This is a genomic window from Nocardia sp. Root136, from assembly GCF_001427185.1.
Taxonomy (GTDB): Bacteria; Actinomycetota; Actinomycetes; order Mycobacteriales; family Mycobacteriaceae; genus Nocardia; species Nocardia salmonicida.
The window spans coordinates 113,744-169,524 of sequence record NZ_LMFE01000008.1 but is presented as its reverse complement, the minus strand read 5'-3'; the positions used below and the strand labels follow the sequence as shown (position 1 = coordinate 169,524).

The window sequence follows — 55,781 nt, the reverse complement described above, 5'->3', positions numbered from 1 at the left end:
ACATTGCGTGCTCTCACTATAAGTAGATGTATACGTATAGCGCAACCCTGAGTTTTCGGCGGAGCTACAGATGCCCCCGCGGTCAGGTAGCGAGCCGGGTGATGTCAGGTGCGTAGACGGTCATCCAGTGCGGACGCAGCCGGTAGTAGACCACCTCGCTGTCCCAGTCGAAGGCGTCGTCGCCGTAGAAGTCCTGGAAGTACGCGAGCAGTGCTGACCACTCCACGCAAGGCTCACCACCCAGCGGATTGAGGACCTCCACCGAGCCGTGGGTGAACACGCCCAGGTCCTCACCGCGCAGGTGCGCGACGCTGGCGGCCGGTCGCGCTGCGAGGTGGCGCGCCTTCGCGGCGTTGCGCGCCGTACCGAAGTGCCACTGTCCGTGCAGGAAGTGTCCGTCCACGGCACTGATCCGCGGTTCGCCCTTCGCCGTCACCGTGGACAGAGCGAGCGTGCACATGCCCGTGAGGGTCTGGGCGAGCTGCTCTGCGGTCAGCGTGTTCTCACCATCGATGATCGAGCGAAGGTGCGAGGTAGCGCCGGACAGCGAGGCGTCGAGAAGCGCCTGAAGCTCTGCGAGATCTTCTGAAGTTTCACGCAAGGAGGTCCCTTATCTCTTAGTGGTGTATCAACCGGCGAACCCATCCTCGACCCATAACCTGACACCCCTTGTCAACTTTCCGCGCCGATCTCACTTGATGTTGTGCAGGAAGAACTCCCGGATGTCTGCGGCGAGCAGGTCCGGCACCTCCATCGCGGCGAAGTGACCGCCACGGTCGAATTCCGACCAGTGCCTGATGTCGTAGAGCTGCTCGGCCAGCGGGCGCACCGATTGGGTGATGTCATGGGCGAATACCGCGACGCCAAGGGGCACCGGGCACGGCTCGCTCCCCCGCGAAGACTCCCGATGCAGTCGCGCCGAAGAGGCCGCGGTGGCAGTGAGCCAGTACAGGGAGATGTCGGTGAGCATCCGGTCGTCGCTGATCGGCGAGCGCGGGTCGGTCCACTGCGCGAAGCGTTCGGCGATCCAGGCGAGTTGGCCGACGGGTGAATCGGTGAGCGCGTAGCCGATGGTCTGTGGGGTGGCAGCTTGTAGTGCTTGGTAGGGCGGGCGATTCGCCATGAGCTGTTTGACCTTGTCGAGTCGCGCTTTGTCGGTGCCGGAGAGTTCGACATCCGGGTCCGGCCGGGTCGGCAGGTAGTTGACGTGGACGCCGACAACGTTCTCGGGCGCCAGAGCACCCAGCGACTGGGAGATTCCCGAACCGAAGTCGCCACCCTGCGCGCCGTAGCGCTCGTAGCCGAGCCGACGCATCAACTCGGCCCAGGCGCGCGCGACGCGGACGATATCCCAGCCGCGTTCATGGGTCGAACCGGAGAAGCCGTAGCCCGGGATGGACGGGATCACCAGGTGGAAGTCGCGCGAGAGCGGTTCGATCACGTCGAGGAATTCGAGGAACGAGCCGGGCCAGCCGTGGGTGAGAATCAGCGCTAGCGCGTCCGGCTTCGGGGAACGGACGTGGACGAAATGGATGTTCTGGCCGTCGATTTCGGTGGTGAAGTGCGCCAGTTCGTTGAGTTTCGCCTCGTGCGCTCGCCAGTCGTAGCCGGTGCGCCAGTATTCGGCGAGTTCCTTCAACCGCGCCAGGGGGAAGCCGTAGTCCCAGCCGGCGTCGGCGATTTCGTTGGGCCAGCGGGTGCGGGCGAGTCGGTTGTTGAGGTCGTCGATATCGGCCTGCGGGATGTCGACGCGGAACGGTTCGATCATGGTCTCGACTCCTTTGTCGGCCCAACGTTGGGCCGACTAACGTTTGCGTGACCAACGATATCGCGATCGTTGGTCACACAAACGATTTGTTAGAGTTGTCACATGGAACACCCACCAGAGCCGACCCCCGCCAGGTGGGCAAACCTGCCCACCTGGCTACTCACCCAAACCGGTAACCACGCCCACCGCCTGGTCACCGAAGGTTTCGCCGCCGCCGACGCCCGCGGCTACCACTACCGCCTCCTTTCCAGCCTCGACGAATTCGGCCCCGCCAGCCAAGCCACCCTCGGCCGCCGCAGCGGCATCCACGTCAGCGACATGGTCGCCACCATCAACGAACTCGCCGACCACAACCTCGTCGAACGCACCCCCGACCCCACCGACCGCCGCCGCAACGTCATCTCCCTCACCACCCCGGGCAAACGCCAACTACGCCGCCTGGAAAAACAACTCGCCCAAAGCCAAGAAGCACTCCTCGAACCGCTGTCTCCCACGGACCGAGAACACCTGACGAAGTTGCTGTCCAAGCTGTTGGACCACCACAACCGGAGAACGGGCGCCACCGACGAGCCGTCACACTGAATCGCCCGACCCGGCATCGAGATCGACACTGCGCCACCTAAGTCGCCATCTCACAGACCAGCATCTCGTGCGCACCGATTCACCCGTCGGCCAACTCGCCTGGATCGCCGAACGCTTCGCGCAGTGGGCCGACTCGCGGCGGGCTCGGCGGTGTTCGTCGGGGTCGGCGAAGAATGTCCAGCGGTAGGAGTCGGCGTGCTCGCGGACGTATTCGTTGCCTCGGGCTGCTTCGGCGATCGCGTTGGCGGCCACACGTTCGACGCCGTTGTCGAAATAGGCTATGTCGCAAGCAGTCACATCACCCCACGTTCCATGACTTCGGCGGCGAATCCTGCCGCACCGCCCGGACAGTCCAGAATTCGGCGCCCGAGGTCGTCTTCGGTGAGGGCGAACATCGCCTGGTACTCGCCGAGGGAGCGAGAGCTGACGAGAATCTCGCCGAACCCGCCGGTTCCCGCGGACTTGTCGTTGTCGATCATGGTCGGCCTCCTGTTTCCGGGACCGCCACGGAGGCCGGAACAGCTGTCTTCACGACAGATTCGGCCACCCGAGGGCGGCCGAGCACAACTCGGTCAGCCGCTAGGTCAGCGGCCACCACAGTTGCGCGAACATCAACACCCGGTGATTGAATCATGTCGATGTGCTGTCGACTATGCGAAATTCGTCGCTATAGCGGATCATATGGCGGTGAATCAAGATCTTCTGCGGTCTCGGGCGGCGGAATTCGCCGCCGAAAACGTGTGCATGCCCGACCAAACCGGTCGCGAGCGGGCCATTTCGCACCTCGCGAACCGACCGACCCCGGCGGCTGCCTGACATGGAAACCACCGAACTCGCGGCCGATCTGGACGAGCGCCAGTTCGCGCGATACGAATGCCCATGCTGCGACGAGCCGATCGAGCGCACCTGGAACATGATCACCCGTGACGGGATCGCTTACGCGGCGTACTTCGCCAACAGCTACCACCACACGGGTCAGGCCCATGACACCTGGATCGACGTCATCCTGGGCACCTGGGATTCCGACACCGCCGACGATCACGTGACTTTCGGTTGCCGGGTCGGGCCGGTGCAGAACAATCCGAACCCTGCGGCAACTCTGGTCCAGGCCTGTCTGGACGGCTCAGCTGACGACGTCCACGGCGTAGTGCTCTCGCGGGCGGACGGTTTGGTCCACCCTCGCCTTCCAGAGTTCTGGAGTGTCGTCGACTATGTGCTGGCCAACGACCCGACCGTCTCGGACCACCTGTACGGGTAGCCGAGGGGCCATCCACCACGGATGACCCCGTCGCCTCAGCCGAGGGGGTTGTGCCCCAACAGAACTCGCCCGCTGAAGCGGGTCTGTTTGGCACGGGGCAGGGGGTGGAATTGGCAGCCGTGGATGTCTCGGTAGAGGCGTTCGAGGTCGCAGGCGCGGGAATAGCCTGCGCCGCCGGTGGTTTCGATTGCCAGTCGGACGGTGGTGATGAGAGCGTCGGACGCGACGGTCTTGCGGCTGAGGGTGCGGGCGGCGTAGGTGTCGGTGTTGGGGAAGTTCAGGTTCTCGGAGTCGGTGAACATGGCCGTGATGAGGTCCTCGGCGGTGGTGTAGGCGTTGAGCATTTCACCGGCCGACTGGATCGTGTGGGCCTCGGAACGGCCCGCCAGCAGGTGCGCGGTGAGATCGACGGCCGCGTCCGCGACGCCGAGGTAGGCGGCCAGTACCAGCGGAAGGGCGGCGCCGATCACCACATTCAGCGCCGGCGGCCACGGACCGGCTGGGCGGGTCATCGAGATCGCGGCGTCGGGCACGAAGACGTCATCGAGAACGACGGTGTGTGAGCCACTCGCGCGGAGACCGAACGAATCCCAGGTCTTGTCGATGCTCACCCCCGCGGCGGACAACGGGATGGCGAAATGCAGCACCTCGTCGTCGTAGCGAACGCTGGTGACGAGCACGTCCCCCACCTCACACCCACTCGCGGGCGCCTTGCGCGCACTCACCCGATACCCACCGTCGACGCGCACCGCCTGACCATTGGACTCGACCCAATCCGAGGCCCCGGTGCTGACCAGGATCGCCCCGCCCGCCACCTTCGCGAACACCGCCGAAGCGTCCACCCCATGGTTGTGCCGCCACACCTGCGCGGCCACCAGGTGCGAATGCATCGCGAACGCGACAGCTGTCGACGGATCGTGGCTGCCGAGTTCGCGCAGGATCTGCCCCATCTCCTGATGGGAGGCACCCCCGCCGCCGAACTCGACCGGCACGAGCGCCGCCGACAGACCGCTCGACCGCAACTGGTCGAACGCGGCGACGGAGATCTCGCCGGTGCGATCCCGTTCGGGGACCTCGAGACGCAGGGTTTCACCGATCTCGCGGGCCAGTGCGACCCGGTCGGTGCTGGACGTGGTGTCAGAAATTGTGGAAGTCATGTTTCGAAGGTAGGAAGCGCCGCGATAACCAGATAGTCCAGAAAGTGGACTCTCCCGGTCCTGGAAGTGGACCCCGTCGGTGAGGTGACCATGACAACCACGACCGCAGGCTACGGCCAGTACTGCCCGATCTCGCGCGCGCTCGACGTGCTCGGCGAACGGTGGTCGTTGCTCATCCTGCGCGATCTGTTCGTCGGCACCACCCGATTCAACGACCTCGCTCGCGGCCTACCCGGCCTCTCACGCAGCTTGCTCGCCAAACGCCTGCGCCAGTTCGAACGCGCCGGACTGATCGAGAAGCTCGGCACCGAACACCTGCTCACCGAAGCGGGCAGCCAACTCGAGCCGATCCTGTTCGGCCTCGGCGAATGGGGTGCGCGCTGGACCTTCGGCGAACCGCAGGAAGAAGAGCTCGACGCGGCGCTGCTGGTGTGGTGGATGCACACCAGGCTCGACACCTCCATGCTGCCCGGACGGCGCCAAGTGCTGCATGTCCGGTTCACCGACGACATCCGCCGGTTCTGGATCGTGGTCGAAGCCGCCGTAGCCTCGGTGTGCGAAACAGACCCCGGCTATCCCGTCGACGTCACCATCAACGCCGACGTCGCGGGCCTGTACGAGGTGTGGTTGGGGCGCATGCCGCTCACCCACGCGCAGCACACCGGACGGATCAGGTTCACCGGCCCACCCGCGATCACCCGCCGAATGCCTGCCGTCCTGCGATTGAGCCCGGTCGCCGGATATGTCGCCGCGACGGCTCAGCCTGGTCCGGCAGCGCGCGCGTCGTGATCGGGACCGGTGCGTGCGGCAATCCGCATCGCCCAGCGGTACAGCTGTTCGGGATCTCCGAGCGTCGCTCGCGCTGCGGGCCGAACCAGCACGCCGTTGGCCGCGGACAACAGGTCGTACAGGCCCAGATGCGCCCATTCCCACAACATGCTGTCGAAGTTGTACGACATCATCGCCCGCTCGACGCGCTCCCGGATGTCGGTGACCTCCTGCGGCGCGATCCCCGACCGATGCAGTCGTGCCTCGGTAGCGCGCTGATCGTCGTCGTCGAACGAGGTATCGAGGAACGGCTCCAGCAGATCCGCCCAGATATCGCCACGACGACGCACCGCAATCTCGGTGCGCCGACAGAACTCGGCGAGGGCCGGCGCATCGGACGCGAGCACGAACAGCGTCTCCCCCGAGACAGTGCGAAGTTCCGGCGGAGACGCGCGCGGATCGGCGTCGGCGATCTCCGAAACCGCTAGCACGCCATCGGGATACACCGATGCGCCCGCGAAAGGATAGTCGACAAACTGAATCTCTGTGTCGCCGATGACCACCCGCATCGCCCTATGATGGCGGCCCGAAAGCACCTGGACCGGCTGTCATGAACTAAATCGAACAAAACGTGGCAGTAATCACTACTTGGCCCGCGATGTTGGCAACGGCCGTAATCAAAACGTTAGGGTTTCATTCATGGTACGTACCGGAGCAGTAACCTCAGAGCCGTACGAACCGAGTGTTCCTCTGCCCCAACAGCATCCGGTACGACTCGAGCTCGTCAGCGAAGCGCCCGCCACCACCGGCGCACCGACCGAGGAGGTCGACGAGCACTTCCCGCGCCTCGGCGACACCAGTTTCCTGACCGGCGCGGCCCGACACCGGCTCGCCGCCTACATCCACACCCAGCTCGCCGAACTCGAAGAGATGCCGTGACCTCACACCCATGACCACGCGTCCCCGCGTCATCACACCCGCGCACGACTAGGCTGCAACGCCAGGAGTCATCGGCGACACAGCGATTCACGCGAGGAGTGGCAAGGTTTGAGCGACGCATCGGTCGTGCTTCCCGAACAGGTCCGCACCGAACTGCGCCGCGGAGTGCGCAGCGTCCTGGTCGACACCGCGGCCCTACGCCTGGTCCGCGAACGGTTCGATGACAATCAAGCAGGTGCACTGCGCCGCTACCTCGAAGCGTCCCAATCGGCGAACACCCTGCGTGCCTATCGAACAGACTGGATCGCCTGGGCGGGCTGGTGCGCGATCGAACAACGCCAGGCGCTCCCCGCGGACCCGCTCGATGTGGCCGTCTACCTGGCGGCCTCCGCCGACGCCCGACGAGAAAACGGCACATGGGCCTTCAGCCCGGCCACCCTCGATCGCAAGTCCGCCGCCATCGCCGCAGTCCACGCCGCCAACGGACTCCCCTCACCGACCCGTTCCGACGTCGTCCGGCTCACCCTGCGCGGTATCCGTCGCACCCGCCGCACCCCACCGACCCGCAAACGGCCGGTCCTGCTGCACACCCTCGACCAACTCCTCGCCGAGCTCCCCCCACCCGACTGGCCCACCGAACCCGCTCGCCGCCGCGACGCGCTGGCACTGCTGGTCGGTTTCGCCGGCGCTCTGCGGCGCAGCGAACTCGCGGGCCTGCGCATCAGCGACGTGCACGTACGCACCGACCACACCACCGGCGAACCACTGCTCGTCGTTCACCTGCCGACAACGAAGACCGACCCGACCGGCGTCGCCGAACAGCGCATCGCCCTGCCTCGCGGCAAACACCCACGCACCTGCCCGATCTGCGCCTTCGCCGACTGGGTCCGGCTTCTGGAAGTCCACGCCGACGCCGGCGACGCGGGCGCACGGACCTGGACGACGAACAACCTCGCGGCCGACACCACGATCCACCGCTGCCACGGCTTCACCGGAACCCGCCTCAGCACCGACGAAGACCGCCCGCTGTTCCCCACGATCAACCGACACGGCTCGATCAGCGACACCGCCCTGTCCGGCCGGGCCGTCGCCGAACTCGTCAAGCGCTACGCGGCCCGCGCGGGCCTGGACCCCGACCTGTTCTCCGGGCACTCCCTACGCGCCGGCTTCGCCACCCAAGCCGCCCTCGGCGGAGCCAGCGACCGCGAGATCATGCGCCAGGGCCGCTGGTCCAACCCCCGCACCGTCCACGGCTACATCCGCACCGCGAACCCACTCGAAGACAACGCCGTCACCAAACTCGGCCTCTGAATCCGATCGACCTGCAGGCAAACGATCCGGCTCCGCAGTTCACGTATCAATTGGCGGTCAAGGCCTCATACGCTTTCGCGGCCATGTACTCCCGGCCCAGCCGCGTGGGATGGAAGAACGTGCCTCCCTCTCCGGGCTCGAGTCCGACGAACGACACATAGCGTTGCGCGACAGGGGCGCAGATCGAATGATCGCCCTCGGAGTCGGGATCGACAAAGGTGAAACCCGCTCGGTCCGCGGCCGCCGCGACTGTGTCGTTGAGTGCTTTCTGCGCGCGGATGTTGAAGGCGATGGCCGTCGGGCCCGCGATCGCATCGATGAAGCAGCCGGTGGGGTCCTCGGGCAGGATATTCAGATAACCGAGCACGGCAACCTCGGCGGCGGGGGCGTGTTGCCTGATCGCGGCGTACGCGGCGTCCAGTCGCGCCGGAAGTCTCGTGAGCGCGTCCGCGGCCTGGTCTCGTAAGGCCTGCGTGCAGGTGGCGGCCAGGAAGCAGTTGCTGATCACCGAGACGAACAGGTTCTCGTCGTTGCCGCCGATGGAGACCGCGACGAACTCGGTGGCGGCGGACAACCCGTCCACCTGCGGGCCCATCGGTGAAACCTGCGTGATGTCGGCGGTGACAGCGCCTCCGCAGCCCCAGTCGCCGAAGCTGGTCTGTGGCATCTTCGCGGCGATGAGTCGCGCGACGCTGTCGGTGGCCTGAATGCACGGTCCTATGAGCGAGCCCGCGAAGGATCCGCTGTCGATATAGGAGTCGCCGATCGCGACGAATTCGGCGCCAGTTCGGTGAGAAGGGTCCCCTGGTGCGGCGGACGACAGCGCCGCCGGGGACAACAGCAGTCCCGCTGTGGCAAGGAGTAGTACACGGTGTGCAACGTTGCGCATCGTTCGGATCACCTCAGTGTCGAATCGGTTGGGCGACGCAGAATCCGGCGGTGGTGTCTACCGATTCCGCGATCAGGGTGCGACAAATCGCCGTTGCCTGATTGCACCGGCGATTCGATCTAATACGTATTAGCTGAGATCAGGCTAACAGTCAGTGAGAATCTTCGAAGGAAGAATCGAGCACGAAAAAGCCACGACCGGCCACCGGCTGGGCGGTCGCAGTGCTACTGCGAAGCTAGGACGACCCGCGGTGAACCAACGTCAGCGCATCCGTCGCGACCGCGCGCACCTGGGCAGCACCGCCTTGCGCCAGATCGACGATGGCGCCGGCGAGACTCCCCGCGGGAACCGTCAGATCGATGCCGATAGTGGTCAACGTGGGCACCGTCAGCGCGCCGATCGTCTCGCTGTCGACCCCGATGATCGCCAGATCGCCGGGAACATCGAGGCCGCGCAACCGGCACGCACCCAGGACCGCCACGGCCACAACGTCGTTGAACGCCGCCACAGCAGTCACCGGCGGCGCGCTCTCGACCCAATGCGTCAACGCGTCAGCGGCCCCGTCCAGCGAATAATCCATGCTCGCCACCACCGGCTCCGCGAGCCCGAGCAGTCGGCACTGTTCGCGAGCGCCTTCCAGCCGAGGCAGACAGAACGGCTGATCCTGTGGGTCTTCGACCGCGGCGAACCCGATCACCCGATGCCCACGATCGGCCAAGTGCCGCACCTGCATTCGCCCGATCTCGCGCTGATCGAGTCCGGCGACCGAGGCATCCTCGGACCCCAGAACGCCATCGATGACCGGTACCCCCGACTTCACCAACGCCTGCTTGTCGGCCTCGGGAAGAACTGTCGCGGAAACGACGATGGCCGGGTCCAGATGTTGACACACGGCACTCACCCCACCTGCCAGCCCGGTCAATTCGAGGAACACGCACGTGAACCCCTGCGCCTGCAAAGCGGTCGTTACCTCGCGTTTGAACCGCGCGAACGGCTCCGACACCGGAGCATCCGCCAAGAGGAACACCACTACTTGGCTGCGGCCGCTGCGCAATGCCCGAGCGACCGCCGACGGCGCATAGCCGAGCCGCTGGGCAGTATCGAGGACCAGTCGCCGCGTGGTCTCCGAAATTCCGAACTCGTTCTTGCCGTTCAGCACGAAACTCACCGTCGTCTGTGAGACTCCGGCTTCTCGAGCGACATCCAGACTGGTGATCCTCGCCAACGCTCCTCCTGGCCGCCCAAGGTATCAGCTAGCGATCGCGGAGCAGATCATCCCCGAGGTCTTGGGTCAGGCGATCCGGTCGAGTCGGAAGATGCGGAACTCACGACCACCCGAAAGCCGGAATTCCATCTCGTAGCCCGGCCAGAACTCGACGGCCTGGTCCCACACGCGTTTGCGCTCGACATCGGTGATCTCGCTGACGGTCACCGGGAACGCGGAGCTGCCACCGAAACGGGCCGATGCCGTACGGGCCGCGCGCAGGTTGGCCGACCACGCCGGATGCTCCGGTTTGCCCCAGTTGGAGCCGACCAGATAGAAGCCGTCACCGTCGGGCACGCACAGCAGCGAGGTGGTTCGCGGCTGTCCCGATTTACGCCCGACCACCGTGATCTCGATCGATGGGAGCCCGGCCAGGTCGAGTACACCCCACCGACCGCCACTGAGCCTGCGCAACAACCGCTCGGTCGGCAGGACTACGCCGGCGCCACGCATCACCCAGGGCTGTGTCGCGAACACGCGCGCAAAGCCTGGCAAGGGATTGAAAACCATCCACGAATCCTTGCTCGAGCAAATCGAGTTCGCCCACTCACGATGCTGCGCTGAGAGGCAACTCACTCGAAGTGCTGGACGACCGATCGCCGCGAGCGACGCTCGGCGTACTGCGGCCGATCGGAAGTCGGCAAACACGGCCGAAACCTGCATGCGTACTGGTTCGACACCGGTCCCGCAGTTGCCGTCGATTTAACGGCCTGACCCTCCCCTCCCCTGCCCTTGCTGGTGAGTGGTTGTTTGGTTCGAACATGTCTGGAATTGAGTCGGTCTGATCGGCATTAGAGGGAGAAGCATAAGTAGATGCGCATATCTACGTTACTCCATGTAATTTCTATAGCGGCGGGTTCCAAACCCGCCGCTCCGACCCACTTCCCCCGCACAACTACCTCGATGTCGCACACTGAACTCCCCTTCCCCTCCCTCAGACCCCAGGAGTGCCATGCCCTCCCCCACTGGTCGCCGAATCCTCGCTGCGGTCGCTCTCACCGCCGTGGCACTGCTCACGACCAGCACCTCCCCCGCCCTGGCCCGACCACCGGCGCCGGTCCAACTGGCACCACTCGGGCCCGAATTCCTCTGGGGAGTGGCAGCTTCCGGGTTTCAGGCCGAAGGTGATGCGCCGGACAGCAATTGGCGCCGATATGTCGAATCCGGTTCCACCGACGATCCCTATCTGAACTCGGTCGACTTCCGGAATCGCTACCGCTCCGATATCGCGCTCGCCGCGAAACTCGGTGTGCGCGTCTACCGCATCGGGATCGAGTGGGCCCGGGTCCAACCGCGACCTGGCGTCTGGGACGAGGCGGCACTCGCGTTCTACGACGACGTCGTCAGCGCGATCACCGAGGTGGGGATGCGGCCGATGCTGACGCTCGATCACTGGGTGTACCCGGGCTGGGCGGCCGACCGCGGCGGCTGGCGCGATCCGGAGATCGTCGCCAACTGGCTGTCCAACGCGCGCGTGGTCGTCGACCGGTTCGCCGACGCGGATCCGCTGTGGGTGACGTTCAACGAGCCTACGTTCTACATAGTCAACGATCTGCGCCACGGCGGCATCGGCGGGGCCGACATTCTCACCATGGGTGAACGAATCGCCCAGGCGCACAACAGCATCTACGACTACATCCACGCCGTACACCCCGGCGCCCAGGTAACCAGCAATGTCGCCTACGTCCCCACTGTCGACGACGCGGTCAGCGGACCACTGCTCGACCGGATCTCGGCGCGCCTGGACTACATCGGCATCGACTACTACTACGGCTTCTCCCCCGCCCAGCTGCAGATTCCCGATCCGGACCGCCTCTGGACGATGCCGCTGCAACCCGAAGGCATCTACTACGCGCTCGACCACTTCGCGCGGAAGTTCCCCGGCCGCCCGCTCTACATCGTCGAGAACGGCATCCCCACCGAGAACGGACTCCCCCGCGCCGACGGCTACACGCGGGCGGACTCACTGCGCGACACCGTCTACTGGCTCCAGCGCGCCGTCGCCGACGGCATCCCGCTGATGGGCTACAACTACTGGAGCCTCACCGACAACTACGAATGGGGCTCCTACACTCCACGTTTCGGCCTCTACACGGTCGACGTTCTCACCGACCCGACCCTTACTCGCACGCCCACCGACGCGGTCGCCGCCTACCGTGCGATCACCGCGGCGGGCGGCGTCGCCCCCGATTACCGGCCGACGCGCCCTGTCGCCGCGTGCTCGCTCGTCGACGGGCTCGCCAGTTGCACCGATCCGGTGTCGGTCCCCCGGTAGAGGTTTGAACCACCGATGCTTGCTCTACACTCGGGCGGGTGTCGAGCACAGCGTCACACCCAGCCGGCGCCGTGAGCGGCAGGCAAGCCCGATGGCAGCCGCACAACGACAGCCGCCGGGAGCGAATCGTGCTGGCCGCGGTCGAGCTGATCGAACAGGCGCCCGCCGGCGTCGAGGTGCCGATCATCCAGATCGCCGAGCACGCGGGGCTCGCGAAATCGGTGGTCTACCGGCAATTCGCCGGCCGCGACGAGCTCGATCGCCGGATCAGGAGCGAGATCGCCGACCGGTTCGTCGCCGACATCGAGGACGCCCTCGACATCGCCGAGGGATCGATCCACGAAATCCTGGTTCGCACGATCGGCGGCGTCGTCGATTGGATCCAGGACCATCCCCGGCTACACGAGTTTCTACGGACAGGTCCATCGGAGACCGATCCCGATATCGACGCGATGAGCGCGCTGATCGACACCCTCGCGGGTTCGACCAGGGCGCTCGTCACCGGCTTGGCTGGTGTCGTGGGCGTGACCGACGAGGCCTCGGCCGACACGATGACCTTTGCCATCGTCTCGATGACCGAGGCCACCGTCACCCGTTGGGCCAACGACCCCGGTCCGGCGCTCACCAGGGATCAGCTGATCGAGGAAGTCGCCTCCTACGCCTGGCACGTGGTGGACGGCGTCGCCCGCCGCCACGGCCTGAACCTCGACCCCGACAAGCAACTCACCGAGATCATCACCCAGCTGGTCGCCGGCGACTGATCGCCGGCGACGTCAGCTCAGGCGACGCGCCGAGCGCTGCGTTCGGGCTCGCTGCGGTAGCGCGACACGGGCCCGTCGATGCCGAACTTGCGCCACAGCCACTTGGCGGTCGGGTTCATCAGACCGAGGTCATTGGCCAGTTTGCGCATATCGCCGAAGTAGCCCGCCAGGATCTGCTGGGAATGCTCCGACTTCCAGAACGCCTGCTCGATGACCTCGCGCGGAATGTCGAACTCGCGCTCGAACGAACGCGGCGGCGCCATGATCTCACTGGCCAGCCAGCGCATCGCGATCGGGAAGGCCACCGAGCAGACGCCGCGATTGAACTTGCCCATCCGCCCGATATGCGCGGTGAGAAAGTCACCGGCGAAGGAGATGTGACGCGCTTCCTCGGCGATATGGATCTCCATGGTGCGCAACACCATCGGCGGCATCGTCGCGCCCGCGCGGATCACGGCCTTCTGATAGTGATCGATCGGTTCCTCGCCGCCGAGGATGCCGATGAACAGGATCGTGTGGGCGTAGCCGCCCGCCACACCGATCAGCGGCGACAACGCGCGAAACATCGGCCGCATGCCGGGCACGTCGACGTCGATGCGGTTGACCAGCTCCTGGAACATCTGGATGTGGTTGCACTCTTCGGTCATCTCGTGCAAGCAGTACCGGAACTCGGGCGACCCGTTCGGCAGCTTCATGATGTATTGCATCATTCCGCGGATCAGGATGCTCTCGAAGGCGGCGCCGACCTTGATCGAATTGGCGGTGCGCCATTTACCGATCGCGATGCGCCGGTCCAGGGGTTGGTCGCGGTACCACTGTGTCGCGCCGAGCGGGTCGATCTCGGGCGTGAGAACCCACCGCACGTCGTTCGGGTCAAGGGCGAGCTCGGGCGAATCCCAGTCGATATCGAGGTAGGGATCGAAATGGCGGTCGACAGACCCCTGTGACAGGGTTGCCAGCGCCTCTCGGTACTCCTCGGTAATGGGTCCACCACGGCTCGATTCGGTCAGCGTCATCGGTGCCTCCTCGGTTCGCGTGCGGCGCGCACGGCCCTGTTAGCGCCGTCACACCGTTACCCGAGAATAACTGAGACCTCCAGTCCCACACAACCCTGGCTCGATAACGTTTTCCCACGAGCTATTCGACGAGCAACACCACCATCTGGCGGGCCAACTCGGTATCGCCGGGACCGCCGAGCCAGATCAGCGGGCGACGTTGGTCGAGGTGGTCCAGCGCTTCGGGCAGGGAGAGGAACACCCGGTCGGCGCGTACAACGCAGACCTGAGGCATGTCCTCGGAGACCGCTGGACCACCGTCGGCATCGAGTGCCAGCGAGCCGGTGGACGCGTCACCGGCCACCGCGTCGCGAACCACCGCCTCACCGGACTCGTCCGAGTCCGAGCCGCTGTGCACGACCCGATGTCCCGGCGCACTGGCCCAGTGGTCCAACCACGCCGGGCCGGGCTCGACCGCGGCGAGTACGGTCTGCACGCTCATGCCGTAGAGCACGTCGGCGACCGCGGCGGGCAGGCCCGCGATGTCGACGGTGCGCACCAGCGACCCGTGCTCGCGCAACCGTTCGACGAACCGCTCGAGCACCTCGGCCCGTTCGTCCGGATCCACCAACGCGTGCCTGCCGGAGGATCGACGCATGGGGACCCGGCGCTCGTCCTCGGGTAGGTCGAGCAGCCCGTCACGGACTCGGCGCAAGATCTCCTCGCGGGAATTCACTCGGGCACTCTCCTTCGTTGGCGACGCCGTCGTCGCCGTTCACACATTCCCTCTCCCCACATACCGCGGGAACCCTTCGAATCGCTACCGTACCGACCGGTCCACATCATCCGAGCGCGGCACGACGAAGCCGAGCAGATGCAGTAACTGATCGATATTCAGGTCGAAGATCTCCGCGCGATCAGCGAAGGTGTCGCGGCCGTACATGTCGAACACGTCGAAGTTCACGGCACCGAACAGCGTGGTCCATGCGGTGAGGGCTGACGCGATCACCGAGTCGGGGGCGAGGAGGCCGAACTGCTCACGGATCGTCGCGAAATCGGCGGCCGTTCGCGCGCTGATCGCCGGTCCGGTAGCGGGGACGTCGAGCTGCCCCTGACGGTAAGCGCTGTCGACGATGCCGAGCAGGATCGCGATCACCCGCACCCCTGGCGCCTCGGTGTCAGAGGCGGGTGCGTCGTAGCCGGGTACGGGCGTGCCGAAGAGCAGGCCGTACCAGGCGGGTTCGGCCAGCGCCCATTCCCGCACCGCCCGCGCGGTGACCCGGAAACGGGTCGCCGGGTCGTCGGGTGCGTCGATCAGTGCCGCGTCGACGGCGTCGCCCAACGCGTTGTAGCCGTCGACCACCAGCATGGTCAGCAGTTCGTCGCGGCTGCGCACGTACCGATACACCGCCGAGGACACCACACCCAGATCGCGCGCAACCGCACGCAACGACAGTGCCGCGGCGCCCTGGGTAGCGAGGTGCTCGCGGCCGATGCGTTTGATGTCAGCGATCGTCTGCGCGCGTGCCAGGGCACGGGGGCCCGGCTGGTCGGAACTCATCCTCCGATCATCGCCCACTGATGGCGCGGGCCGGAGCACGGCGCCCGGCCGCGTCGTCGGCGGCGGCCGCGGCGCGTTCGATCTCGGCGGCGAGCGTGGCACCGCCGACCTCCCATGCCATCGCGAGCAATCGGTCGCGGAAGCGGCTCAGGTCCACACCGACACTCTCGCCGCCGTAGCTCGTGCCCGCGGCGTCGCGGATCGTGTGCACCACTTCGTCGGCGAGCACGGCGATCCGCGACTGGATCATCGTGCGCAGCACACCACTCAGCGTGATGTCGATGCCGACGTCGTAGAGGACCAGCGCGGCCTTGAACATCGACCGGTCCCCGAGGAACCAGCGCTCGTCACGGCGCTCGAGATATCCCGCCGAGATGAGCTCCGCGAGCACATCGGCGCCACGGTCGCCCAGCATCGCCGCGAGCTCGGCGTCGTCGATGTGGCACGAGCGTTCGGCAGCCTGGCTCGCGCGCGGATCGAACAGCACGCGCCAATCACCGGGCTGCGGCTCAGCGTCGAACACCTCGCGGATCGCGTCCAGGCGCAGGCCGCGCGCCTGCATGGCGACGATGTCGCGCAAGCGGTCCACATGCTCGTCGGAGTAGACGACTTCCTTACCCGCGCGGCCGGGCTTGGGGAGCACGCCGAGCGAGTGGTAATAGCGGATGGTGCGCGACGCCACGCCGCTGACGTCGGCGAGTTCCGCTCGGGTATATCGGGCCACCCGAACAGCATAGGTCGAAGCGGAGCCTACGTTGACAGCCCTGGCTGTCGCCATTAGCGTTACCCGCGTCACTGTCGACACCGATCGAGGAGCTCCCCCATGCCCGAGCGCACCACCGATTTCGACGTTCTGATCGTCGGCTCCGGCTTCGGTGGCAGTGTCACCGCGCTGCGCCTGGTGGAGAAGGGCTACAAGGTCGGCGTCATCGAGGCGGGCCGCCGCTTCGCCGATGACGAACTGCCGAAAACCAGCTGGGACCTGCGTAAATTCGTGTGGGCGCCCAAGCTCGGCTGCTACGGCATCCAGCGCATCCACCCGCTGCGCGACGTTCTGATCCTGGGCGGCGCCGGCGTCGGCGGTGGCTCGCTGAACTACGCCAACACCCTCTACGTGCCGCCGGAGCCGTTCTTCCAGGACCCGCAGTGGCGAGAGATCACCGACTGGCGCACCGAGCTGACCCCCTATTACGAGCAAGCGAAGAAGATGCTCGGTGTCGTGACGAATCCCCACATGACTCCCGCCGACGAGATCTTCAAGTCCGTCGCCGAGGACCTGGGTGTGGGCGACACGTTCGTGCAGACTCCCGTCGGCGTGTTCTTCGGTACGCCGGGTGAGACCGAGGCCGACCCCTACTTCGGTGGTGTCGGTCCCGAGCGCACCGGCTGTGTCGAATGTGGCGACTGCATGGTCGGTTGCAAGTTCGGCGCCAAGAACACCTTGGTGAAGAACTACCTCTACCTCGCGGAGAAGGCCGGCGCGCAGGTCATTCCGATGACCACCGTGTCGTCGCTGCGACCGCTGCCCGACGGCACCTGGGACGTGGCCACCGAGCGCACCGGCGCGTGGGTGCGCAAGGCGCCCAAGACGTTGACCGCCGAGCATGTCGTGCTCGCGGCGGGCACGCTCGGTACGCAGAAGCTGCTGCACGCGATGCGTGATGAGGGTGCGCTGCCGAATCTGTCGGACAAGCTCGGCCTGCTGACCCGCACGAACTCCGAGTCGATCGTCGGTGCGGCGACCAGGACGCTGGGGCCGGACCAGGACTTCACCAAGGGTGTCGCGATCACCTCCTCGATCCACCCCACCCCCGATACCCACGTCGAGCCGGTTCGCTACGGCAAGGGCTCCAACTCGATGGGCATGCTGCAAACGCTCATGGTCGACGGGGGCGGGCGGGTGCCGCGATGGCTGCGGTTCCTGGGCCTGGTGCTGTCCAATCCGCTGACCTTCTTCCGCTTCATGAGCACGAAGAACTGGAGCGAGCGCACGATCATCTCCCTGGTCATGCAGCACCTGGACAATTCGATCACCACCTACACCAAGCGCGGGCTGTTCGGTGGCCGCAAGCTGACCTCCAAACAGGGCCACGGACAGCCGAACCCGACGTGGATCCCGGCGGGCAACGATGTCACCCGACGGGTCGCGGAGAAGATCGGCGGCGTCGCCGGTGGCACCTGGGGTGATGTGTTCAATGTGCCGATGACCGCGCACTTCCTCGGCGGCGCGGCGATCGGCGCCGACCGCGAGCACGGCGTGATCGACGCCTACCACCGCGTGTACGGCTACCCGACGCTCAGCGTTGTCGACGGTGCCGCCGTATCGGCCAACCTCGGCGTCAACCCCTCGCTCACCATCACCGCCCAAGCCGAGCGCGCGGCCGCCTACTGGCCCAACAACGGCGAGGTCGACACCCGCCCCGAGCAGAGCGCCGGCTACAGCAAGATCGCCCCGGTTCGTCCGAACCAGCCGGTCGTGCCCGCGAGCGCGCCCGCCGCCCTGATCCTGCCGATCATCGAGGTCCGCAGCTCGGAGAAGACCGCGGGCTGATTCGACGAAATCAGGCCCCGGCCTTGCGGTTGACACCGCGAGGCCGGGGCCTTTTCTGTTCGGCGCCACGTAGCATCGGTGCCGACGACGGGGAGGAGCTTTCGATGACGGTGCTGGTTTTGGGCGGCTACGGAACGGTCGGCGCGCATCTGGTGAGATTGCTCCGCGCCGAAGGGATCTCCGTGCAGGCGGCGGGGCGCGATCCCGCCAGGGCGGACCGGGTGGTCGACCTGCGCGACAGCGCCGGTGTCGACGCGGCTTTGGCAGATGCGACCATCGTCGTGAACTGCGCGGGCACCGAGGATGTCGGGTTGGCCCGGGCGTGTGTCGGTCGCGGGATCGTCTTCGTCGATATCTCCGCGACGTCGAGCTATGTCCAGGCACTCGAACACGTCGGCGGCCCCGCGGTGCTCGGCGTCGGGTTGGCTCCCGGACTCACCACCCTGCTCGCCGTCGACGCACTCACACCCCGCAGCGGCCCCGTCGACATCATGATCGGCCTCGGCTCCGGCGAAACCCACGGCCCCGCCGCGACTGCCTGGACCTATCGGCTGCTCGGTCAGCGCTTTGCCGACGCCGACGGCACGAGCATCCGCAATTTCACCGGGCGGCAACGCTTTTCAGTGCCCGCGCACGCCGGCTACCGTCCGTTTCCCGCTCTCCGCGCGGACTTCGCCGATCAGCACCGTCTCACCCGCGAGTTCGGTGTCCCGGTGCGCACCTACCTCCGCCTCGACTCCCGACTCGCCACGCTCGGCCTGGCTGCCCTCACGTGGACGCCTGCCCTGCAATCGCTGGCGCCTGCCCATATGCCCGGCAGCAGTGATCGCTGGGTAGCGCTCGCGCAGGCCGCGGACGGATCCATCAGATCGGCGTACGGGCGCGGACAATCACTGGCTACGGCCGTGGTCGCCGCCATCACGGTGCGCGCGCTGATCCGGAATCCGGTCTCCGCGCCGACCTGGATCCACCAGCTTCTCGAGCTCGACGACATCTGTCATGACCCGCTCGCGGCAGATATCCGGTTCGACCGCTCCTGAAGGCACCGACGTGTTCAGAGTGCGTTGATGCGGGCCAGTGCTTCGAAAGCCAGATCGGCTGCCTGCCACAATGCCGTGATCTCGGTGCGGATCGCGGGTGCGAGAGCGGGGTCTTGTAGGGCGAGGCCGTTGGTGAAGATCACCGTGTTCGCCCCGAGGTCGGCGGCGATCAGCATCTGCTCGGTGGCTACGCCCGCGCCGAACAGCTGGTCGAGTCCTTCGCCGACGAAATAGAACCGCCACAGTGGTCCGAGGTCGGCGCCATAGGCCGCCTTCGTGCGGTCGACGATCACGTCGCCGACCGAGGCGATTCCCGCCACGATCTTGAAGTAGTCCGGCGCGTTCTCGGGCTTGGTGGCCACCGCGGCCGCCGAATAGGTCAGGTCGACAGTCAGGTGCGCGTTGTATCCGGCCATGGCCGTGCGAGCGCGCGATGCCCCACAGTCGCGGGCCAGCGCGAAGTAGTGCGCCCAGTGGGGTTCCGCGATACCACCGGTGAATTCGGCGTGCAGATTGTCAAGGAACCGGCGCAGCAGTTCGAAGCTGATCGCGTGCGCGTACTCGCGGTTCACGAAGGCTGCCGGATCGCGCTGCATCGGCATCACCGCGGCGTATTCGACGCCGTCGAGCCCGATCGCGAACAGCCCGCGCAGGTCTCGATGCTCGACGAGGATCTCGGTGATCCGATGGTGGCGGGCCACCGCGTCCTCGAGGCCGGCCAGGCTGCCCGCACCGGAGATCGCCGACGTGTCCGACAGCCTCGCGAGCTCAGCGATGTCGGCCTGCGACAGGGTCGACCCGCAGGCCGTGTCCTGTACCGCGCCTGCGGCCGGGCCTACGGGCAAGGCCAATGCCACGACCGCGACACAGGCTGCAATTCCACTCGATACGCGCACGCGCCGATTCCACCACCTCATCGGCTGATCCGCGCTTCGACGCGCGCGCCGACCTGTCCGCTGGGCGTGTCGGCACGACCCGTCGCGACCACCCCATAGCCTGGACCGATGCCGGAGACCATTGCGATTTCAGGAGCCAGTGGACATATCGGCAGCCGGGTGGCCAATCTGCTCGCGCCGTCGGGCGCGCGATTGCGACTGCTCGGACGCAACGTCGACCGCATCGCGCCCATCGACGGTGCCACCACAGCGACCATCGACTTCGGCGATCCGGCCAGCGTGGGCGTTGCGCTCGACGGCGTGCAGACCTTCTTCTTCGTCTCCGCCACCGAGAGCGCCGACCGGGCCGCCCAGCAGAGCGCGGTGGTGAACGCCGCGAAAGACGCGGGTGTGCAACGGATCGTGTATCTGTCGTTCGTCGGCGCGGCGCCCGATGCCACGTTCACCTTCGGTCGCGACCACTGGTACACCGAACAGGCCATCCGCGCCTCCGGCCTCGCGTTCACCTTCCTGCGCGACAACCAGTACCAGGACATCATCCCGCACTTCGCCGATGCCGACGGCGTCATCGAGGGCCCCGCGGCCGACGGTAAGGTCGCTGCGGTCACTCGCGCCGATGTCGCCGATTGCGCTGCGGCAGTGCTCGATTCGACCGCCCACCTCGGCAAGACCTTCGACCTCACCGGTCCGCGGGCCTTCAGCCTGAGCGCTGCTACCGCCGCCATGACCGAAATCCTCGGTCGTCCGTTCCGCTACGTCGACCAAACCGTCGACGAGGCCTACGCCTCTCGCGCGAAATACGACGCGCCGCAGTGGGAAGTCGACGGCTGGGTCAGCACGTATACCTCGATCGCCGAGGGCGAGCTGGAGCACGTCACCGATGCGGTCCCGCACCTGACCGGCCATCCCGCCACCGACTTCCGCGATTTCCTCGCGACCCTGCCGAAGGCCTCCTGACCCGGCTCATCTGCGCCGGGTCAGGCAGACCACCTCACACGGCGACCTCGTCGGCGACAGGGGTCTCCGTGCTCGGGGACGGCAGCAGCGAGTAGGCCAGACAGACCACGGCGAAGAGCAGATAGCCCAGCGCCACACCGGGCGCGGCAGCCCATTCGACCGCGTGCGCGTGGATCAGCCCGATCCAGCTCAGCCCCGCGCCGATGAGCGCCGCCACTCCGGCCGCCCGGAACCGCTTGTCGAGGATGAACGTGACAATCGCGCCGAGCACCAGACCGGCCAGCACCGCACCGGAACCGAGCACCTTCAACCCGTCGTAGACCACGCCCGCTTGGCCGAGCGCGTCCGAACCGATCTTCTCCGCCGAGGTCCCGGCGGCGGTCAGCGCGTTGTCGATCTGGGTCACCGCCCATTCCGCCAGATTGGGCAGCAGCGCGGCCACGACCGCGACCGCGTGGATGCGCGGCACCGCCTGGAAGGCTTGCGCGCCGATCAGCAGGCCGATGTAGAGCAGGATCGGCACGATCGCCGGGATGGGCAGCAGCGTCGCGAGGACACCGAACAGCCCGAGCAGACACATGATTCCGATACTCAGGCCACTGGCAAGGGAATAGCCGGTGCGCCCGCCCGCGTCCTTCCACCCCGGATGACCGATGTAGACCGCGGGCGGGAACGGTGAGCCGAAGCCGGCGCCGATCACAGCGCCGAAGCCGTCGGCCAGCAGCACACTGCGCAGGTTGTAGTTGTCGCCCGCCGCGGCGGCACTCTCCACATTGCTCATGGCCTCGGTGAAGTTGTAGATGCCGAGCGGGATGGCGGTGGCCAGCAGCGGGGCGAGGTCGCTCAGACCGTCGAAGAGCAGGTCGAGGCGCAGGTCGGGCAAGCCGAGCGCGATATCGCCTGCGGCCTGGGCAACGTCGGGTGCCGACATGTATCCGCCGATCCACCCGATCGCCGTGCCGACCAGCAGCGCGACCAGTCCGACCGGGATATTGCCCGGCACTTTCACGTCGGTGAAGAAGCCGATCAGGATGATGGCCAGCACCGGGAGCCCGATCCAGGCCACCTCCCACATCTGCGCGGCGGGGCGCATGGCGATGAAGGTGATCGATATTCCGGCCAGGGTGCCGAGCATCGCGGCGCGCGGGGTGACCTTGCGGATGTACGGGCCGACAAAGGCTCCGATCATCACGATGATCCCGATCATGAACGCCCAGGCGAGACCGGCTGCCCACGCCCGCAACGGATCTCCCGTCGCCAGGTAGATCGGCAACATCACCACGAACACGACGATGAACATGTGCGGAACGCTCGGTCCGTAGGGCAGGGCGGTGACATCGGAGCGTCCTTCGCGCCGCGCCAGGCGCCTGGCCAGCACCATGTAGTACAGATTGCCGAGCACGAGGGCGATACCGAGAGCCGGGAGCACCGTGCCGAGCACATCGGTGCTGGGGATCTTGACGACCGCGATGGTGAGCGTGGTCAGGGTGAGGACGTTGACCAGGATGTTGAACGCCAGGCCGAAGAAGGCGTTGGTGTCTCCCCTGGTCCACCACGGAAGTGCCAGTGGCGCAGGCGGTTCCGGTGTAGTGGTCGTTTTCGAGGTGTCGACGGACATGGTGGATCCTGTTCGCTAGGCCGTGACGGGGGCTGTGGTGGTGAGTGCGGCGATGACATCCGCCGAGTCGGCGACCCAGCCGAAGATCGCCCCCTGGGCGGCGATCATCGCGAGCCCGACACGCTGGAATTCGGGGAAATAGGAGCCGACACAGTCCGCGACGACGAGGCATTCGTAGCCGCGGTCGTTGGCCTCGCGCACGGTGGTGTGCACGCACACCTCGGTGGTGACGCCGGCGACGAGCAAGGTGGTGATCGAATTCTGTTGCAGCACAGCGGCCAGTTCGGTCGCGTAGAATGCGCCCTTGCCCGGCTTGTCGATGACGGTCTCGCCGTCGAGTGGCGCCAGTTCGTCGATGATGTCGTGGCCGTATTCGCCGCGGATCAGGATGCGCCCGAACCGTCCCGGATCGCCGATCCGCTGAGACGGGTTGCCGCGCCGTAGTTTCGCCGGTGGACAATCGGAGAGATCGGGTAGATGCCCTTCTCTGGTGTGGATCACGGTGATGCCCGCCGCTCGGGCGGACGCGAGTAGCTCGGCGAGCGGTTCGATCACGGTACGCAGTAGGGCCACATCGTTGCCGAGGCTTTCGCCGAAGCCGCCGGGCAGTAGGAAGTCTCGCTGCATGTCGATGATGACGAGCGCCGTCGTCGCGGGATCGAAGGGCAAGGGGGTCGGGTCGGCGGGGATTTCGGTCATCGTCGCTCCTGAAGGGATACCGGTCCGAGGTGATGGGGTAGAGCCGCAGTGCGCGGCTCGTCTAGCAGCCGCGCGGCGGCGGCGAGGACGACATCGTCGGCGAGCGCCGGGCCGAACACCATGAGCGAGACCGGCCTTCCGTCGCGCGTGGTCCCTGCGGGGACCGCGATGGCGGTCAGGTCGAGAAGATTGCCGAAGTGGGTGTAGTGGCCGAGCACGGTATTGGTCGCGATCGGATCGGCCAGCACCTGGTCGACGGTGAACGTGGTGCCGATCGTCGGCACGATCACCGCGTCGACCTCGTCCCACATGCGGTGGACCTGCGCGCGCAGTGTCTGCAGTCGCTGTTGCGCGCGGAACACGTCCACGGCGCTGAACTGTCGTCCGCTGTCGAGGATTTCCCGGATCACGGGCAGAATCGAGTCAGGCCGTTCGGTCAGGAACTCCTCGAATTCGACCAGGCGTTCAGCGACCCACGGGCCTTGGTAGAGCAAAGCGCCCGCCGCGAGGAACGGCGCGAGGGTCGTGTCGACGCAATCGAATCCCTTGCCCGGCAGCCGGTCTCGCGCGCCGAGGTGCGCCGCGCGCATGGCGTCGTCGCCGAAGAACTCGAGTTCCTGCGGTGCCGGTAACCCGAGCCGGATCGGGCCGCCGGGGAATCGCCCGCCCCTGGCGCGGGTCCACGGATCCTCGTGATCAACCGCCATGATCACCTCCGCGACCAGATCCAGGTCCTCGACCGTGGTCGCCATCAGGGTGAGGCAGTCCAGCGACTTGCACGCGGGCACAAGCCCCACGGTGCTGATCAGGCCACGGGAAGGCTTCCAGCCGACGATGCCGTTGAGCGCGGCGGGCACACGGCCCGATCCCGCCGTATCGGTGGCCACACAGAACGGCACCTGTCCGAGTGCGACGGCGAGCGCGGATCCGGAACTGGAACCGCCGGAGATCAGGTCGCCGCCGAAGACGCTGCGCGGCACCGGATACGGGGTCCTTGTTCCGTTGAGACCGGTGGCGAACTGGTCGAGATTGGTCTTGCCGACGAACAGCGCGCCCGCGTCGAGCAAGCGTTGCACCGCCGGTGCGGTGCGGGTGGCCACATAGGCGTAGTCGGGGCAGGCCAGGGTTGTCGGGTAGCCGGCGACGTCGATACTGTCCTTCACCCCGAACGGCACACCGTACAGCGGCAGCGTCAGTGCGCCCGGCCTGCGTTCGATAGCCGCTGCGGCAGCGAGTAACTCGGCACGCGACACCGGAGTGATCCAGGTGCCGTCGTCGCCGCGCGCGGAGATCGCGTCGGCCACCCGTTCCGCGGTTCTGATCGGGGAGCCGCTGCCACCCTGATGCTGGGTGAGAATTTCGGTGACCGTAGAGCCTGTCATGTTGTCGATTGTCGACAGAAAGTATGACGGCGGGGGGATCGGTCTGTATCGGACGTGTTAGCAGATACCGAGTTTCAGGTATGTTTGCTCGCCGTGCCTGCGCAGCGCGGCCTCGGCCCGGAGCGGATCATTGGCCTCCAGCGCGGTGAGCAGTTCCTGATGTCTGCGCACGCCCTCGCGACGAGCGCCCGCCTCGGTTTCCTCGCGCAGATTGCGCGCCATCGCGAGCTGAAGTTTCACCAGCACCTGCTCGTACACCAGGTCCAGCTGCCGATTGCCTGCCAGCGCGACGATTTCGACGTGGAAGCGACGGTGCGCGTCGTCGCGGGCGACCCAGTCCGCACGCCGGTCCGCCGCGGTCAGTTCCGCCAGCGCGGCACGGACCCGACTCAGCCGCCGCGGCAGATCCGCACACGGAAGCGCGGCGGACAGCGCGTGCTGCTCCAGCGCCCGCCGCACCTCGAACAGCTGCACGATGTCGTGCGCCGACCACACGACCACACGGTATCCGCGCCGTGGCAGGTGCTCGACCAGACCCTGCTCGGCCAAGCGCCGCAATGCCTCACGCACCGGCGCTCGGCTGATACCCAGCCGCGCGCACAGCGCCTCCTCACCAACCCGCTCCCCCGGCGCCAAGGCGCCGCCGAGTATCTCCGCACGCACGTGGTCGGCGGTCATCTCCACCAGACTCGCCGGGAGATCGGACGAATTCGATGCCGCTGCCGTCATGAGTCGAGTCTACGAACACCGAGCGCGGTGGCGCCGACGCCGCTAGACCAGGCGCAGGCTGGCGATCATCTTCTGAGCCTGGTCAGCGGTGAGTTCGCCGGTGGTGCCCCGGTCGACGAGGATGGTCAGTACGAGGGTGGTGTTCGCTGCGTTGCGGAACCCGAAGGTGTACACGGAGTAGGCGTTCGCCGTGCAACCCGGGATCTGTGGGGTCCACGCGCCGGAGGTCTCCACGAATTGGCCACTGACTCCGCTCTGGGTCTTCAGCGACGTAGGCGTGCTGATCTTTCCGCCGGTCGGATCCGAATATCCGCCCGCCGCGGATATTTTCGCGACGCTCTTGGCGGCGGCAGCGAGGTCGGTTTCCGTGCTCGAGGTAACGGCGGCCATGGCGCGGTAGACCGAGCCGGGGCAGTAGCTGGCTCCCTCAGTGGCCTGACCGCGTCCGTCCACCGAGCCGGTCGCGCTGGTGAACGACATGGGGTCGGAGTCGGAGTGGATGGTCCAGGCCGACGGCACGTCGTAGGCGACGCGATAGGTCGGGATGAGCACGCCTTTCGAGCCCGGGGCCAGGGGTGCGGTACTCGTGCCCGACAGTGGTCCCGCTTTCGTGGTGGTGGTCGTACCCGCCGACACCGAGGACTCGTCGGAGGACCGGGCGGCAAACGCGGCCGCGACCCCGACTCCGATCACCAGCAGCAGGACGACACCCACCACCGCGATGATCATGCCCGAGCCGCCATTGCGACGCGGTGGGGGCGAATACTGCTGTGGCGCAGGAGCATAGCCCAAAGGCTGCTGCCCGTATCCCGGCTGGGCGAATGGCTGCTGGCCTGATCCGTACTGCTGCCCGTACGGCTGTTGGCCTGTTCCCGGCTGGTACGGCTGCCCACTGCCGGGTTGCGGGGCATACGGATCCTGGCCCACCCCGGGTTGCGGCCCGTATGTTGGCTGCCCGACCACTGTCGGCGGCGCGAACGGATGCTGGCCACTGCCCGGTTGCCCCGCCCCGGACTGCTGCCACGGTGGCTGCGGTCCGGTACCGGGTTGCTGTCCGTATGGCTGTTCGCCGGTCCCTGGTTGTCCGAACGGGTGCTGCCCGACGACTGTCGGCGGCGCGTACGGATGCTGGCCGCTACCTGACTGCTGCCATGGCGACTGCTCCCCCGTTCCCGGCTGCTGTCCGGGTGCCGGCTGCGCACCGCCTGGCTGACCCTGGTTGCCGGGAGCTCTCAGGATGGTGGGGTCCGAGGCCGGTTGCGCCGAGGAGTCAGGGGTGGAGCCTGAGATTTCGGGCGCCTCCCACCACCGATCACTGTCGTTTGCCACGGCCCGTCCTTCCTCGCCCTCCGCCTCCGCGACCGTCGAGCGGGTCGCATTCGGGCAGATCCACCCCTCAGCGTAATGGCGAACCGCCGCTGCCGAGTACTCGAAACCGTAGGAACACAACCCGTTCGGCGCGAGAGGTGATCACCCGTGTCCAGGTTCTGACCGGCAGCGCGCGATTCAGTCCCCTGGTACGCCTGCGGTAATCCGGTCCGCGGCCGCCACTGTCGCCGCACCGAGCTCACTCAGTGCCCGGCTCGACAATCGGGTGTCGGGGCAGCTGACGACCGCTGCCACTACCGCACCGTTGCGATCGCGGATGGGGGCGGCGAGGGTCACTACCGCGTTCTCGGGGCCGAGTTCATCGGGCAGGTAGTCGATGGTGATCAGTTCGGTGATGACGGAACCGAGTTGAGCGCGCAGGGCGGCGGTGATCGGCGTATCGCGCAGGCCCGCCAGGACTTCCAGCATCGGCGTCGAGTCGTCGACCAGTCGTTCGACGGAGTAGCCGCGGGTCCGGATCTCGGCGAGTACTCGGGCGAGGCGGTCGCGGTGAGCCGAGTTCGCTGTCGCGAGCCATGCCTGCCTGACGGGTTCCGTTGCCCAGGCGATGAATTCGCGGCAGACAGGGGGTGCCAGCGGAAGGCGCCGACCCGGGCGAATCCAGCCCGCCGACGGATGACCGACGACCTCGGTGACCACGATGCTCTCCCCATCGCGTTCGGCGAGGAACACCGGCACGCCGGCCTGCTCGGACAGCGCTCGCAGGTGCGCCACCGCGGTGCGGCGCAGCGGGAACGCCAATTCGGCACGTCTGGCCACTGTCAGTAGCCGCAAGCCGATGCCGTAGCAGCCGTCCTCGTCACGCACCGTCCAGCCGTCGGCGGTGAGCTGGGTGAGCACGGCGTGCGCGGTGGCCCGCGAGAGCCCCGCTTCTCGCACGATGCGGGCCAGCGACAGCCGTTCGGTTGCCCGCCGTGACAGCAGCTCGAGCACCTTCACCACACGCTGCGTCGGCGGCGACGCGGCGCCGGAAATCTCGGCATCACCGGACGAATCCGGGGCCGCCTCTTGACCGGCGAGCTCGGCCCGGCTTATCGTCGGTGTCACAATACCGAACAATAGCGTCGAATATTCGACACTGCAACCCGTCGGGGAATGTTTTCCGACGAAATGCGCGAATGAAGTGGGTGAACAGTGCAGACGGGGTACGAGTTATCGCATCTGGCGGCCTTGGAGGCCGAGTCGGTGCACATCTTCCGGGAGGTCGCGGCCACGCTCGCGCGACCGGCGCTGCTCTTTTCCGGCGGCAAGGATTCCGCCGTGCTGCTGCACCTGGCCCGGCGCGCCTTCTGGCCCGCGCCGCTGCCGTTTCCGCTGCTGCACGTGGACACCGGCCACAACTTCGACGAGGTGATCGAGTTCCGCGACCGCACCGCCGAGCACACCGGCGCCCGCCTGGAAATCGCCCGCGTACAGGACGACATCGACGCGGGCCGCGCCGTGGAACGCCCCGGCGGCACCCGCAATCCTTTGCAGACCACCACCTTGCTGCGCGCTATCGCCGAGCACCGGTTCGACGCGGCATTCGGCGGCGCGCGCCGCGACGAGGAGAAGGCCCGCGCCAAGGAACGGGTGTTCAGCTTCCGCAACAGTTTCGGCGAGTGGGACCCCCGAGCCCAGCGGCCCGAGGTGTGGAACCTCTACAACGGTCGCCATCAGCCCGGCGAACACATCCGGGTGTTCCCGCTGTCGAACTGGACCGAGCTCGACATCTGGGAGTACATCGATCGCGAGGCCGTCGAGCTTCCCTCGCTGTACTACGCGCACCGGCGTCAGGTGATCGAACGCGACGGGATGCTGCTGTCGGCGACACGCTTCGTCACCGCGGCCCCCGGCGAACGCACCGTCGAAGCCACCGTCCGGTTCCGTACCGTCGGCGACGCCACCTGCACCGGCTGCGTCGAGAGCACCGCCGACACCCCGGCGAAGGTGATCGCCGAGACCGCCGCCACCCGGCTCACCGAACGCGGCGCCACTCGCGCCGACGACCGGATCTCCGAGACCGGCATGGAAGACCGCAAGCGAGAGGGCTACTTCTGATGCGCCGCAATCTGTTACGACTGGCGACCGCGGGCAGCGTCGACGACGGCAAGTCCACCCTCATCGGTCGGCTGCTCTACGACTCCAAATCCCTGTTCGACGATCAACTCGCCGCCATCGAACGAGTCAGCACCGAACGTGGCGGCGCCTCCGCCGATCTCGCGCTGGTCACCGATGGTCTGCGCGCCGAACGCGAGCAGGGCATCACCATCGACGTCGCCTACCGCTACGTGACGACACCACGACGCAAATTCGTCATCGCCGATACTCCGGGACACGTCCAGTACACCCGCAATATGGTGACCGGTGCGTCCACCGCCGACCTCGCGCTGATCCTGGTCGACGCCCGCACCGGCGTGTCCGAGCAGACCCGCAGGCACGCGTTCCTCGCGACCCTGCTCGGCGTTCCGCACCTGGTGGTCTGCGTGAACAAGATGGACCTCGTGGACTGGTCGCAGGAGCGTTTCGAGGAGATCCGCACCGAGTTCGCCGCGTTCGCCGCCAAACTGACCGTGGGCGATCTGAGCTTTGTGCCCGTGTCGGCGCTGCTCGGCGACAACGTCGTCGACGGCTCCGAGAACATGGACTGGTATCCGGGCCCGCCGTTGCTGCGCCACCTCGAAGACGTCCATATCGCCTCCGACCGCAATCTCATCGATGCCCGGTTGCCGATCCAGTACGTCATCCGGGCGCAGGAGGGTCTCGACCACCGCAGTTACGCGGGCACTGTCGCGGGCGGCATTTTCAAGCCCGGCGACGAAGTGGTGGTGCTGCCCGCGGGTAAGTCGACCCATGTCAGGCAGATCTGGGGTCCGGGTGGCAGCAAGGTCGACGAGGCGTTCACCGGAATGGCCGTCTCGGTGACCCTCGACGACGACATCGATGTCGGGCGCGGTGACCTGCTCGCACGGCCGGGCAACCGTCCCCATATCGGCACCGAACTCGACGCGATGGTGTGTTGGTTCTCGGAGAGCGCCCAGTTGCGCGAGGGCGCGCAATACTTGGTGCGCACCGCCACGCAGACCTCGTCCGCGCAGATCACGGCCATCGATTACCGCCTCGACGTGAACACCCTGCACCGAATCGAGGACGTCACCACGTTGTCGCTCAACGACATCGCGCGCGTTCGATTGCGCAGCCGTCATCCGCTGCTGTCGGATCCGTATCGGGAGAATCGGCGCACCGGCAGCTTCATCCTGATCGATCCGGTCACCGATCAAACGGTCGCCGCGGGGATGGTGACCGGCCGAGAAACCGGGACCGACTCAGTGACCTCGGACCGTGCGCGCGCGGCCTCGTCTGTGGTCTGGCATCGGTCGGCGGTGAGTCGCGCCGAACGCGGACATGCGGGTGCGACGGTCTGGCTGACCGGCCTGTCCGGATCGGGCAAGTCCACGCTGGCCGCCGAGCTGGAGCGGCAGTTGGTCGCGGCCGGCCGCCCCGCCTACTTGCTCGACGGCGACAATTTGCGGCACGGTCTCAACGCGGGCCTCGGCTTCACCCCCGCCGACCGGGACGAGAACGTACGCCGCGTCGCCGAAGTCGCCGCACTGTTCGCCGATTCGGGTGCGGTGGCGATCGTGTCGGTGATCAGCCCGTTCGCCGCGCAGCGCAGCAATGCCCGCACCGCCCACGCCGACCGCGAGCTCCCCTTCCACGAAGTCTTCGTCGACACCCCACTGTCGGAATGCGAGCGCCGCGACGCCAAGGGCCTCTACGCGAAGGCCCGAGCAGGCGAGCTGCCCGGCTTCACGGGGATCGGCTCCCCCTACGAACGACCCGAGAACGCCGACCTGGTCATCACACCCGAGCTCGGCTCCCCTGCCGAGATCGCCGCCCATATCCTCCGAGAGCTAGGAATAGCAGACCGTTGACCCACTCCAGTACCGCCACCGAATCCGGTAGCACCGCGCCACCGGAACCGCTCACCGCGCCGTTCCTCGCCGCGGTGGCCAAGGCCGAAGAACTCATCGCCGCAGCGGAATTCATCCGCAGTGATCAGGATCTCGCCGAGGGCTACGACTACCTCGCGGCGAGTGTCGCGGCATGCCTGCGTCTTTCGGGCGCGCACGGCACGTCACATCCGTATTTCGTGTCCTCGACCGGCCCGTACGCCAAAATGGGCCTCGACAACCCGGACACCCTCTACTACCACGCCACTATCGAGCCGACCGCCGAATACGTGGTGAGCGGGGTGCGCGGCAGCACCGTCGACCTGAGTTTCCAAGTACTCAAAGGCGACTACACCGCGACCGATGTGCCCGGTGGCGCCGACGCGTTCGACGACCGGCGCATTCCGATCGCCGCCGACGGCAGCTTCACCCTGCGCTTCGGCCCCGCGAAACCCGATGCGGGCCCGGACTACTTCCCACTCGGGGAAGGCGCGTCCATGCTGGCCGTGCGCGAGGTCTACAGCGACTGGTCCGAGCGCAAGGGCTCGATCCGGATCGAGCGGGTCGACACCATCGGCACCGCACCGGTCGAACCGGACCTGACGCGGATTCGCAAACGGTACGGCGCGGCGGCGAAAATGCTGCTCACCCGCGTGCACACCTGGTTCAACTTCCCGAAGTGGTTCTACCTCGATCTGCCGGTGAACACCCTCACCGCACCCCGGCTCACGCCCGGCGGGCTGAGCACCCAGTACTCCTCGGTGGGGCATTTCGATCTCGCCGACGATCAGGCGCTGGTGATCACCGTGCCGAAGTCCGATGCGCCGTACCAGGGGTTCCAGCTGGGCAGTCTCTGGTACATCTCCCTGGACTACGTCAACCACCAGACGAGCCTCAATCACACTCAGGCTCAGGTCGATTCCGACGGGCTGATCCGGATGGTGGTGAGCAAGCAGGATCCGGGCATCGCGAACTGGATCGAGACCACCGGCCGTACCCGCGGCATTCTGCAGTTCCGGTGGCAGCGCACCGATCGCCCGATGACCGAGGCCGATGGTCCGACGGTCGTCGTCGTGCCGATCGACGACGTCGCACAACACCTTCCCCATATCGAAGACAACCGGATCGACGCCGCTGGTTGGCGCGACCGTATCGCGGCCCGCCAGCGGGCCTTCGCCGAAAGGATGCTCGGGTGAGCGGGGCACTGTTGGACGGCAAAGTCGTCGTTGTTTCCGGAGTCGGACCGGGTCTGGGCCGGTCGATCTGTCTGGAAGCGGCCGCGGCAGGGGCGACGATCGTGCTCGCCGCACGCACCGAATCCCGTCTGCTCGAGGTGGCTGCCGAAATCGAGGCCGCCGGGGGCGCCACGCTGAGCGTGCCCACCGACATCACCGACGAGGCCGCGGTGCAGAATCTCGTGGCGCGCACGGTCGACACCTTCGGCCGGGTCGACGCACTCGTGAACAACGCGTTCTCGGTGCCGTCGATGAAGCCCCTCGACCGTACCGATTTCGACCACATCCGGTCGAGCCTCGATATGACGGTGCTCGGCGGCCTGCGGATGACGCAGGCGTTCGCGCCCGCCCTCGCCGAGGCCAAAGGTGCTGTGGTGATGATCAATTCGATGGTCGTGCGTCATTCCGAACCCAGGTACGGCAGTTACAAACTCACCAAGGCGGCGCTGCTGGCCATGTCGCAGACTCTGGCCACCGAGCTCGGCGGCAAGGGCGTGCGGGTCAACAGTGTGCTGCCCGGCTACATCTGGACCGATCAGCTGAAGTGGTATTTCGGTCAGGTCGCCGAGAAGTACGGCATCACCGTCGAGCAGGTCTATGAGCAGACCGCGTCGAAGTCCGATCTCAAGCGGCTGCCCGAGCCCGAAGAAATCGCCCGTGCCGTGGTGTTTCTCGCCTCCGACTGGTCGTCGGCGATCACCGGCCAGACCCTCGACGTCAACTGCGGCGAATACCACAACTAGGAGCTTGTAGAAGATGACTGTGCGCACCGATGTCGGCACCGTGGCCGACCTGCACGCCTCAGCCACCAAACTCACCGGTCTCACCGATTTCGGGGCCGACGACTACACCGAGGCGTTGCAGGTTCTGCTCGACTCGTATCGCGACGAGGCCGGGCTCACCGAGCTCGGCTCCAAAATGTCGCGATTCTTCCTGCGTGGTGCGCTGGTCGCTCGTGCGCTGAGCGAAGCCGCGTGGGCGGCGAATCCCGGCTACGTCGAAACACCGGTCACTCAGCCGATTTTCGTCACCGGGCTGCCCAGGACCGGTACCACCGCACTGCACCGGCTGTTGGCGGCCGATCCGGCCAATCAGGGGCTGGAGATGTGGCTGACCGATTTCCCGCAGCCGCGACCACCGCGCGAGAGCTGGGCCGACAATCCCGCCTACGCGCAGATCGACGCGGGTCTGCGACAGCATCAGGTGCAGAACCCCGAATTCATGGGCCTGCACTACATGAGCGCCTCCGACGTGGAGGAATGCTGGCAGTTGTTGCGCCAATCGGGCATGTCGTACTCCTACGGATGCCTCGCCTATATTCCGGGCTACACGCAATGGCTGTCCGGTCAGGATTGGACACCCGCCTACGCACGTCACCGCCGCAACCTGCAGCTGATCGGCATGAACGACACCCGCCGCTGGGTGCTCAAGAACCCCAGCCACCTGTTCTGCCTGGACGCTCTGCTGGCGACCTACCCCGACGCCATCGTCATCCAGACCCATCGTGACCCCGCCACCATCATCCCGTCGGTCTGCAGCCTCAACGAACACGCAACCCGAGGCTGGTCCACGGTCTTCACCGGCGAAACCATCGGTCGCACCCAGCTCGACCTGTGGGCGAGCGGCCTCCACGAATTCACCGCCGCCCGCGCCCGACACCCCGAAGCCACCTTCATCGACATCGACTTCGACGATCTCCGCACTGACCCCCTCGGCGTCGTCGACCGTGTGTACGCCCGTACCGGTGCCGCCCTCACACCCGAAGCTCGAACCGCTATCACCGCCCTCGACAACGAAAGCCGCACCGGCGCACGCAAACCCACCCACCACTATTCCCTCGCCGACTACGGCCTCACCGAGAACATGGTCGCCGAAAGCTTCGGCAGCTGATCTCGAACGGTCAGGCTACCGACGCTCGCCGGGCATCCCCGACCGGATGCCGGCGAGCGATGCGATGTCGTGCTTGTCAGCGAGGCCGGCATCGACCGGCCTTCGCCGCCGCCTCCAGCTCGTGATGGCCGTCGAGCAGGAAGTGGATCAATGGTACGAAAAGATCAGCGCGCGACCGGCCGCCACCTCGTGCGGCTTCATTCGTCGACGTCGACCCCGTACCGCCTGGCCAGTTCGGCGAGATCGGTCTCGTAGCCCTGGCCAACCGCGCGCAGCCGCCAATCTTCACCGCGCAGATACAGCTCGGCGAGCAGCAGGGTGCGCTCCACGGTTGCGGCATCGAGCGTAGAACGTATCGCGGTGCTCGATTCCGTGCCGGCGGCGAAATCCAGCTCGATGGCGCCGACGTCGCCGAAGGTGAGACCGGCACCGTCGAGCGAAGCGGCGAGGACGATGCGAGTGCAGTGCTCGGGCAGGTCATCGAGGACCAGGGTGATCGACTGCTCGTTCGGCCCATCCTCGGAAAGCTTCGCGCCCTGCGATTCTGGCTGGTTGTAGAACAGGAAGTCGTCGGAGTCGTCGACTCGCTCATCGCTGCCGAGCAGGAACGCGACGAGATCCACGGTCGGCGCACTGAGCTGGCTCCACGTTGCCCGCAGAGTCCACGTATTGCCGCCCTCGGCGATCGGCACGTCGATCACCTGACCTCGCGACAACACCGTCGGCTCCGCGGGCCGGATTTCAGCACGACCAGGTGCGGTCGATGCCGCAGGGATTGCCGCGGGCGCGATCGCACCCTGCTCGAGCAGGTCTGGTCCGTGGACCGCCAGTGCGAGTTCGTCGGCCTTTCGCGCGCGCCGGTCGGATTCCCCACCTGCGAGAAGGAGCAGATCTGTCACTGTCGCGGAGAGATTGACCGCGGCCGAACCACCGAGCTCGACGATCCGCGATCGCGCCGCCGCAGCCTCGCCGTGGGTTCCGCCCAGCACCAGAATCCGCCGACCGGCCAGCGGACCCGATTTCGCCCGTGCGGGTGCCGTCGACCGACGTGGCGCCGCAACCTCAGGTACCGCCGCCCCTTTCAGGTGCCCCGGTTCTACCGACTCGAGCAGCGCGGCGAACCGAGCCTCATCGATCACCGGCGTTCCGAACTCGAACGCCTTGCGCGCCTTGCCCGTTTCCGCATGGGCATTGTTGGTGACCAGCACACTGGTTCGGTTGCTCACCATGCTCGTGACGTCGAGCCCCGCACACTCGGCACGGGCGACGAGCTCTTCCCGTTCGATCCGGGTCTCTCCAGTCAGCGCTACCTTCATCCCCTGGCGCAGACGGCCGGCCACCGCCAGCTTCCCGGGATAGGCGAAGTCACATGGCTGCTTCGGGCCGCGACGTTCGACCGGCCACCTGGACTGCGTCGGCCTGGCCGAATCAGGTGCGCAGTCGAGCAAAGGGGGTGCGATACCGAGATGGGCCGCGTCGGCGACCAACGCTCGAAGAACATTCGCGAGAACACGGGTGTCGTCGAGCGCATCGTGCGCCTTCTGCTGCGGCACACCGTAATACGTCGCGAGCGTGCCCAACCTGTAGTCGGGTGTCGGCAGCGCGATGCGGCGGGCCAGTGCCAACGTGCACAGTCGGCGCTGCACCGGCAGAGCTCCCCCGGCCCGGGCGAACTCCTGCAGCAGGAACCCGTAGTCGAACAGCGCGTTGTGCGCCACCATCACCCGGCCGTCCAGCATGGCCGTCAGTTGGTCGCGCACCTGACCGAACTCGGGCGAGCCCTGCAGCACCTCGGCAGTGAGCCCGTGGATGTGCACGGGACCCGGATCGCAACCCGGATCGATCAGGCTGTGGAACTCTCGCGTCACCCGGCCGGTGCCGTCCAGCGTCACCGCCGCGACGGACAGCACCCGGTGCTGGTGTGGCCGTAGCCCGGAGGTCTCGACATCAACCACGGTGAACGCACCGAACCCGGCTGTTTGCTGCTGCTCATCGACCTGCGTCATCCCCTGCATGAGCATCGCATCGTTCGCCGGGCCCGGAACGTTGCACTCGACGATCAGTGACGCGCGAGTTGCGGTGCGAGACTTCGGCACCGAGTCGGGGCACCCTATCCGGGCCGTTGGCGCCGACGACTGGGGTGACGGGCCGGGGGCACAGAGCGCCGCCGAAGGATCACTCGCCGCCCATCGCGATGTGGTAGAGGGTGGCGAGGGCGTCGTCGATGGGGTGTGGCTTCGGCTTTCCGTCGGGGCCGATCTCGTTCCACCGCACGAGGTTTGTCGCGACCGACATCTGGCGGGTGCCGTCGGCGCTGGTCAGAGATATCGCTTGGGCACCGAAGACACTGCCGTCGTGGCCCCAGAATGTTTCGCCGCCGGGAGTCCGCACCCGGTGCAGGCCGAGACCGTACTCGATCCGCGTACCGTCCAGTGCGATGACGGGCACCGTACGCTGCATCTGCGCCAACGACTCGCGGCTCACGATGTGCCCACCGAACAGCATGCGGTAGAAGCGATTCAGGTCCGCCATGGTCGAGACGAGTCCGGCGCCGGGCAGCGCCCACGACATGTTGTAGACGCTGTAGTCGCGCGGCGGATCGATCATTCCGAACAGCCGCTCGTACATTCGCGGGTGCGGAACCGACAGGGTCGGCCCGTCCGGGAACGCGGTGTGCTCGAGCCCGGCGCGTCCGATCACCTTCTCGGCGACATAGGTCTCGAACGCAGTTCCGGTCACCTGCTCCAGCAGTTCGCCCAGCAGGAAGTAGTTGGTGTTGGAGTACACGCCGGGGGTCGCTCCGGGCGCCCGGGTGGCGGGCGGCGCGCTGACGCCCATTCCGATCAACTCGACCGGGTCGAACTGGGTGAACTGATGCTTGTCCAGGCTCTCCGATGACAGCTGCGTCCCGCCGAAAAAGGCTGCGAGAGAGGGAAATGAGTACGGCAGGTGCTCGGCCAGACCGCTGGTGTTGTTGAGCAGCATCCGAACCGTGATCTGCGCGCCACGCTCGCCAGGGACCAAGTGCGGCAGGTAGTCACCGATCGGTGTGTCGAGCCCGATCCGCCCCTGCTCGACCTGCTGCATGATCGCGGCCGCGATGAATGTCTTGGTGATGCTGCCTACTCGGTGGACCATGTCGGGGCCGATGGGTTCGCCGGAGGTGACGTCGGCGACCCCCGACGTGCCACTCCACACCCGGTCGCCGTCACGTACCTCCATGTACACACCGGTCATTCCCGCGTCGCGGACCGCATCCAGCGCGGATTGCAGCGCAGCCGAATCGAGTCCGGAAGCTGTTTGCGCAGTGTCTGTTTCGCTGGCCGTCGGCCGCATCGCGCATGCGCTGACGGTCAGGACGGCGACGCCTACCAGCATTGCCAGTGGGATCTTCACGATTTCTGTCCTCTCGTGGTCGGCCGCTGTAGTTCGAAGCGGCGCACCTTTACCGTGGCAGGTGTGACCGATGGGGCGCTTTCGAAATCGTGTGGTCCGGCGCGGTCGCCGGTGGTCTGGATCCGGCCGGGTCATGCCGGGTATCTCGGGCCCCAAAGCGGCGTTGACCTGCACTCCGGCTCTGTCCCGGTACTCACCGTCGGAATTGACGGGCCGTTCGTTCTCGAGACCGCCACCCACGGTGAGATACGCACCCGCAGCGCGTATGCGTCGGCTCGCGCTATGCACCGGGTGAACACGCTCGCCGGGCCAGACGGGGATCGTCCGGGCGCCGCCCGCCTGATAGGCAAGGCGGCGCCGAGGTTCACTCGCCGCGTTCAATCGCCGGTCTGCGCCGAATCCAGGGCCGCGAGTAAGGCCACGCCGCGGGGTGAGATCCGATAGCCGGTGCCCAGGCTGATGGTCAGGCCGAGGTTTTTCAGTTTGCGCACGTTGAGTTTGAAGCGGTGCGGGTCACGCCCGAGTTCCTCGGCCAGGTCGGGAGCCCTGGTCGCGGGGCGCCGCTGGATGATTCGGAGCGTGTCGTGGGTCCACGGGCCCTCGGCATCGGTCCGGTCCATGCGTGCGAGGCGGGCGGCCAAGGCCGCGGCATCGTCGATCCGGTCGTCAGCGGCCAGCGCGTCGCGCGGATCCTCGTCGGTGAGACAGCGGATCCGGAGCAGATAGATCGGGTCCTCCTCAGCGCCCCGGAGATCGGCGAGCACATCGGCGGGTGCGTCATATCCCGCGGCGCGCGCATCCTCGATGCTGATCTGCTCGGCGGTGACCGTCGACAGTTGGTCGACGGCGATACGCCCGGCACCGGTGCGGTAGATCTTGCCCTCGGTAGCCTGCCGATGACGCCACCGGCGAAAGAGCACCGTCACCGCCCCACTGCGGATCCCGGCCCAGCGCTGCTTCTCGATCAGCATGCGAGTCTCGACTGCCGCGCAGCCCGGTCGGGGTGGATCGTGGTCGGCTCGTCCTCGATCATTCCGTCAGGCTATCGCGCGCGGCACCGATGGGGTCACCCCCGCGTACCCCGTTCGTGTGCCATTCCCCGTCCGGGTAGGTGATGTAGAGCGGGCCCAGGTTGCACGGGTTGAGGCAGCCGGTCGGGGTGATCAGGGCGTCGGGGTGGTCGCGGCGCAGAGTTCGGTGCAGCTCGCCCGCGCCGTACACGGTGCAGCGGGGGCCTCGACAGACCAGGATGTGCGCGGTGTGGTCGGGGATTTCCGACCAGGCCGGGCTGCGGAAGGCCCGCGGGCTCGCCGTCACCGGTGCGCCGTCCTCGGACATCCTCGAACGCACCACATCGGCGAACCCGGCGGCGGTGTCGATGCCGTCGGTGATTCGCACGTCCAGGTCGCTCGCGCGGGTTTCCCTCCAGTTCGCCACCGCCCGCGCGATCCAGGTCTCGAGGTAGCGGTCGCGTGGTACGGCGAGCGGGATCAGCGTGACCGGCGATGCGTCGCGGGCGGCGGTGTCGAGTGCGGTGTGGATGGTCGGCTCCTGCTGGTCGAGGAGCGCGTAGTCGACCCCGCAGGCCTGCGCCAGAGCTTCGACGGACGGGAGATCGACGCCCGACGGAGTCGGCCGGGCGATGAGGACATACCGGCGCGTCATGCGGTGCGCACCGTTCGCCCGGCCGGAATCACCAGCGGTGTGCCCGTCATCGGATCGTCGATCACCGTGCAGTCGATGCCGAAGACTGCCGCGATCAGCTCGGGGCGCACGATCTCGGCGGGTGAACCCTGAGCGACCACGCGACCGTCCTGCACGGCGACGAGGTGGTCGGCGTAGCGGGCGGCGAGGTTGAGGTCGTGCAGGACCACGATGATGGTGCGTGGCAACAGGTTTCGCAGGACGTCGAGAACGTCGAGTTGGTGCGCCAGGTCGAGAAAGGTCGTCGGTTCGTCGAGCAGCATCACCTCGGGGTCCTGCGCCAGCGCGAGCGCGATCCACACCCGTTGTTTCTGACCGCCGGAGAGTTGATCCACCGGTCGGTCGATCAACTCGAGAGTGTCGGTGGCCACCAACGCTTTTCGCACGGCCTCACCGTCCTGCGCCGACCACTGACGGAACCAGCGTTGGTGCGGATGGCGACCGCGGCCGACGAGTTCACCCACAGTAATGCTGTCGGGCACTACAGGTTGTTGCGGCAACATGCCGAGCCGACGGGCGACCGTGCGCGCGGGCTGCGGTGCGATATCGGCGCCGTCGAGCAGGACCGCGCCCGCCGTCGGCGCGATCAGTCGGGCCAGGCCCCGCAGCAGGGTCGACTTGCCGCAGCCGTTGCGGCCGACGATGACAGTGATCGCACCGGTCGGGAAGTCGACGGTGGCGTCGGTGACGATCGCGGTGTCGCCGTAGCCGAGCGCGAGTCCCTCGGTGGTCAAGTGTGCGGTCATCCAGCGTGTCCGATCCGGGTTGCGCGGGCGAGGAGGTAGATGAGAACGGGAGCGCCGAGGATGGCCGTCACCACCCCGACAGGGAGTTCCGCCGGGAACAGCCGCCGGGCGGCCAGGTCGGCGGCGACCACCAGCAACGCCCCGGTGGCCGCCGCGGGCGCGAGCCCGGCACCGCGTTCGGCCAGCAACCGTCGTGCGATCTGCGGCGCCACCAAGGCGACGAAACTGATCGGCCCGGCCGCGGCCGTCGCCAGGGTCGCGGCGGCGGCCGCGACGACGATGAGCGTGATGCGGTGCGGGCCGCGCCGCCCGGCCAGCGAGTTCGCGAGGTCGTCGCCCATTTCCAGCAGCGGCAACGAGCGAGCGAGAACGATCAGCGGCGGCACGACCACTACCAGTGCCGCCGCGGCGAAGCCGACGTGGCTCCAATCGCGGTTGGCCAAGCTGCCGGTGAGCCACATGGCGGCCGTATGCGCCTGGTAGTTGTCGGCGATGGTCAGGATGAACGCGATGGCCGAGGACAGCATCGCTGTGACGCCGATGCCGACGAGCACGAGTCGATAGCCGTCGAGTCCGTCCTTGGTGGCCACGGCCAGGATCAGCGCCATGGCCACCCCGGCGCCGAGCACCGCGCCGCCGACCAGCCCCAGTCCGGCGCCGCCGAGCAACACGCTCACCACCAACGCGCCCAGTGAGGCGCCCGCGTTGATCCCGATGATCTCGGGGCTCACCAGTGGGTTGGTCGCGATCCGTTGCAGGATCGCCCCCGATATCGCGAAGGCCGCGCCGACACACAGTCCGGTGAGCACGCGTGGCAACCGGTCGGCCACCACCACGTCGTACTCGATGAGCGTGCCACCGCCACCGAGTACCCGGATCACGTCGGCGACGGTGAGCGGGTAGTAGCCGATCGTGAGTGACCACGCCGCCACCGCCACCGCGGCCGCCGTGATCAGCACAGTCAGGACCGCGGACCGTTTCCCGACGCGAAAGACGATGCGCCGGGCGGGTGTTCGCAGCAACAACGTGCCGCTGGGCAGTACGCCGCGCTCGGTGCGCGTCACAGGGTGGCCACCTTTCGATTGCGCACGAGATAGAGGAAGAACGGCGAGCCCGCGAAGGCGGTGATGATGCCGACCTGGATTTCCTGTGGCCGCGCCAGCATCCGTCCGAGAATGTCGGCCGCCAACAGCAGCGTCGGACCCAGCAGCGCACACCACAGCAGAATCCACCGGTAGTCGTGTCCGGCGAAGAATCGGGCGATGTGCGGGATCACCAAGCCGATGAAGGCGATCGGTCCGGCGATCGCCACCGCAGACCCTGCGAGCAGCACCACGCTCAACGCACCGATCGCGCGCGTCGCGACCAGTCGGGTGCCGAGCGTGCGCGCCATGTCGTCACCGATGGCGACGGCGTTCAACGGCCGTGCCACCACGACCGCCAGCAACGACCCGGCAGCGATGAACGGCACCGTCCCCCACACGGATTCGATGTCCGCGCGAGCCAACGAGCCCACCACCCAGAATCGGAAGTTGTCGAACAGGGTCCGGTCGAGCAGGGTGATCGCCGTGGTGATCGACCCACACAATGCGGTGCAGGCCGCGCCCGCGAGCGCCAGTTTCACCGGCGTCGCGCCGCCGAACCCCAACGATCCCAGCGTGTAGACGAGCGCGGCGGCGATCGCGGCGCCGAGGAAGCCGAACCAGATGAATCCGCCCGTCGCCGTGAGGCCGAGCGCACCCATCGCGATCACGATCGCCAGCGAGGCGCCCGCGTTGATGCCGAGCAGGCCCGGTCCGGCCAGCGGGTTGCGGGTGAGCCCCTGCATCACCGCGCCCGCCAGCGCCAACGCGATACCCGCGAGCAGGCCCGCGACAGTTCTGGGCAGCCTGATGTAGCGCACGACCCGGTCGGTGTCGGTCCCCTGAAAATCGGTGAACGCGACCGCGGCCTGGTCGAGGGTGAGCGGGTGTGCACCGATCAGGATGGACGCCACGCAGGCAGCCGCCAGCGCGGCGCCGGCCAGGATCAGACCGGTGCCGCGAGCGGTGCGCGTCACCGCCGGAACAACTCGGGATGGATCAATTCGGCGACCAGTTCGGTCGCGTGCGCGATCCGCACGCCTGCCGCCCGGTCGGCGAACAGGAACGGGTGCACGGTCGCGTTGCGCACGGCCGCCAGATTCGCGAAGGCCGGGTTTCCGACGATCTTGTCGACCTGGGGTTGTCCGTCGGCGCGTGTGTAGGTCGCCTTGCAGCACAGGCTGGTGAGGATGATGTCGGGGTCACGGGCGATGAGCTCTTCCGCGCCGACGGGCACATTGCGCTTGGCGGTGAGATCGGCGAAGGCATTCACTCCGCCTGCGGCTTCGATGATCTGGGTGATGAAGTCGATGCCGCCTGCCACGGTGTAGGAGCCGTCATCTTTGGGGGTGACGACCGCGACCCGGGGCTTCACGGCGTTGCCGACCTTCGCGCGGACCGCGTCGATGCGCGAACTCAGCTGCGTGACAACTTCTTCGGCGCGCTCGGAGGCACCCCACAGGGCACCGAGGTCGCGCAGGTCGGCGTACACGTTCTCGAAGCGCACGGTATCGGGGTCGATCGCTTCATCGGCGAGTCCGTCGGCACTGGGGCACAGCGGGCTCAGCACCCAGCTGCGCACGCCCAACTCGTTCAAGCTTGCCCTGGTCCCGACGCTGTTCTGCGCCGAGGAGGCGAACACCCCGTTGAAACCCGACATGACGAAGTCGGGTCGCTGGGCGAGCAGTTCGTCGCGACTCGGCAGCTTCTCGACGTAGGGCGAGCGTGCCTGCGCGGCGACATATTCCGCAAGCACGGCGGAGTCCAGGAATGCTGTGCCCACCAGCCGATCGGTGACGCCGAGCGCGTGCGCGATCTCGATCGAGGGCTGATACGCCGCGTAGATCCGCTGCGGTGGGCCGTCGACAGCGACGTCGATTCCACAGTTCACGCGGGTGACAACAGCTGCGCCGCCCGTATCGGAGGTCGGTTGCACACCGCAACCGGCTAGAACAATCGTGCAGGCGAGCAACGCGCCGGAACGTAGGCGCGCGAAAACAGAGCGGGTCAAGAGACGGCCTTCCAGGTCCTCGTGGAATGGGGTACTGCGTAGCCGTGGCCGGTCTCCTGGCTGACGGGATAGTGCGCGGTGAATCCACCTTCCCAGGGCAGGTGCCCCAGTGGCTCCGGACGACACACGTCGTCCGGATCGATTCACAACTCCCGATCACAGTGGCGAGGGCCGCACCGGTTCTACACCGGTTTCCCGAACACCACGGCTGGTGAACTGTAGCAACGTCGGCTCCGTCGAGGGTCGGCGCCGATACACAGCCGACTCCCAGCCGCGTCCCACCGGGCTCGACAGTTGCGCCGCGAAGATTCAGCTATCGGCCGAGCACTTCGGCCGGCCGATGATCTCGGCAGTGAGATCGACGATCTGGAGGAACGCGCATGAGGATGACATCGACACTGGCCAAGACCGCGGTGGCGGGCGCGCTGGCCCTCGGGGTGCTCGGCGCGACAGCGAGCGTGGCGAGCGCGGATCCGGGCGGGCACGACCAGCAGCGGCCCGAGCAGGGCCAGCAGCACCGGCCGCAGCAACAGCCGGAGCATCACCAGAACGACGCGCCGCAACACGGCTTCTGGTTCTTCGGCACCTGGGTTCCCCTGCCCTGACCCACTCCCCACCGCAGGCCCGGCACTCTCCGGGCTTGCGGTGAGCCGAGCAGCCACCTTGTACGAGTTATGGTGCGGGACTTCACCATCGCTGCTCGAGAACACCCCCATCCGTGCCGATCGTGTCAACGAATGGATTGCAGGCGGGTCGGCACCTTAACCGGTTACCATTCACTCCCCTGAAGCCGACCCGCCTGCTTTTCCCCAGCGCGACCGCACGACGACCGATTCCACGTCACTCGCGCGTCGGTTCCCTTGCGGCGCACCGATACCCTGGCAGGTGTGACCGAGGGTGCGCTGTCGAAATCGTGTGGTCCGGCGCGGTCACCGGTGGTCTGGATCCGGCCGGGTCATGCCGGGTACATCGGGCCCGAACTCGGCGTCGACCTGCATTCCACCTCTGTCGCGGTCCTCAGTATCGGGCTCGACGGGCCGTTCGTCCTCGAGACCGCCACCCACGGCGAGATCCTCACTCGAAGTGCGTACGCCCCTGCTCGCGCGGTGCACCGGGTGAACACCCTCGACAAACCGATCCTTCTCCTGTGGTCGCATGCCTCGGGCATCGAAGGACAGATGGCGACCACCGAGGGACCGTACGGATTCGACCACCTTCGCGAGCGTGAGCTGGTCGAACAATGTTGGCTACCGGACGCGGACCCGGGTCGAATCATGGCACTGGCGGGCGCAGGTCTCCCCGCGAAGATCGATCCGCGCATCGAGCGCGTGGCAGCCGCGATCCGACAGCACCCGGATCAGGCATTCCGGGCCGAACCGATCGCCGCGAACCTGGGCCTGTCCACCTCGCACTTCCTTCGCTTGTTCGTCCAGCAGTACGGGACCACCTTCCGCCGCTACCAGCAGTGGGCCCGCGTCATCCACGCGCTGCGCGATGTCGCCGCCGGCCACGATCTGACCCGATCGGCGACAGACGCGGGGTTCGCCACACCCTCCCATTTCAGCGAAACCTTCCACCGCATGTTCGGGATGTCCGCCACGGCGGCCCTGCGATCCGGGTTCCGATTCGACCTCGAAACCACCCCCGCGCCATGACAGTTGCGCCGATCAGTTACCCGGCTGGCCCTGCGGAGACCGTGACAGCCTCACGATCGGTCGGACACAGCGGTAGCGGCCGGGTTCGTGGCATCGCGGATCACGCGCAGGCCGGTGCTCAAGCCGTCGAGTTGCTCGGGGGTCAGCAGGCCGGTGAGCCATTGTTCGAGGGCGGCAAGGTAATCGGGAAGGACCTGTTCGAGGCGGCGGACGCCGGCGTCGGTCAAGGCCGCGTAAGCGCTGCGGCGGTCGGTCGGGTCTAGCTGGCGTTCTATCAATCCCGCAGTGGCAAGGCGGTCGACCACACGGGTGACGCCGCTGGTCGAGAGCTCGGTTTGAGTGGCGAGATCCGACATCCGTAGGCGGTTGTTCGGGGAGCGACTCAGTCTCAGCAGGGCGTTGAGGTCCAGACCGGACAGGCCGTGCGCTTTCCAGGTCGGCTCGAGCTTCGCGATCAGACCGCTGTGCGCCTCGAAGAGCAAGCCGGAGATGGTGAAGCGGGGGTCGTCGAACAGCTCGTGGACGGACATGAGGCGAGCTTAGCCGATATTTGCCATGCGGATAGTTGACACGAGGAATACATCCGAGTAGACCTATGCGTAAGCATTATTCCGCACAGCAAATATCGGAGAGATCATGCAGCGCAACATGTGGGTCGCCGGGTTCCGGACCGGTGTCATCGCCCCGAACGAGCAGATCAAGCTCGCCGAGTCACGGGAGTTCGCCGACGAAACCGTGCGCCACGTCGTACATATGACAGGTGGCGGCGAGGCGGTACGCGTGCGGTTGACCAACCGATACGGGGTCGCGCCCCTGCGGATCGGCGCCGCACGCATCGCAGCGCGCAAGACCGGATCGGCGATCATCGCCGATCACGAGATCACCTTCGACGGCGCGGCACAGGTCACCATCGACGCGGGCGCCGAGCTCGTGAGCGATCCGATCGCCCTGCCTGTCGCCTCGGGCGAAGACCTGCTGCTCAGCCTGTACCTCCCCACGCCGACCGGGCTTGCCACCTTCTCCCACCAACCCGGCGAGATCGCCTATATCGTCACCGGCGACCACACCGCGGATGTGGAACTCAGTGACGCGCAAGAGGTCCCGTTCCGCTTCTTCGTCACCGGGATCGACGTGCTGGTCACCGACCCGCCGTCGGTCGCCGTCGCGTTCGGCGACTCCTGGTTCGAGGGCTTCGGTACTACGCAGAGCGCCAATCGCCGCTCGGTCGACGCACTCAACGCCCGGCTCACCCGGGGTTGGGTGGTCAACAACGGGATCTCCGGCAATCGCCTCACCGCCGACCAGATCGGCGAATCCGGTTCGGGCCGTTTCGATTCCGACGCGTTGCAGGTCCCCGGCGTCACCGACGTCCTGATCACTTTCGGTATCAACGACCTCATCCTCGGCGCGATGGGCGGACAGTCCTCCGCGACCAGTGAGGAACTGATCGCCGGCTTCATCGACCTGGCCGACCGCGCGCACGCCGTCGGACTGCGTATCCACGCGGCCACCATCGGCCCGTACGCCGGTTGCGTCTACCCCGGCATGCCCCTGCTGGAAACCCAGCCGACCCGCCAGGCCGTCAACGAATGGCTGCGCACCACCGATGTCTTCGACTCGGTCTTCGACGTCGACCGTGCCGTGTCCGACCCCGAGCGCCCCGACTACATCCGTCCCGAGTTCGACAGCGGTGACGGCATGCACCTCAACGACGAGGGCGCCGCCGCGATGGCGGCCACTGTCGACGTCACCGCCCTCTTCCGGTAACCCTCGGTCGCGATCACCGTGTCTTCCTCGGCGAGGGCACGGTGATGGGCGCCCGACGCTATCCGACCGGGGGTAGTTCGCCACGCACGCCACGTATCGCGAACGATTCCAGCGGTGTGATGTATCGCTAACATGCCGACCGGGGTGCCAACTGTCGAACGAGGGCCGCTCGACAATGGGTCGCTATTGCTCGCGGTCGGCCAACCTCGAGGTCACGTCGATGGGCGGGACCCAGGGCTCGGGTAGCTCGTCCAGATCAGCGAGGGTGGTGTGCACGAACGCCGCGATCCGGTGCCGGGCCGCCGAGCTCAGCCGTTCGACGCGGTCAGCGGTCAGCGGACTGTCCGCGAGCTCCACCGCGGGGAGATCTCCGATGGCCCCCACGATCGTCTCCGATCCGTTTTCCATGCGTCGCGCCATCCCGTCCCCCACCTTTCGAACAGTGTCGGCGCCACTCCGGCACACCGGTCACGAAGCGCCGCCGACATCCACCAGCAAACATCTGGATTACAACATGAACAAGCGTCCACAACAAGCGCTCTTGCTGGCGAATCTTGCGTAGATCGCGCCTCCGCCCACGATCGACCCCACCTTCTACGCCGCCCTCATCTGCCTGGCCAGATGCCGCAGCGACGTCCCCTACGTCATGCTGAGAACCGAACAGCATTGTCGACCACCCACCGCGGAATCCGACACGGAGGCAGCGTGCAGCGAATCGTGATCCTGGGTCGCGGCGGCGCAGGCAAGTCGACCCTCGCCCGCCGACTCGGCGCCGCCATCGAACTGCCGGTCATCGAGCTCGACAAGCACTTCTGGCCACCGGACCTGACACCGTTACCCCCTGATCAATGGAGGGCGATCCAGCAGCGGCTCACCGACGCCGAAGGGTGGATTCTCGACGGCGATCTCGGCCCCTTCGACGCACTCGAGGTGCGACTCGAGACCGCCGACACCATTGTTCTGCTCGACTTCCCCCTCTGGATCTGCGCATGGCGCGCCCTGCGTCGCTCCCGCGAGAACCTGACCTTCTGGCGCTGGCTGATCGGCTACCGCCGCCACAGCCTCCCGCTGATCACGACCGCCATTGCCGACCACGCTCCCCACGCAAACCTGCTACTGCTCCGACACCCTGACGACGTCGAGCGGTTCCTCGCCGAAATCCGCGACCGCCCACACCGAACGCCCTGACGAAACCAAAGGCCCCCGACGGCAGCGACCCGTCAGTCACAGGGTGCGTGGCGACTGACGGGCTACCGGTCCAGTGTCGTGCCTATCCGGCACCCACCGCGGTCATCGCGCGCTCCACCCTCCGTCCATGACATAGGAGGAGCCGGTGACCATGCCCGCGGTGTCGGAAGCGAGCCATCCGACCAGTGCCGCCACCTCTTCCGGCTCGATCAACCGCTTGATCGCGCTCTCGGTGAGCAGCACCTTCTCGAGTACCTCCTGCTCCGGGATCCCGTGCGCGGCCGCCTGCTCAGCGATCTGCTTGTCCACCAACGGCGTTCGCACATATCCGGGACTGACGCAGTTGCTGGTGACCCCGTGCGGACCGCCTTCGAGCGCGGTCACCTTCGACAGCCCCTCGAGCCCGTGCTTGGCCGTCACATACGCGACCTTGAACTGGGAGGCGCGGATCCCGTGCACCGAGGAGATGTTCACGATCCGCCCGAAATCCTTGGCGTACATGTGCGGGAGGGCGGCACGGATCAGCAGGAACGGCACTTCCACCATCAGCGTCTGCATGGCGCGAAACCGATGCGGCGCGAAGTCCTCGATGGGGTTCACGCTCTGCACGCCCGCGTTGTTGACGAGGATATCGACGTCGAGACGCAACTCGGCCAAGGCATCGACCTCGAGCAGATCGACACTCCAAGCGTGTCCGCTGATCTCGTGCGCGACCGCTTTCGCCCCGACTCCGTCGACATCGGCGACGGTGACCTCGGCGCCCCGCGCGGCCAATTCGCGCGCGCACGCCGCGCCGATGCCGCTCGCACCTCCGGTGACCAGTGCCTTACGCCCCGTGAGATCGGTCATGCGGCAACACCTTTCTCGGCGGAGGCGTCGGCGAGGTCCACAGATTCCAGGTCGATACCGCGGGTCTCCTTGGCGCACAGCACCGCGATCACAGTGACGGTCGCCGCGAACGCCAGGTACCAGGCGATCGGCACCGACGAACCGAACTCGTCGAGCAGCTTGACCGCGATGATCGGCGCCAGCGAACCCGCCACGATCGAGGTGACCTGATAACCCAGCGACACACCGGAGTAGCGCATCCGAGTCGGGAACATCTCCGCCATGATCGCGGGCTGACCGGCATACATGAACCCGTGGAACACCAGTCCGATGATGATGGCGGACAAGATGATCGCGCTGTTGCCGCTGTCCATCATCGGGAAGGCGAAGAAGCCCCAGGTGGCCGCGGCGACGGCACCGGCCAGGTAGACCGGGCGGCGCCCGACACGGTCACCGAGCCTGCCCGCCAACGGAATCACCGCCATGTGCACGGCGTGGGCGATGAGCAGCCACCACAGGATGGTCGTGGTGTCGGCATGCACGTGAACCTTGAGATAGGTGATCGAGAACGTGACGACCAGGTAGTACATGATGTTCTCGCCGAACCGCAGACCCATCGCGGTGAACACCCCGCGCGGGTACTTGCGCAGCACCTCGAACGGGCTGAACGACGCGGCCTTGGCCTGATCCATCGTCTGCTGGGCGGCCACGAAGATCGGGGCGTCGGTGACTTTGGTCCGCACGTAGTAGCCGACCAGCACGACCACCGCCGACAGCCAGAACGCCACGCGCCAGCCCCAACTCAGGAACGCCGCGTCCGACAGGGTCGAGGTCAGCACCAGCAGCACGACCGTGGCGAGCAGATTGCCCGCGGGCACACCGGCCTGCGGCCAGCTCGACCAGAAACCGCGACTGCGACTCGGGCTGTGCTCGGCGACCAGCAGCACCGCACCACCCCATTCGCCGCCGATCGCGAAGCCCTGGACGAAGCGCAGGATCACCAGCATCGCCGGTGCCCAGTAACCGATTTGGGCGAAGGTCGGCAGACAGCCCATCAGGAAGGTCGCCGCGCCGACGAGCACCAGACTCACCTGCAACAGCTGTTTGCGGCCATAGCGGTCGCCGAAGTAGCCGAAGACGATGCCGCCGAGCGGCCGCGCCGCGAAACCGACGGCGTAGGTGACGAAGGCGGCCAGGATCGCGTCGAGGTCGCTGGTGTCCTTGGAGAAGAACACCTTGCTGAACACCAGGGTCGCGGCGGTGCCGTAGAGGAAGAACTCGTACCACTCGACGACGGTGCCCGCCATCGAGGCGGCCACTACCCGCCGTAGTCCGGTGGGGGCCTCGTCCGGGTCGTCGCCGGTCGGTCGTATCGCGTTCCGCACGCTCATCGCACTACTCCTTCGATGTTCCAGGCCACATCACCAGACAACTGTGACGTGGCCCACAAGCCGTGAGGAGAGTATTCGTGCAGATCTATCTCGGTGACAATGGCCAGTTTCGCACCAGCAATCTGCGAAACTGCACACGTGAGCCATTCTTCCTCGACTTCGGGGCGCAGACCGAGCGCTGACGATTTGCTGGTTCTGCTCGCGGTCGGCCGGTCAGGGCGCTACATCACCGCCGCCGAGGAACTGGGCATCAACCACACGACGATCTCGCGGCGCATCGCGGCCCTCGAGCACGCCATGGGCGGGCGGGTACTGACCAGGGTCACCGGTGGTTGGGAGCTCACCGACCTCGGACGTGAGGCGCTGACCGCGGCCGAAGCCGTCGAGGCGGCCGTCCGATCGCTCGGCTCGAGCGCGGGCGAACGCACGCTCGAAGGGGTGGTGCGGATTTCGGCCACCGACGGTTTCAGCGCCTACCTGGCTCCGCCGTCCGCCACTCGCGTGCAGCGCAGACATCCGGGCGTCGCCGTCGACATCATCGCCGCGACCCGACGAGCATCCACCCAGCGAACCGGCCTCGACATCGAGGTGGTGGTCGGTAAACCCCAGGTACACCGCGCCGTAGCGATCGAGCTCGGCGACTACTGCCTGCGCCTGTACGCCTCGCGCGACTACCTCGCCGAACACGGCACCCCGACCACCGTCGCCGAACTCGCCCGCTACCCGCTGGTCTACTTCATCGAATCCATCCTCCAGGTCGACGATCTCGACCTGGCTCTCGCCTTCGCTCCCACCATGCGCCGATCCGTCTCCTCCACCAACGTCTTCGTCCATGTGGAAGCCACCCGAGCCGCGGCCGGCATCGGCCTACTGCCCTGCTTCATGGCCGACCGCCACCCCGACCTCATCCGCGTCCTGCCCGACGAGGTCCGTGTCCAACTCACCTACTGGCTCGTCACTCGCCCGGAAACGCTGCGCCGCCCCGAAGTCGCCGCGGTCGTCGAGGCACTGCGCGCCACCGTGGGCGACCGCCGCGACGACCTACTCGGCGACCGCGTGGAACCATCCGGCTGACCGGCTGTCGCCCACGACAGGCAGCGCTATCCGTTTCCTTCCGACTGGGCGGCCGGGGCAGGCAGAGCGAGGCTGAGCGCCGCACTGACCACCAGCGCCGCGCTGATCGTCAGCGTGCACGCCGTCAGAGCGCCGCGGTAGCCGTCGCTGGCCACGACACCGAAGAAGATGGCGCTCAGCGACGCGACACCCACTGCGCCACCGAACTGTTGGCCAGTGGTCCAGATCCCTGAGGCCGACCCCGCGTAGCGCGTCGGCACCGTCGACAGGAACAACGTCGTCAACGGCGGCTGGACGAGGTTGATGCCGACACCGATGACGAACAGACCGGGCGCGAGCAGCCACGGATTGACGTCTGTGGTCGAGGTCAGAGCCGCGCCCAGTACCGCCAAGGTCCCGACGGCGCCGAACAGGGCACCCGCGATGACAGTCGAGCGGCCGAACTGCACGGTGAGGCGGCCCACCAGCGGGGCCACCGCCAGTCCGCCGATCGAGAACGCCACGGTCACCACGCCGGCTCGCAAAGCCGTGTAGCCCTGGCCTTCTTGGAGCCAGAGGACGAACACGAGCAGGAATCCACTGAAGGCCGCGAACGCGACCAACTGAACGGCGAGTGCGACGCTGCTGATGCGCGCACGCAGCAGCTCCAACGGCAACAGCGCACCCGCGCGAGCATCGGCGTTGCGGTTCTCGCCGATGGCGACCAGAGCGACAGCGGCGACACCAGCGGCCAGCAGCAGCCAGATCCAGAGCGCCCAGTCGTAGGTGCGACCTTCCAACAGCGGGAACACGATGGCCACCAGCCCCGCGGTCAGAGCGATCGCCGCGAGCCATCGTGGCCGCAGCGCGCCTTCGGCGCGGCTCTCCGGGATCAGCCACGCGCCCAGACCCGCCAGGATCAGGGCGGCCGGGACGCTGATCCAGAAGATCGCCCGCCAGCCGAGACCGGCGACGTCCGCTGTGACGAGCACGCCGCCGAGCAGCAATCCCCCGGCTTGCGCGAGTCCCGCGGCAACACCGAAAATGCCCAGGACAGTGGCCCGTTCGGGTCCGCGGAAGAGAACGAACAGGCTGGAGAGAACCTGTGGCGCCAGAATCGCCGCGGCTGCGCCTTGCGCGGCGCGACTGGCGATCAGTTCGCCCGGACTGTTCGCGAGCGCGGACCAGGCACCGGCCAGCGCGAACAGAACCAAGCCGACGAGAAATACTCGTTTGCGCCCCCACAGGTCGCCCAATCGGGCCGCGGTGATCAGGGTGGCCGCGAAGGCGAGCAGGTAGGCCGTGGCGATCCAGCCGACTTGTGAAGGAGTTCCCCCGAGGTCAGCTTGGATCGCCGGTAGTCCGACGTTGACGATCGTGACATTCAGCAGATCGAGGGTGAAGCCGAGAACGAGCACGATCATCGCGGCCCAGCGCCGCGGGTACAACTCCTCGGTCGTATCGTCCTGCGTGGAAGTCGAAGTAGTCATCAGGTGTAGCTCCCTGCGCGGCTAGGTGTCCGGTGTGTGGTCATCGCTTGCTCGTTCGCCGACCCCGTGCCCACCAGGCCGTGACGGCGCAGAATCGCGTGCACTGTCGACACCGACGGGACGCGGCCCGAACCGGCGCGCAGCAGATGCGCCCGGATTCTGCGCGCTCCCCACTGCGGGCGGTCCAGCCGTACTCGCACCACGACGGCCTCGATATCGGCGGAGGTGCGGGCGGGAAAACTCTTCGGGCGGCGCGACCGCGGCGCCAATCCCGCCACCCCGTGGGCCCGGTAGCGCGCGAGATAGCTGTAGTAGCTCTTGCGCGAGATGTTGTACCGACGGCACACCTCGGTCACCGTCAGCCCATTTCGCTCGGGTGCCTGCAAGATCTCCAGCCACGGCCCGGCCTCGAGACCGACCGCGCTGCCTCGATCGTTCGACCGAGGGCTTGCACTCGGCCGAACACTCTGGCACGCACGCGGATCGAGGCTGTCTCCTGGGGGTTGCATCATAGATTTCTCCCGATGTGGAACAGATCGACTTGAACTTGCGGGTTCACTTTAATGTTCCCATACGAGCACCGCAACTCGGGTATATAAGAATGAACCCGCTAGTCAAGTTGTGGCGCGATTGCGCTATGGTTCAGGTATGGCAGTAGCAGCAACGCCGACCGGACAGTCGGCCTCGCGAGGACGCATCGACAAGCGGCAGGCGATTCTGGACGCGGCGTTCGTCGTCTTCGCGCGCCGCGGGTACGCCCAGGCCGGCGTGCAGGAGATCGCCGAGGTCGCCGGCGTCGCCAAACCGACCATCTACAACCACCTCAACGACAAGGAGACGCTGTTCCGGCACACGCTGGCCGCCGTGAGCGACGCGGTGCTCGCCGAGAACCTGGCGGTGGTCGAGCGATTGCGGAACCCCGGTGAGGATCTGCGCGCCACCCTGGAAGACGTGGCGTTCCGCCTGATCCGGTCCTGCTGCACCGAACAGTCCCGGTCGCTGCGCTGGCTCACCTACGGTCAGGTCGCGCAGTTCCCCGATCTGATCGATGTCGTGGTGAGCCGAACCTCTGATCAGCTCGGCGACGCCCTCGCGGATCGGCTGGCGCGCTTGTCACTGTCGGGCCACCTGCGTACGAGCGATCCGGCGATCGCCGCCGAGCAGTTCCTCGTACTGATCACCGGCCCGATGGAGGGCCGCACTCGCCTCGGCACCCGCAAGGTCTCCACCGCCGAGATGCACGCGGTCGCCACCGCGGCCGTCGACACCTTCCTGCGCGCCTACGGGACACCGGAGAACTCGTGAGCCACCAACCTTTTCGATTCGGCCTCGTCACCGTTTCCCACGCCGACCCGAAGGCATGGACCTCGACCGCGCGATGGGCCGAGGACACCGGGATCTCGGCTTTGCTGCTGCCCGACCTGCCCGCACCGGTGCCCGCGCCACTGACCGCGCTCGCCTACGCCGCCGCGGCGACGACCACGCTCGGCGTCGGAACGTGGGTGCTGGCCAACGACTTCCGCAATCCGTTCGTCGTCGCCCGCGAAGCCGCCACCCTGGACCTGGTGTCGGGCGGCCGCTTCCAGCTCGGGCTCGGCGCGGGTCAAACCGCCATCGGCTACGGCGAACTCGGGATCGCGGCCGAGTCCGACCGGATTCGGTTCGAGCGCCTCGCCGAGTCGGTGGGCATCGTCAACGCACTGTTTCGTGGTGAGCGGGTCGAGGCGACCGGCGCCCATTACGCGAACACCGGAACGACCCTGGTTCCCGCACCGCCGAGGAAGGTGCCGCTGCTGCTCGCCGCGGGCGGACGTCGGGCGACCGAACTCGCCGCGGCCGAAGCCGACACCGTCGCGTTCAGCACCTTCTCCCGCGACCAGCTCACCCGTCAGGTCAAGTGGCTCGAGAATGCGGCGGGCCCACGGCTTTCCGACATCGAACGGGCGCTGCGCTTCAGCACCCCGACGAGCACCATCGGTCCGCCGATCCCCGCTGACGCCCCGAACCTGCTCACCGGATCGCCCGCGCAGGCGGCCGATCAGCTGCGCCGTCTTCGCGACGAGTTCGGCATCTCCTACATCGTTCTCGACGACGACGCGGCGCGTGAGCTGGCGCCCGTGGTGAGCCTGCTGTCAGGCACCTGAGCTCCCGTCGACGAGGTCGGTGCCGGGGATGGCGGCCAGCAGCTGACGGGTGTATTCGTGGGCCGGATCGTCGAAAAGCTGCTCGGTGGACCCGATCTCGACGATGCGGCCCTGTCGCATGACCGCGACCCGATGGGCGATCTGGCGCACCACCGCCAGGTCGTGCGAGATGAACAGGTAGGCCACGCCGGTGTCGGCTTGCAGCTCGGCGAACAGGTCGAGGATCTGCGCCTGCACCGAGACGTCCAGCGCCGAGACCGGTTCGTCGCAGACCACCAGCTCCGGCGACAGGGCCAGCGCCCTGGCGATCGCGACCCGCTGACGCTGTCCGCCGGAGAGCTCCGCGGGCCTGCGCCCCAGCGTCGACGCGGGAAGCGCGACCCGGTCGAGCAGTTCGCGCGCCCGCGCCGCCCGCGAGGCGCGGTCACCGACGCCGAAGACCCGCAGCGGCTCGCTGATCACGTCCTGGATCGAGAACCGCGGATCCAGTGACTCATACGGATTCTGATAGATCACCTGGGCGCGCCGCCGCAGCTCCCGCAATCGCGCGCCTTTGCTGGCCGTCACATCGTCGCCGTCGAACACAACGCGCCCCGACGTCGGTGGGGCCAGGCGCAGAATCATTCTGGCCGTGGTGGACTTGCCCGACCCCGACTCCCCCACCAGCGCCAGGGTCTCCCCTCGGTGCAGCGAGAAGCTCACACCGTCGACGGCACGGACGATCTTCGCGCGGATCTTCGCGCGTGGCAGCGGGAACTCCTTCACCAGGTTCTCGACCGCGAGCAACGGTGCGGTGCCCGGCCGACATGGCCGGGCCCGGACACCGGCACGTCCGGGCACGCTGCGCAACAGCTGCTGTGTGTACGGATCGCGCGGGTTGTCGAGTATCTCGCGGGTCGGCCCGCTCTCCACGATCCGGCCCCGCGACATCACCGCGATCCGCTGGGCACGGTCGGCGGCGACTCCGAGGTCATGGGTAACCAGAAGCACTGCGGTGCCGAGGGTTTCGGTCAGGCTCGTGATGTGGTCGAGGATGCGGCGCTGCACGGTGACATCCAGCGCGCTGGTCGGCTCGTCGGCGATGATCAGCGCCGGATTCGCGGCGATGGCTATCGCGATGAGCGCCCGCTGGCGCATGCCGCCGGAGAGTTCGTGCGGATACTGGTCGGCACGGGTCTTCGGGTCGGGCATCCCGGCCCGCTCGAGCAGGTCCACCACTGCCTCCGGCGCCGAACGCCGGGTCGCCAGGCCGTGGATGAGCAGTACCTCGGCGACCTGGGTGCCGATGCGCTGCACCGGATTCAGCGAGACACCGGGGTCTTGCGGGATCAAGCCGATCTGCGCCCCACGAATCGCGCGCAGCTCCCTGTCTCCCGCTCGCGCCAAGTCCCTGCTGCCGAACTGGATCCGTCCCGCGTCGATGTGCCCCGCGGCCGGTAGCAACCCGGTGATGGCATGCGCGGTCGAGCTCTTGCCCGAG

57 protein-coding genes and 1 riboswitch (1 of these 58 cut by a window edge) are annotated in these 55,781 nt (G+C 67.1%); of the genes, 23 read left to right on the top strand and 34 right to left on the bottom strand.

The window, feature by feature from the left end; all coding sequences use genetic code 11:
• Positions 1 to 82: 82 nt before the first annotated feature.
• Both ASD42_RS21960 and ASD42_RS21955 read right to left on the bottom strand, forming a co-directional pair.
• Positions 83 to 601: a pyridoxamine 5'-phosphate oxidase family protein gene (locus ASD42_RS21960; RefSeq protein WP_056819702.1), complete on the bottom strand. Its 519-nt coding sequence runs from the start codon at positions 599 to 601 to the stop codon at positions 83 to 85.
• A 90-nt stretch (positions 602 to 691) separates the two neighbouring features.
• Positions 692 to 1,768: an epoxide hydrolase family protein gene (locus ASD42_RS21955; RefSeq protein ID WP_056819698.1), complete on the bottom strand. Its 1,077-nt coding sequence runs from the start codon at positions 1,766 to 1,768 to the stop codon at positions 692 to 694.
• 102 nt (positions 1,769 to 1,870) lie between these two features.
• On the opposite strand from ASD42_RS21955, the gene ASD42_RS21950 reads away from it, so the two are divergent.
• Entirely contained in the window at positions 1,871 to 2,350 is a 480-nt protein-coding gene (locus ASD42_RS21950; protein ID WP_056819695.1) for a MarR family winged helix-turn-helix transcriptional regulator, read from the top strand.
• 293 nt (positions 2,351 to 2,643) lie between these two features.
• Here the strand turns inward: ASD42_RS21950 and ASD42_RS21940 are convergent, their stop codons facing one another.
• Complete coding sequence (locus ASD42_RS21940) at positions 2,644 to 2,829, bottom strand: hypothetical protein (RefSeq protein WP_056819689.1); 186 nt, start codon at positions 2,827 to 2,829, stop codon at positions 2,644 to 2,646.
• Positions 2,830 to 3,167: 338 nt separating this feature from the next.
• Between ASD42_RS21940 and ASD42_RS21935 the strand changes: the two genes are divergently transcribed.
• Positions 3,168 to 3,608, top strand: a complete 441-nt coding sequence (locus ASD42_RS21935) for a hypothetical protein (RefSeq protein ID WP_056819686.1) — start codon at positions 3,168 to 3,170, stop codon at positions 3,606 to 3,608.
• 35 nt (positions 3,609 to 3,643) lie between these two features.
• Here ASD42_RS21935 and ASD42_RS21930 read toward each other — a convergent pair whose 3' ends face one another.
• Positions 3,644 to 4,765 carry an acyl-CoA dehydrogenase family protein gene (locus ASD42_RS21930; RefSeq protein WP_056819683.1) on the bottom strand — a complete coding sequence of 374 codons (1,122 nt, stop codon included), beginning with the start codon at positions 4,763 to 4,765 and terminating at the stop codon, positions 3,644 to 3,646.
• A 90-nt stretch (positions 4,766 to 4,855) separates the two neighbouring features.
• On the opposite strand from ASD42_RS21930, the gene ASD42_RS21925 reads away from it, so the two are divergent.
• Positions 4,856 to 5,554, top strand: coding sequence for a winged helix-turn-helix transcriptional regulator (locus tag ASD42_RS21925; protein ID WP_056820419.1), 699 nt, complete (start codon positions 4,856 to 4,858; stop codon positions 5,552 to 5,554).
• On the opposite strand, the gene ASD42_RS21920 is transcribed toward ASD42_RS21925, so the two are convergent.
• On the bottom strand, positions 5,524 to 6,024 hold the full coding sequence (locus ASD42_RS21920) for a hypothetical protein (RefSeq protein ID WP_156677537.1): 501 nt from the start codon (positions 6,022 to 6,024) through the stop codon (positions 5,524 to 5,526). The two genes, ASD42_RS21925 and ASD42_RS21920, sit on opposite strands and share 31 nt — an antisense overlap.
• A gap of 208 nt (positions 6,025 to 6,232) precedes the next feature.
• Between ASD42_RS21920 and ASD42_RS21915 the strand changes: the two genes are divergently transcribed.
• Together ASD42_RS21915 and ASD42_RS21910 are read left to right on the top strand one after the other, a co-directional pair.
• Positions 6,233 to 6,472, top strand: a complete 240-nt coding sequence (locus ASD42_RS21915) for a hypothetical protein (RefSeq protein ID WP_056819678.1) — start codon at positions 6,233 to 6,235, stop codon at positions 6,470 to 6,472.
• 108 nt (positions 6,473 to 6,580) lie between these two features.
• On the top strand, positions 6,581 to 7,783 hold the full coding sequence (locus ASD42_RS21910) for a site-specific integrase (protein ID WP_056819674.1): 1,203 nt from the start codon (positions 6,581 to 6,583) through the stop codon (positions 7,781 to 7,783).
• 46 nt (positions 7,784 to 7,829) lie between these two features.
• Here ASD42_RS21910 and ASD42_RS21905 read toward each other — a convergent pair whose 3' ends face one another.
• The 3 genes from ASD42_RS21905 to ASD42_RS21895 form a co-directional block, all read right to left on the bottom strand.
• Positions 7,830 to 8,672, bottom strand: coding sequence for an SGNH/GDSL hydrolase family protein (locus tag ASD42_RS21905; RefSeq protein ID WP_063893713.1), 843 nt, complete (start codon positions 8,670 to 8,672; stop codon positions 7,830 to 7,832).
• Between the two features lie 235 nt (positions 8,673 to 8,907).
• Entirely contained in the window at positions 8,908 to 9,897 is a 990-nt protein-coding gene (locus ASD42_RS21900; RefSeq protein ID WP_056819669.1) for a LacI family DNA-binding transcriptional regulator, read from the bottom strand.
• 66 nt (positions 9,898 to 9,963) lie between these two features.
• The gene (locus ASD42_RS21895; RefSeq protein ID WP_056819666.1) at positions 9,964 to 10,446 is read right to left on the bottom strand and encodes a nitroreductase family deazaflavin-dependent oxidoreductase; all 483 of its coding nucleotides are present in this window, start codon (positions 10,444 to 10,446) and stop codon (positions 9,964 to 9,966) included.
• A gap of 442 nt (positions 10,447 to 10,888) precedes the next feature.
• On the opposite strand from ASD42_RS21895, the gene ASD42_RS21890 reads away from it, so the two are divergent.
• Positions 10,889 to 12,211, top strand: a complete 1,323-nt coding sequence (locus ASD42_RS21890; protein ID WP_056819663.1) for a family 1 glycosylhydrolase — start codon at positions 10,889 to 10,891, stop codon at positions 12,209 to 12,211.
• A gap of 38 nt (positions 12,212 to 12,249) precedes the next feature.
• On the top strand, positions 12,250 to 12,972 hold the full coding sequence (locus ASD42_RS21885; RefSeq protein ID WP_063893696.1) for a TetR/AcrR family transcriptional regulator: 723 nt from the start codon (positions 12,250 to 12,252) through the stop codon (positions 12,970 to 12,972).
• A 17-nt stretch (positions 12,973 to 12,989) separates the two neighbouring features.
• On the opposite strand, the gene ASD42_RS21880 is transcribed toward ASD42_RS21885, so the two are convergent.
• From ASD42_RS21880 to ASD42_RS21865, 4 genes are all read right to left on the bottom strand, one after another.
• The gene (locus tag ASD42_RS21880; RefSeq protein ID WP_056819657.1) at positions 12,990 to 13,988 is read right to left on the bottom strand and encodes an AurF N-oxygenase family protein; all 999 of its coding nucleotides are present in this window, start codon (positions 13,986 to 13,988) and stop codon (positions 12,990 to 12,992) included.
• Between the two features lie 121 nt (positions 13,989 to 14,109).
• Complete coding sequence (locus ASD42_RS21875) at positions 14,110 to 14,703, bottom strand: hypothetical protein (RefSeq protein ID WP_056819654.1); 594 nt, start codon at positions 14,701 to 14,703, stop codon at positions 14,110 to 14,112.
• 84 nt (positions 14,704 to 14,787) lie between these two features.
• Positions 14,788 to 15,528, bottom strand: coding sequence for a TetR/AcrR family transcriptional regulator (locus ASD42_RS21870; protein WP_056819650.1), 741 nt, complete (start codon positions 15,526 to 15,528; stop codon positions 14,788 to 14,790).
• Between the two features lie 7 nt (positions 15,529 to 15,535).
• The gene (locus tag ASD42_RS21865; RefSeq protein ID WP_056819649.1) at positions 15,536 to 16,252 is read right to left on the bottom strand and encodes a MerR family transcriptional regulator; all 717 of its coding nucleotides are present in this window, start codon (positions 16,250 to 16,252) and stop codon (positions 15,536 to 15,538) included.
• Positions 16,253 to 16,351: 99 nt separating this feature from the next.
• Here ASD42_RS21865 and ASD42_RS21860 point away from each other — a divergent pair, with 99 nt between their 5' ends.
• Positions 16,352 to 18,079: a GMC oxidoreductase gene (locus ASD42_RS21860; protein WP_056819646.1), complete on the top strand. Its 1,728-nt coding sequence runs from the start codon at positions 16,352 to 16,354 to the stop codon at positions 18,077 to 18,079.
• 104 nt (positions 18,080 to 18,183) lie between these two features.
• On the top strand, positions 18,184 to 19,119 hold the full coding sequence (locus ASD42_RS21855) for an NAD-dependent epimerase/dehydratase family protein (RefSeq protein ID WP_056819643.1): 936 nt from the start codon (positions 18,184 to 18,186) through the stop codon (positions 19,117 to 19,119).
• Positions 19,120 to 19,133: 14 nt separating this feature from the next.
• On the opposite strand, the gene ASD42_RS21850 is transcribed toward ASD42_RS21855, so the two are convergent.
• A complete protein-coding gene (locus ASD42_RS21850; RefSeq protein WP_235569767.1) occupies positions 19,134 to 19,976 on the bottom strand; it encodes a DUF5995 family protein in 843 nt (280 codons plus the stop codon).
• Between the two features lie 147 nt (positions 19,977 to 20,123).
• Between ASD42_RS21850 and ASD42_RS21845 the strand changes: the two genes are divergently transcribed.
• Positions 20,124 to 20,972, top strand: coding sequence for an SDR family oxidoreductase (locus tag ASD42_RS21845; protein WP_056819641.1), 849 nt, complete (start codon positions 20,124 to 20,126; stop codon positions 20,970 to 20,972).
• Between the two features lie 34 nt (positions 20,973 to 21,006).
• Here the strand turns inward: ASD42_RS21845 and ASD42_RS21840 are convergent, their stop codons facing one another.
• The 5 genes from ASD42_RS21840 to ASD42_RS21820 are packed head-to-tail and all read right to left on the bottom strand — an operon-like array spanning position 21,007 to position 26,129.
• Complete coding sequence (locus ASD42_RS21840; protein ID WP_056819636.1) at positions 21,007 to 22,590, bottom strand: hypothetical protein; 1,584 nt, start codon at positions 22,588 to 22,590, stop codon at positions 21,007 to 21,009.
• 15 nt (positions 22,591 to 22,605) lie between these two features.
• A complete protein-coding gene (locus ASD42_RS21835) occupies positions 22,606 to 23,289 on the bottom strand; it encodes a cysteine hydrolase family protein (RefSeq protein ID WP_056819633.1) in 684 nt (227 codons plus the stop codon).
• Complete coding sequence (locus ASD42_RS21830) at positions 23,286 to 24,671, bottom strand: allophanate hydrolase (RefSeq protein ID WP_056819631.1); 1,386 nt, start codon at positions 24,669 to 24,671, stop codon at positions 23,286 to 23,288. The genes ASD42_RS21835 and ASD42_RS21830 overlap by 4 nt, the downstream gene beginning before the upstream one ends.
• Before the next feature lie 57 nt (positions 24,672 to 24,728).
• The gene (locus tag ASD42_RS21825) at positions 24,729 to 25,400 is read right to left on the bottom strand and encodes a GntR family transcriptional regulator (protein ID WP_056819629.1); all 672 of its coding nucleotides are present in this window, start codon (positions 25,398 to 25,400) and stop codon (positions 24,729 to 24,731) included.
• Between the two features lie 42 nt (positions 25,401 to 25,442).
• Positions 25,443 to 26,129 carry a hypothetical protein gene (locus ASD42_RS21820; protein ID WP_056819626.1) on the bottom strand — a complete coding sequence of 229 codons (687 nt, stop codon included), beginning with the start codon at positions 26,127 to 26,129 and terminating at the stop codon, positions 25,443 to 25,445.
• Positions 26,130 to 26,381: 252 nt separating this feature from the next.
• Between ASD42_RS21820 and ASD42_RS34490 the strand changes: the two genes are divergently transcribed.
• A complete protein-coding gene (locus ASD42_RS34490) occupies positions 26,382 to 26,543 on the top strand; it encodes a hypothetical protein (RefSeq protein WP_156677536.1) in 162 nt (53 codons plus the stop codon).
• Positions 26,544 to 26,906: 363 nt separating this feature from the next.
• On the opposite strand, the gene ASD42_RS21815 is transcribed toward ASD42_RS34490, so the two are convergent.
• Positions 26,907 to 27,836: an IclR family transcriptional regulator gene (locus ASD42_RS21815; protein WP_235569766.1), complete on the bottom strand. Its 930-nt coding sequence runs from the start codon at positions 27,834 to 27,836 to the stop codon at positions 26,907 to 26,909.
• Positions 27,837 to 27,923: 87 nt separating this feature from the next.
• Between ASD42_RS21815 and cysD the strand changes: the two genes are divergently transcribed.
• From cysD to ASD42_RS21790, 5 genes are read left to right on the top strand one after another with little or no spacing between them, the layout of a single operon-like run.
• Positions 27,924 to 28,829: a sulfate adenylyltransferase subunit CysD gene (gene cysD / locus ASD42_RS21810; protein WP_056819625.1), complete on the top strand. Its 906-nt coding sequence runs from the start codon at positions 27,924 to 27,926 to the stop codon at positions 28,827 to 28,829.
• A complete protein-coding gene (gene cysC, locus ASD42_RS21805; protein WP_056819622.1) occupies positions 28,829 to 30,703 on the top strand; it encodes an adenylyl-sulfate kinase in 1,875 nt (624 codons plus the stop codon). Before cysD ends, cysC begins: the two co-directional genes overlap by 1 nt.
• Positions 30,700 to 31,917: a hypothetical protein gene (locus ASD42_RS21800; RefSeq protein ID WP_056819619.1), complete on the top strand. Its 1,218-nt coding sequence runs from the start codon at positions 30,700 to 30,702 to the stop codon at positions 31,915 to 31,917. The genes cysC and ASD42_RS21800 overlap by 4 nt, the downstream gene beginning before the upstream one ends.
• Positions 31,914 to 32,699, top strand: coding sequence for an SDR family oxidoreductase (locus ASD42_RS21795; protein ID WP_056819617.1), 786 nt, complete (start codon positions 31,914 to 31,916; stop codon positions 32,697 to 32,699). Before ASD42_RS21800 ends, ASD42_RS21795 begins: the two co-directional genes overlap by 4 nt.
• A 13-nt stretch (positions 32,700 to 32,712) precedes the next feature.
• Positions 32,713 to 33,846, top strand: a complete 1,134-nt coding sequence (locus ASD42_RS21790) for a sulfotransferase family protein (protein WP_056819614.1) — start codon at positions 32,713 to 32,715, stop codon at positions 33,844 to 33,846.
• 197 nt (positions 33,847 to 34,043) lie between these two features.
• On the opposite strand, the gene ASD42_RS21785 is transcribed toward ASD42_RS21790, so the two are convergent.
• The 8 genes from ASD42_RS21785 to ASD42_RS21750 form a co-directional block, all read right to left on the bottom strand.
• Positions 34,044 to 35,852 (bottom strand): exonuclease domain-containing protein, encoded by a 1,809-nt coding sequence (locus ASD42_RS21785; RefSeq protein WP_063893711.1) that lies wholly within the window; start codon positions 35,850 to 35,852, stop codon positions 34,044 to 34,046.
• Positions 35,853 to 36,021: 169 nt separating this feature from the next.
• A complete protein-coding gene (locus ASD42_RS21780) occupies positions 36,022 to 37,242 on the bottom strand; it encodes a serine hydrolase domain-containing protein (protein WP_235569765.1) in 1,221 nt (406 codons plus the stop codon).
• A gap of 377 nt (positions 37,243 to 37,619) precedes the next feature.
• Positions 37,620 to 38,213, bottom strand: coding sequence for a hypothetical protein (locus tag ASD42_RS21775; protein ID WP_056819611.1), 594 nt, complete (start codon positions 38,211 to 38,213; stop codon positions 37,620 to 37,622).
• Positions 38,214 to 38,271: 58 nt separating this feature from the next.
• Entirely contained in the window at positions 38,272 to 38,907 is a 636-nt protein-coding gene (locus ASD42_RS21770; RefSeq protein ID WP_056819608.1) for a (2Fe-2S) ferredoxin domain-containing protein, read from the bottom strand.
• A complete protein-coding gene (locus ASD42_RS21765; RefSeq protein ID WP_056819606.1) occupies positions 38,904 to 39,692 on the bottom strand; it encodes an ABC transporter ATP-binding protein in 789 nt (262 codons plus the stop codon). The genes ASD42_RS21770 and ASD42_RS21765 overlap by 4 nt, the downstream gene beginning before the upstream one ends.
• A complete protein-coding gene (locus tag ASD42_RS21760) occupies positions 39,689 to 40,756 on the bottom strand; it encodes a FecCD family ABC transporter permease (protein WP_200950489.1) in 1,068 nt (355 codons plus the stop codon). Before ASD42_RS21760 ends, ASD42_RS21765 begins: the two co-directional genes overlap by 4 nt.
• Positions 40,753 to 41,751 carry a FecCD family ABC transporter permease gene (locus tag ASD42_RS21755; protein ID WP_235569764.1) on the bottom strand — a complete coding sequence of 333 codons (999 nt, stop codon included), beginning with the start codon at positions 41,749 to 41,751 and terminating at the stop codon, positions 40,753 to 40,755. Before ASD42_RS21755 ends, ASD42_RS21760 begins: the two co-directional genes overlap by 4 nt.
• Complete coding sequence (locus tag ASD42_RS21750) at positions 41,748 to 42,665, bottom strand: ABC transporter substrate-binding protein (RefSeq protein ID WP_235569763.1); 918 nt, start codon at positions 42,663 to 42,665, stop codon at positions 41,748 to 41,750. The genes ASD42_RS21755 and ASD42_RS21750 overlap by 4 nt, the downstream gene beginning before the upstream one ends.
• A 149-nt stretch (positions 42,666 to 42,814) precedes the next feature.
• A riboswitch (cobalamin riboswitch) is annotated at positions 42,815 to 43,007 on the bottom strand.
• 158 nt (positions 43,008 to 43,165) lie between these two features.
• On the opposite strand from ASD42_RS21750, the gene ASD42_RS21745 reads away from it, so the two are divergent.
• Positions 43,166 to 43,390 (top strand): hypothetical protein, encoded by a 225-nt coding sequence (locus ASD42_RS21745; protein WP_200950488.1) that lies wholly within the window; start codon positions 43,166 to 43,168, stop codon positions 43,388 to 43,390.
• Positions 43,391 to 43,672: 282 nt separating this feature from the next.
• Complete coding sequence (locus tag ASD42_RS21740) at positions 43,673 to 44,440, top strand: AraC family transcriptional regulator (RefSeq protein ID WP_063893710.1); 768 nt, start codon at positions 43,673 to 43,675, stop codon at positions 44,438 to 44,440.
• Between the two features lie 50 nt (positions 44,441 to 44,490).
• Here the strand turns inward: ASD42_RS21740 and ASD42_RS21735 are convergent, their stop codons facing one another.
• Entirely contained in the window at positions 44,491 to 44,970 is a 480-nt protein-coding gene (locus ASD42_RS21735; RefSeq protein ID WP_056819594.1) for a MarR family winged helix-turn-helix transcriptional regulator, read from the bottom strand.
• 106 nt (positions 44,971 to 45,076) lie between these two features.
• On the opposite strand from ASD42_RS21735, the gene ASD42_RS21730 reads away from it, so the two are divergent.
• A complete protein-coding gene (locus tag ASD42_RS21730; RefSeq protein WP_056819591.1) occupies positions 45,077 to 46,207 on the top strand; it encodes a GDSL-type esterase/lipase family protein in 1,131 nt (376 codons plus the stop codon).
• Between the two features lie 183 nt (positions 46,208 to 46,390).
• Here the strand turns inward: ASD42_RS21730 and ASD42_RS21725 are convergent, their stop codons facing one another.
• Positions 46,391 to 46,615, bottom strand: coding sequence for a hypothetical protein (locus tag ASD42_RS21725; protein ID WP_056819588.1), 225 nt, complete (start codon positions 46,613 to 46,615; stop codon positions 46,391 to 46,393).
• A gap of 297 nt (positions 46,616 to 46,912) precedes the next feature.
• Here ASD42_RS21725 and ASD42_RS21720 point away from each other — a divergent pair, with 297 nt between their 5' ends.
• Positions 46,913 to 47,395 carry an adenylate kinase gene (locus ASD42_RS21720; RefSeq protein ID WP_056819585.1) on the top strand — a complete coding sequence of 161 codons (483 nt, stop codon included), beginning with the start codon at positions 46,913 to 46,915 and terminating at the stop codon, positions 47,393 to 47,395.
• Between the two features lie 102 nt (positions 47,396 to 47,497).
• Here the strand turns inward: ASD42_RS21720 and ASD42_RS21715 are convergent, their stop codons facing one another.
• Positions 47,498 to 48,244 (bottom strand): 3-hydroxybutyrate dehydrogenase, encoded by a 747-nt coding sequence (locus tag ASD42_RS21715; protein WP_056819581.1) that lies wholly within the window; start codon positions 48,242 to 48,244, stop codon positions 47,498 to 47,500.
• Positions 48,241 to 49,614, bottom strand: coding sequence for an MFS transporter (locus ASD42_RS21710; RefSeq protein WP_056819580.1), 1,374 nt, complete (start codon positions 49,612 to 49,614; stop codon positions 48,241 to 48,243). The genes ASD42_RS21715 and ASD42_RS21710 overlap by 4 nt, the downstream gene beginning before the upstream one ends.
• 99 nt (positions 49,615 to 49,713) lie before the next feature.
• Between ASD42_RS21710 and ASD42_RS21705 the strand changes: the two genes are divergently transcribed.
• A complete protein-coding gene (locus ASD42_RS21705) occupies positions 49,714 to 50,688 on the top strand; it encodes a LysR family transcriptional regulator (RefSeq protein WP_056819577.1) in 975 nt (324 codons plus the stop codon).
• Between the two features lie 26 nt (positions 50,689 to 50,714).
• Here ASD42_RS21705 and ASD42_RS21700 read toward each other — a convergent pair whose 3' ends face one another.
• Both ASD42_RS21700 and ASD42_RS21695 read right to left on the bottom strand, forming a co-directional pair.
• Positions 50,715 to 52,157 (bottom strand): MFS transporter, encoded by a 1,443-nt coding sequence (locus ASD42_RS21700; protein WP_056819574.1) that lies wholly within the window; start codon positions 52,155 to 52,157, stop codon positions 50,715 to 50,717.
• A complete protein-coding gene (locus ASD42_RS21695) occupies positions 52,157 to 52,666 on the bottom strand; it encodes a helix-turn-helix domain-containing protein (RefSeq protein ID WP_268793546.1) in 510 nt (169 codons plus the stop codon). Before ASD42_RS21695 ends, ASD42_RS21700 begins: the two co-directional genes overlap by 1 nt.
• Before the next feature lie 139 nt (positions 52,667 to 52,805).
• Here ASD42_RS21695 and ASD42_RS21690 point away from each other — a divergent pair, with 139 nt between their 5' ends.
• Together ASD42_RS21690 and ASD42_RS21685 are read left to right on the top strand one after the other, a co-directional pair.
• Entirely contained in the window at positions 52,806 to 53,462 is a 657-nt protein-coding gene (locus ASD42_RS21690; RefSeq protein ID WP_056819570.1) for a TetR/AcrR family transcriptional regulator, read from the top strand.
• Positions 53,459 to 54,301: an LLM class flavin-dependent oxidoreductase gene (locus tag ASD42_RS21685; RefSeq protein WP_056819567.1), complete on the top strand. Its 843-nt coding sequence runs from the start codon at positions 53,459 to 53,461 to the stop codon at positions 54,299 to 54,301. Before ASD42_RS21690 ends, ASD42_RS21685 begins: the two co-directional genes overlap by 4 nt.
• Here ASD42_RS21685 and ASD42_RS21680 read toward each other — a convergent pair.
• Positions 54,290 to 55,781, bottom strand: partial view of a dipeptide ABC transporter ATP-binding protein gene (locus ASD42_RS21680; RefSeq protein WP_056819564.1) — the 3' portion only. It continues 134 nt past the right edge of the window; only the last 1,492 of its 1,626 coding nucleotides appear in the window; the start codon falls outside the window, past its right edge — the gene reads right to left on this strand; the stop codon is at positions 54,290 to 54,292. The genes ASD42_RS21685 and ASD42_RS21680 overlap by 12 nt on opposite strands.

Bases quoted from the DNA above. Each gene is read 5' to 3' on its own strand.
- ASD42_RS21855 (WP_056819643.1), top strand. From the start codon at position 18,184: ATGACGGTGCTGGTTTTGGGCGGCTACGGAACGGTCGGCGCGCATCTG.
- ASD42_RS21775 (WP_056819611.1), bottom strand. From the start codon at position 38,213: ATGCTGATCGAGAAGCAGCGCTGGGCCGGGATCCGCAGTGGGGCGGTG.
- ASD42_RS21935 (WP_056819686.1), top strand. From the start codon at position 3,168: ATGGAAACCACCGAACTCGCGGCCGATCTGGACGAGCGCCAGTTCGCG.
- ASD42_RS21825 (WP_056819629.1), bottom strand. From the start codon at position 25,400: ATGACGGCAGCGGCATCGAATTCGTCCGATCTCCCGGCGAGTCTGGTG.
- ASD42_RS21695 (WP_268793546.1), bottom strand. From the start codon at position 52,666: ATGCAACCCCCAGGAGACAGCCTCGATCCGCGTGCGTGCCAGAGTGTT.
- ASD42_RS21820 (WP_056819626.1), bottom strand. From the start codon at position 26,129: ATGATCATCGCGGTGGTGGGTGTCGTCCTGCTGCTGGTGATCGGAGTC.
- ASD42_RS21745 (WP_200950488.1), top strand. From the start codon at position 43,166: ATGAGGATGACATCGACACTGGCCAAGACCGCGGTGGCGGGCGCGCTG.
- ASD42_RS21840 (WP_056819636.1), bottom strand. From the start codon at position 22,590: ATGTCCGTCGACACCTCGAAAACGACCACTACACCGGAACCGCCTGCG.
- ASD42_RS21790 (WP_056819614.1), top strand. From the start codon at position 32,713: ATGACTGTGCGCACCGATGTCGGCACCGTGGCCGACCTGCACGCCTCA.
- ASD42_RS21830 (WP_056819631.1), bottom strand. From the start codon at position 24,671: ATGACAGGCTCTACGGTCACCGAAATTCTCACCCAGCATCAGGGTGGC.
- ASD42_RS21940 (WP_056819689.1), bottom strand. From the start codon at position 2,829: ATGATCGACAACGACAAGTCCGCGGGAACCGGCGGGTTCGGCGAGATT.
- ASD42_RS21835 (WP_056819633.1), bottom strand. From the start codon at position 23,289: ATGACCGAAATCCCCGCCGACCCGACCCCCTTGCCCTTCGATCCCGCG.
- ASD42_RS34490 (WP_156677536.1), top strand. From the start codon at position 26,382: ATGCTGGCCACTGCCCGGTTGCCCCGCCCCGGACTGCTGCCACGGTGG.
- ASD42_RS21710 (WP_056819580.1), bottom strand. From the start codon at position 49,614: ATGAGCGTGCGGAACGCGATACGACCGACCGGCGACGACCCGGACGAG.
- ASD42_RS21845 (WP_056819641.1), top strand. From the start codon at position 20,124: ATGCCGGAGACCATTGCGATTTCAGGAGCCAGTGGACATATCGGCAGC.
- cysC (WP_056819622.1), top strand. From the start codon at position 28,829: ATGCGCCGCAATCTGTTACGACTGGCGACCGCGGGCAGCGTCGACGAC.
- ASD42_RS21860 (WP_056819646.1), top strand. From the start codon at position 16,352: ATGCCCGAGCGCACCACCGATTTCGACGTTCTGATCGTCGGCTCCGGC.
- ASD42_RS21765 (WP_056819606.1), bottom strand. From the start codon at position 39,692: ATGACCGCACACTTGACCACCGAGGGACTCGCGCTCGGCTACGGCGAC.
- ASD42_RS21955 (WP_056819698.1), bottom strand. From the start codon at position 1,768: ATGATCGAACCGTTCCGCGTCGACATCCCGCAGGCCGATATCGACGAC.
- ASD42_RS21930 (WP_056819683.1), bottom strand. From the start codon at position 4,765: ATGACTTCCACAATTTCTGACACCACGTCCAGCACCGACCGGGTCGCA.
- ASD42_RS21725 (WP_056819588.1), bottom strand. From the start codon at position 46,615: ATGGAAAACGGATCGGAGACGATCGTGGGGGCCATCGGAGATCTCCCC.
- ASD42_RS21870 (WP_056819650.1), bottom strand. From the start codon at position 15,528: ATGAGTTCCGACCAGCCGGGCCCCCGTGCCCTGGCACGCGCGCAGACG.
- ASD42_RS21880 (WP_056819657.1), bottom strand. From the start codon at position 13,988: ATGACGCTGACCGAATCGAGCCGTGGTGGACCCATTACCGAGGAGTAC.
- ASD42_RS21950 (WP_056819695.1), top strand. From the start codon at position 1,871: ATGGAACACCCACCAGAGCCGACCCCCGCCAGGTGGGCAAACCTGCCC.
- ASD42_RS21905 (WP_063893713.1), bottom strand. From the start codon at position 8,672: ATGCGCAACGTTGCACACCGTGTACTACTCCTTGCCACAGCGGGACTG.
- ASD42_RS21700 (WP_056819574.1), bottom strand. From the start codon at position 52,157: ATGACTACTTCGACTTCCACGCAGGACGATACGACCGAGGAGTTGTAC.
- ASD42_RS21925 (WP_056820419.1), top strand. From the start codon at position 4,856: ATGACAACCACGACCGCAGGCTACGGCCAGTACTGCCCGATCTCGCGC.
- ASD42_RS21895 (WP_056819666.1), bottom strand. From the start codon at position 10,446: ATGGTTTTCAATCCCTTGCCAGGCTTTGCGCGCGTGTTCGCGACACAG.
- ASD42_RS21690 (WP_056819570.1), top strand. From the start codon at position 52,806: ATGGCAGTAGCAGCAACGCCGACCGGACAGTCGGCCTCGCGAGGACGC.
- ASD42_RS21770 (WP_056819608.1), bottom strand. From the start codon at position 38,907: ATGACGCGCCGGTATGTCCTCATCGCCCGGCCGACTCCGTCGGGCGTC.
- ASD42_RS21735 (WP_056819594.1), bottom strand. From the start codon at position 44,970: ATGTCCGTCCACGAGCTGTTCGACGACCCCCGCTTCACCATCTCCGGC.
- ASD42_RS21730 (WP_056819591.1), top strand. From the start codon at position 45,077: ATGCAGCGCAACATGTGGGTCGCCGGGTTCCGGACCGGTGTCATCGCC.
- ASD42_RS21715 (WP_056819581.1), bottom strand. From the start codon at position 48,244: ATGACCGATCTCACGGGGCGTAAGGCACTGGTCACCGGAGGTGCGAGC.
- ASD42_RS21785 (WP_063893711.1), bottom strand. From the start codon at position 35,852: ATGACGCAGGTCGATGAGCAGCAGCAAACAGCCGGGTTCGGTGCGTTC.
- ASD42_RS21915 (WP_056819678.1), top strand. From the start codon at position 6,233: ATGGTACGTACCGGAGCAGTAACCTCAGAGCCGTACGAACCGAGTGTT.
- ASD42_RS21705 (WP_056819577.1), top strand. From the start codon at position 49,714: ATGGCCAGTTTCGCACCAGCAATCTGCGAAACTGCACACGTGAGCCAT.
- ASD42_RS21890 (WP_056819663.1), top strand. From the start codon at position 10,889: ATGCCCTCCCCCACTGGTCGCCGAATCCTCGCTGCGGTCGCTCTCACC.